The 51,420-nt window shown below is 74.6% G+C and carries 47 protein-coding genes and 4 pseudogenes; 33 read left to right on the plus strand and 18 right to left on the minus strand.

The annotated features are described in order from the left end of the window. On the minus strand, positions 1-1,281 hold a 1,281-nt coding region (locus IH00_RS37460; RefSeq protein ID WP_420710887.1), incomplete at its 3' end, for a cbb3-type cytochrome c oxidase subunit I. Between the two features lie 385 nt (positions 1,282-1,666). Here IH00_RS37460 and IH00_RS44130 point away from each other — a divergent pair. Then, a pseudogene (locus IH00_RS44130) lies at positions 1,667-1,849 on the plus strand (hemerythrin domain-containing protein); the annotation flags it as partial. A 109-nt stretch (positions 1,850-1,958) separates the two neighbouring features. On the opposite strand, the gene IH00_RS42790 reads toward IH00_RS44130, so the two are convergent. From IH00_RS42790 to IH00_RS0118700, 4 genes are all read right to left on the minus strand, one after another. After that, positions 1,959-2,477, minus strand: a complete 519-nt coding sequence (locus IH00_RS42790) for an SPW repeat domain-containing protein (protein WP_158827860.1) — start codon at positions 2,475-2,477, stop codon at positions 1,959-1,961. A 39-nt stretch (positions 2,478-2,516) separates the two neighbouring features. Then, positions 2,517-3,470 carry a Rieske (2Fe-2S) protein gene (locus IH00_RS0118690; RefSeq protein WP_078887830.1) on the minus strand — a complete coding sequence of 318 codons (954 nt, stop codon included), beginning with the start codon at positions 3,468-3,470 and terminating at the stop codon, positions 2,517-2,519. A 53-nt stretch (positions 3,471-3,523) separates the two neighbouring features. After that, positions 3,524-4,207 carry a hemerythrin domain-containing protein gene (locus IH00_RS0118695; RefSeq protein ID WP_031075020.1) on the minus strand — a complete coding sequence of 228 codons (684 nt, stop codon included), beginning with the start codon at positions 4,205-4,207 and terminating at the stop codon, positions 3,524-3,526. A gap of 180 nt (positions 4,208-4,387) precedes the next feature. After that, positions 4,388-4,804, minus strand: coding sequence for a CBS domain-containing protein (locus IH00_RS0118700; RefSeq protein WP_031075021.1), 417 nt, complete (start codon positions 4,802-4,804; stop codon positions 4,388-4,390). A 457-nt stretch (positions 4,805-5,261) separates the two neighbouring features. Here IH00_RS0118700 and IH00_RS0118705 point away from each other — a divergent pair, with 457 nt between their 5' ends. Then, complete coding sequence (locus tag IH00_RS0118705; protein WP_031075022.1) at positions 5,262-6,515, plus strand: serine hydrolase domain-containing protein; 1,254 nt, start codon at positions 5,262-5,264, stop codon at positions 6,513-6,515. A gap of 43 nt (positions 6,516-6,558) precedes the next feature. Here the strand turns inward: IH00_RS0118705 and IH00_RS0118710 are convergent, their stop codons facing one another. Both IH00_RS0118710 and IH00_RS0118715 read right to left on the minus strand, forming a co-directional pair. Continuing rightward, entirely contained in the window at positions 6,559-7,968 is a 1,410-nt protein-coding gene (locus IH00_RS0118710; RefSeq protein WP_420710888.1) for an FAD-dependent oxidoreductase, read from the minus strand. A gap of 31 nt (positions 7,969-7,999) precedes the next feature. Further along, on the minus strand, positions 8,000-9,172 hold the full coding sequence (locus tag IH00_RS0118715; protein WP_031075026.1) for a polysaccharide pyruvyl transferase family protein: 1,173 nt from the start codon (positions 9,170-9,172) through the stop codon (positions 8,000-8,002). Positions 9,173-9,533: 361 nt separating this feature from the next. Between IH00_RS0118715 and IH00_RS0118720 the strand changes: the two genes are divergently transcribed. Further along, complete coding sequence (locus IH00_RS0118720; protein ID WP_031075028.1) at positions 9,534-10,082, plus strand: phosphatase PAP2 family protein; 549 nt, start codon at positions 9,534-9,536, stop codon at positions 10,080-10,082. A gap of 259 nt (positions 10,083-10,341) precedes the next feature. Here IH00_RS0118720 and IH00_RS0118725 read toward each other — a convergent pair whose 3' ends face one another. Next, positions 10,342-10,680, minus strand: coding sequence for a nuclear transport factor 2 family protein (locus tag IH00_RS0118725; RefSeq protein ID WP_031075030.1), 339 nt, complete (start codon positions 10,678-10,680; stop codon positions 10,342-10,344). Positions 10,681-11,230: 550 nt separating this feature from the next. On the opposite strand from IH00_RS0118725, the gene IH00_RS0118735 reads away from it, so the two are divergent. The 13 genes from IH00_RS0118735 to IH00_RS0118795 all read left to right on the plus strand — a co-directional run bounded on the left by IH00_RS0118735 (position 11,231) and on the right by IH00_RS0118795 (position 25,540). After that, the gene (locus IH00_RS0118735) at positions 11,231-11,491 is read left to right on the plus strand and encodes a GlsB/YeaQ/YmgE family stress response membrane protein (protein ID WP_031075034.1); all 261 of its coding nucleotides are present in this window, start codon (positions 11,231-11,233) and stop codon (positions 11,489-11,491) included. Positions 11,492-11,679: 188 nt separating this feature from the next. Next, positions 11,680-12,579 (plus strand): TauD/TfdA family dioxygenase, encoded by a 900-nt coding sequence (locus tag IH00_RS0118740; RefSeq protein ID WP_031075036.1) that lies wholly within the window; start codon positions 11,680-11,682, stop codon positions 12,577-12,579. Next, a complete protein-coding gene (locus tag IH00_RS0118745; protein ID WP_052411477.1) occupies positions 12,576-13,727 on the plus strand; it encodes a glycerate kinase in 1,152 nt (383 codons plus the stop codon). The genes IH00_RS0118740 and IH00_RS0118745 overlap by 4 nt, the downstream gene beginning before the upstream one ends. Before the next feature lie 91 nt (positions 13,728-13,818). Then, the gene (locus IH00_RS38955) at positions 13,819-14,934 is read left to right on the plus strand and encodes an Ldh family oxidoreductase (RefSeq protein WP_052411478.1); all 1,116 of its coding nucleotides are present in this window, start codon (positions 13,819-13,821) and stop codon (positions 14,932-14,934) included. Beyond that, positions 14,931-16,124, plus strand: coding sequence for a pyridoxal phosphate-dependent aminotransferase (locus IH00_RS0118755; RefSeq protein ID WP_031075041.1), 1,194 nt, complete (start codon positions 14,931-14,933; stop codon positions 16,122-16,124). The genes IH00_RS38955 and IH00_RS0118755 overlap by 4 nt, the downstream gene beginning before the upstream one ends. Before the next feature lie 10 nt (positions 16,125-16,134). Continuing rightward, positions 16,135-17,025 carry an isocitrate lyase/phosphoenolpyruvate mutase family protein gene (locus IH00_RS0118760; protein WP_031075043.1) on the plus strand — a complete coding sequence of 297 codons (891 nt, stop codon included), beginning with the start codon at positions 16,135-16,137 and terminating at the stop codon, positions 17,023-17,025. Next, positions 17,022-18,167 (plus strand): phosphonopyruvate decarboxylase, encoded by a 1,146-nt coding sequence (gene aepY, locus IH00_RS0118765; protein WP_063835401.1) that lies wholly within the window; start codon positions 17,022-17,024, stop codon positions 18,165-18,167. The genes IH00_RS0118760 and aepY overlap by 4 nt, the downstream gene beginning before the upstream one ends. Further along, positions 18,164-19,354, plus strand: a complete 1,191-nt coding sequence (locus IH00_RS38960; RefSeq protein WP_078887833.1) for a phosphonoacetaldehyde reductase — start codon at positions 18,164-18,166, stop codon at positions 19,352-19,354. The genes aepY and IH00_RS38960 overlap by 4 nt, the downstream gene beginning before the upstream one ends. After that, positions 19,336-21,432, plus strand: coding sequence for an aminotransferase class V-fold PLP-dependent enzyme (locus IH00_RS38965; RefSeq protein ID WP_052411480.1), 2,097 nt, complete (start codon positions 19,336-19,338; stop codon positions 21,430-21,432). The genes IH00_RS38960 and IH00_RS38965 overlap by 19 nt, the downstream gene beginning before the upstream one ends. Positions 21,433-21,473: 41 nt before the next feature. Next, positions 21,474-22,130 carry a phosphonate O-methyltransferase DhpI gene (gene dhpI, locus IH00_RS0118780; RefSeq protein ID WP_039947182.1) on the plus strand — a complete coding sequence of 219 codons (657 nt, stop codon included), beginning with the start codon at positions 21,474-21,476 and terminating at the stop codon, positions 22,128-22,130. Between the two features lie 55 nt (positions 22,131-22,185). Beyond that, positions 22,186-22,878 carry an aspartyl/asparaginyl beta-hydroxylase domain-containing protein gene (locus tag IH00_RS0118785; RefSeq protein WP_031075052.1) on the plus strand — a complete coding sequence of 231 codons (693 nt, stop codon included), beginning with the start codon at positions 22,186-22,188 and terminating at the stop codon, positions 22,876-22,878. An 87-nt stretch (positions 22,879-22,965) separates the two neighbouring features. Continuing rightward, positions 22,966-24,216 (plus strand): GNAT family N-acetyltransferase, encoded by a 1,251-nt coding sequence (locus IH00_RS0118790; RefSeq protein ID WP_031075055.1) that lies wholly within the window; start codon positions 22,966-22,968, stop codon positions 24,214-24,216. Between the two features lie 55 nt (positions 24,217-24,271). Next, the gene (locus IH00_RS0118795; protein ID WP_052411481.1) at positions 24,272-25,540 is read left to right on the plus strand and encodes an MFS transporter; all 1,269 of its coding nucleotides are present in this window, start codon (positions 24,272-24,274) and stop codon (positions 25,538-25,540) included. Here IH00_RS0118795 and IH00_RS0118800 read toward each other — a convergent pair. Beyond that, positions 25,476-26,987 carry a sodium:solute symporter family protein gene (locus IH00_RS0118800; protein ID WP_031075058.1) on the minus strand — a complete coding sequence of 504 codons (1,512 nt, stop codon included), beginning with the start codon at positions 26,985-26,987 and terminating at the stop codon, positions 25,476-25,478. The genes IH00_RS0118795 and IH00_RS0118800 overlap by 65 nt on opposite strands. 155 nt (positions 26,988-27,142) lie before the next feature. Between IH00_RS0118800 and IH00_RS0118805 the strand changes: the two genes are divergently transcribed. The 6 genes from IH00_RS0118805 to IH00_RS0118830 all read left to right on the plus strand — a co-directional run bounded on the left by IH00_RS0118805 (position 27,143) and on the right by IH00_RS0118830 (position 31,847). After that, positions 27,143-27,382: a DUF3311 domain-containing protein gene (locus IH00_RS0118805; RefSeq protein WP_031075060.1), complete on the plus strand. Its 240-nt coding sequence runs from the start codon at positions 27,143-27,145 to the stop codon at positions 27,380-27,382. 110 nt (positions 27,383-27,492) lie between these two features. Beyond that, complete coding sequence (locus IH00_RS0118810; protein WP_031075062.1) at positions 27,493-29,055, plus strand: sodium:solute symporter family protein; 1,563 nt, start codon at positions 27,493-27,495, stop codon at positions 29,053-29,055. After that, positions 29,052-29,675, plus strand: a complete 624-nt coding sequence (locus tag IH00_RS0118815) for an RNA polymerase sigma factor (RefSeq protein ID WP_078887834.1) — start codon at positions 29,052-29,054, stop codon at positions 29,673-29,675. Before IH00_RS0118810 ends, IH00_RS0118815 begins: the two co-directional genes overlap by 4 nt. Then, positions 29,672-29,977, plus strand: coding sequence for a hypothetical protein (locus IH00_RS0118820; RefSeq protein ID WP_052411482.1), 306 nt, complete (start codon positions 29,672-29,674; stop codon positions 29,975-29,977). Before IH00_RS0118815 ends, IH00_RS0118820 begins: the two co-directional genes overlap by 4 nt. A 550-nt stretch (positions 29,978-30,527) precedes the next feature. Further along, the gene (locus IH00_RS0118825; protein WP_031075069.1) at positions 30,528-31,223 is read left to right on the plus strand and encodes a hypothetical protein; all 696 of its coding nucleotides are present in this window, start codon (positions 30,528-30,530) and stop codon (positions 31,221-31,223) included. Between the two features lie 108 nt (positions 31,224-31,331). Next, positions 31,332-31,847, plus strand: a complete 516-nt coding sequence (locus IH00_RS0118830; RefSeq protein ID WP_052411483.1) for a DUF1360 domain-containing protein — start codon at positions 31,332-31,334, stop codon at positions 31,845-31,847. Between the two features lie 362 nt (positions 31,848-32,209). Here IH00_RS0118830 and IH00_RS0118840 read toward each other — a convergent pair whose 3' ends face one another. Both IH00_RS0118840 and IH00_RS0118845 read right to left on the minus strand, forming a co-directional pair. Next, a complete protein-coding gene (locus IH00_RS0118840; RefSeq protein WP_031075073.1) occupies positions 32,210-33,385 on the minus strand; it encodes an aromatic amino acid transaminase in 1,176 nt (391 codons plus the stop codon). After that, entirely contained in the window at positions 33,378-34,430 is a 1,053-nt protein-coding gene (locus tag IH00_RS0118845; protein ID WP_234334887.1) for a DMT family transporter, read from the minus strand. Before IH00_RS0118845 ends, IH00_RS0118840 begins: the two co-directional genes overlap by 8 nt. Positions 34,431-34,560: 130 nt before the next feature. Here IH00_RS0118845 and IH00_RS0118850 point away from each other — a divergent pair, with 130 nt between their 5' ends. Then, entirely contained in the window at positions 34,561-35,022 is a 462-nt protein-coding gene (locus IH00_RS0118850) for an Lrp/AsnC family transcriptional regulator (protein ID WP_031075078.1), read from the plus strand. An 83-nt stretch (positions 35,023-35,105) separates the two neighbouring features. Further along, a complete protein-coding gene (locus IH00_RS0118855) occupies positions 35,106-36,212 on the plus strand; it encodes a baeRF2 domain-containing protein (RefSeq protein WP_031075080.1) in 1,107 nt (368 codons plus the stop codon). A 217-nt stretch (positions 36,213-36,429) separates the two neighbouring features. Here the strand turns inward: IH00_RS0118855 and IH00_RS0118860 are convergent, their stop codons facing one another. Together IH00_RS0118860 and IH00_RS0118865 are read right to left on the minus strand one after the other, a co-directional pair. Beyond that, a complete protein-coding gene (locus tag IH00_RS0118860) occupies positions 36,430-36,882 on the minus strand; it encodes a YbhB/YbcL family Raf kinase inhibitor-like protein (RefSeq protein WP_031075082.1) in 453 nt (150 codons plus the stop codon). 60 nt (positions 36,883-36,942) lie between these two features. After that, on the minus strand, positions 36,943-38,370 hold the full coding sequence (locus IH00_RS0118865; RefSeq protein ID WP_031075083.1) for a cytochrome P450: 1,428 nt from the start codon (positions 38,368-38,370) through the stop codon (positions 36,943-36,945). Positions 38,371-38,543: 173 nt separating this feature from the next. On the opposite strand from IH00_RS0118865, the pseudogene IH00_RS40330 reads away from it, so the two are divergent. Then, positions 38,544-38,753: pseudogene (locus IH00_RS40330) on the plus strand (LysR family transcriptional regulator); the annotation flags it as partial. Continuing rightward, a pseudogene (locus IH00_RS40335) lies at positions 38,734-39,069 on the plus strand (carbohydrate-binding protein); the annotation flags it as partial. The pseudogenes IH00_RS40330 and IH00_RS40335, both read left to right, overlap by 20 nt. A 43-nt stretch (positions 39,070-39,112) precedes the next feature. Here the strand turns inward: IH00_RS40335 and IH00_RS0118870 are convergent. Further along, the gene (locus tag IH00_RS0118870) at positions 39,113-40,012 is read right to left on the minus strand and encodes a glutathione S-transferase C-terminal domain-containing protein (protein ID WP_031075085.1); all 900 of its coding nucleotides are present in this window, start codon (positions 40,010-40,012) and stop codon (positions 39,113-39,115) included. A gap of 658 nt (positions 40,013-40,670) precedes the next feature. Between IH00_RS0118870 and IH00_RS44135 the strand changes: the two genes are divergently transcribed. The 5 genes from IH00_RS44135 (at position 40,671) to IH00_RS0118895 (ending at position 44,962) form a co-directional block, all read left to right on the plus strand. Continuing rightward, entirely contained in the window at positions 40,671-41,216 is a 546-nt protein-coding gene (locus IH00_RS44135; protein ID WP_031075088.1) for a PASTA domain-containing protein, read from the plus strand. 119 nt (positions 41,217-41,335) lie between these two features. Then, a complete protein-coding gene (locus IH00_RS0118880; RefSeq protein ID WP_031075089.1) occupies positions 41,336-41,794 on the plus strand; it encodes an RrF2 family transcriptional regulator in 459 nt (152 codons plus the stop codon). Positions 41,795-41,952: 158 nt separating this feature from the next. Further along, positions 41,953-42,546: a hypothetical protein gene (locus IH00_RS0118885; RefSeq protein ID WP_031075091.1), complete on the plus strand. Its 594-nt coding sequence runs from the start codon at positions 41,953-41,955 to the stop codon at positions 42,544-42,546. After that, entirely contained in the window at positions 42,543-43,544 is a 1,002-nt protein-coding gene (locus IH00_RS0118890) for a nucleotidyl transferase AbiEii/AbiGii toxin family protein (RefSeq protein WP_031075093.1), read from the plus strand. The genes IH00_RS0118885 and IH00_RS0118890 overlap by 4 nt, the downstream gene beginning before the upstream one ends. A 227-nt stretch (positions 43,545-43,771) precedes the next feature. Further along, positions 43,772-44,962, plus strand: coding sequence for an acyl-CoA dehydrogenase family protein (locus tag IH00_RS0118895; protein ID WP_234334888.1), 1,191 nt, complete (start codon positions 43,772-43,774; stop codon positions 44,960-44,962). A 24-nt stretch (positions 44,963-44,986) separates the two neighbouring features. Here IH00_RS0118895 and IH00_RS0118900 read toward each other — a convergent pair whose 3' ends face one another. After that, positions 44,987-46,351: a tannase/feruloyl esterase family alpha/beta hydrolase gene (locus IH00_RS0118900; protein WP_031075098.1), complete on the minus strand. Its 1,365-nt coding sequence runs from the start codon at positions 46,349-46,351 to the stop codon at positions 44,987-44,989. 184 nt (positions 46,352-46,535) lie between these two features. On the opposite strand from IH00_RS0118900, the gene IH00_RS0118905 reads away from it, so the two are divergent. Continuing rightward, on the plus strand, positions 46,536-47,312 hold the full coding sequence (locus IH00_RS0118905; RefSeq protein WP_052411484.1) for an HAD family hydrolase: 777 nt from the start codon (positions 46,536-46,538) through the stop codon (positions 47,310-47,312). Further along, positions 47,309-49,705, plus strand: a complete 2,397-nt coding sequence (locus IH00_RS0118910; protein WP_031075101.1) for a glycoside hydrolase family 65 protein — start codon at positions 47,309-47,311, stop codon at positions 49,703-49,705. The genes IH00_RS0118905 and IH00_RS0118910 overlap by 4 nt, the downstream gene beginning before the upstream one ends. Positions 49,706-49,876: 171 nt before the next feature. On the opposite strand, the gene IH00_RS37470 is transcribed toward IH00_RS0118910, so the two are convergent. The 3 genes and pseudogenes from IH00_RS37470 to IH00_RS0118925 form a co-directional block, all read right to left on the minus strand. Further along, a complete protein-coding gene (locus IH00_RS37470; RefSeq protein ID WP_324615789.1) occupies positions 49,877-50,092 on the minus strand; it encodes an anthrone oxygenase family protein in 216 nt (71 codons plus the stop codon). A 173-nt stretch (positions 50,093-50,265) separates the two neighbouring features. Beyond that, a complete protein-coding gene (locus tag IH00_RS0118920; RefSeq protein WP_052411486.1) occupies positions 50,266-51,006 on the minus strand; it encodes a helix-turn-helix domain-containing protein in 741 nt (246 codons plus the stop codon). Positions 51,007-51,078: 72 nt separating this feature from the next. Continuing rightward, positions 51,079-51,420, minus strand: a pseudogene (locus IH00_RS0118925) (cytochrome ubiquinol oxidase subunit I); the annotation flags it as partial.

The raw sequence follows: 51,420 nt of genomic DNA on the forward strand, positions 1-51,420 counted from the left end.
GTGCTGGACGAGGAACGTCAGGTGGAAGCCCGCGAACAGCGTCCAGAAGTGGATCTTCCCCAGACGTTCGTCCAGCATGGTCCCGGTCATCTTGGGCCACCAGAAATGGAAGCCGGCGAACATCGCGAACACCACGGTGCCGAAGACGACGTAATGGAAGTGGGCGACCACGAAATACGTGTCGGTGACGTGCCAGTCCAGGGGTGGTGACCCGAGGATGACACCGGTGAGGCCGCCGAAGAGGAAGGTCACCAGGAATCCGATGGCCCACAGCATCGGTGTTTCGAAACTGAGGGAACCCTTCCAGAGAGTGCCGATCCAGTTGAAGAACTTCACGCCGGTCGGCACCGCGATGAGGAAGGTCATGAACGAGAAGAAGGGCAGCAGCACCGCACCGGTGGCGAACATGTGGTGCGCCCACACGGCCACCGACAGGCCGGTGATGGCGATGGTGGCGCCCACCAGGCCGATGTAGCCGAACAGCGGCTTGCGGGAGAAGACCGGGAAGATCTCGGTCACCACACCGAAGAAGGGCAGCGCCAGGATGTAGACCTCGGGGTGGCCGAAGAACCAGAACAGGTGCTGCCACAGAACGGCCCCGCCGTTCTCCGGGTTGAAGATGTTCGCGCCGAACCGGCGGTCGGCCTCCAGGGCGAGGAGGGCGGCGGCCAGCACGGGGAACGCCAGCAGCACCAGGACCGAGGTGAGCAGTACGTTCCAGGTGAAGATGGGCATCCGGAACATGGTCATGCCCGGGGCGCGCATGCAGATGATCGTGGTCATGAAGTTGACGGCGCCGAGGATGGTGCCGAAGCCCGAGAGGGCGAGCCCCATGATCCACATGTCGCCGCCCACGTAGGGGGTGCGCTCCCCGCCGCTGAGCGGCGTGTAGGCCGTCCAGCCGAAGTCGGCCGTGCCCTCCGGGGTCAGCAGCCCCGCGACGACGATGAGGCCGCCGAAGAGGAACAGCCAGTACGAGAACATGTTCAGCCGCGGGAACGCCACGTCCGGCGAGCCGATCTGCAACGGCATGATGGCGTTCGCGAAACCGGCGAAGGTGGGCGTCGCGAACAGCAGCAGCATGATCGTGCCGTGCAGGGTGAACGTCTGGTTGTACTGCTCGTTCGAAATGAGCTGGATTCCGGGACGGGCGAGTTCCGCGCGGAGCATCAGGGCGAGCAGCCCGCCGAAGAGGAAGAAGGCGAACGAGGTGATCAGGTAGAGGTGCCCGATCTTCTTGTGATCCGTCGTGGTGAGCCAGTCGACGGCAAGGCGACCCATGCCTCGCCCCTTCACCGGGACGATCGTGGTCGGCTCGGTGGTAGTGGCCATATGGGAACCCCTGGGGCGCGACGGAAAAGGCGGACGTGCGCGACTGCGTGATCCGTCGCGACGGGCCCACGTTATGTGCGAGGACACGGGAAAAGGCACCGCCGCGTCCGGGAACGGGTCCGACCGGCCGCCCGCCGCCCGAGTGACCGGAAACGGCGCCGCGCAGCATGGGCGCACCGAACGGCCAGGAATGAACAGGCCCCGTCTTTGCGCCGCTTCTTTGCGCCGTTTCTTTGCGCCGTTTCTTTGCGCCGTTCCGTGCGCGCCTTCCGGGGTATTCAGTCGTGACCCCGGGCAAGGGGGCCGGCAGCTCTACCAGGAGATCGGGCTGATCGAGTTCACCCACATCCGGCGCAGCACCGAGGCCGCGAGGCTCGCGTCCATGGCCCGGGGCGTCAGGGCGGCGGAGGCGACGGCGCCGACGCGGCCTCACCCGGGCGTGGAGTCGGCCGCGGCCAACGTCGCGCTCGGTCCGCTCGCCGCGTCGATGGACCGGACGAAGGACGCGGTCCGCAAGCCATGGGCAAGGACGGCTGAGCCGGGGGCCCGGGCGGCCGGCGCACCGGCCGCCCGGACCCGGGGTCTCCTCCGGCTCCCCGGGGCGCGGGAGGCCCCCGCCGCGCGGCTCACCGCTTGCGGTGCCGTCCCGAAGGGGCCGTACCGCGCCGCGTGGCGCGGAACAGCAGCAGGGACGCGATCGACGAGACGATCAGGACGCTGCCCGCGGCCACGTCGAACACATGGGCCCCGTCGGCGAACATCACGGTGTCGCGGAGCCCCAGCAGCCAGGGGGAAACGACGAGCCAGACGCCGGCCGCCAGCACGGTCAGGTCCGACCACGGGCCCAGGTGCCACTTGAACCGGGCCATCGCCACGAACAGGACGATCATGCCCACGCCCAGCTCGTTGCGGTGGGCGTCCTTGGCGGTGGTGGGTTCGCCGGTGACCCACGGCGCCACGAAGAGGGCGACCGCGGTGAGCACCCACAGCAGACTGACGAGCTGGTCCCGCTGCCCTTCCCGCAGGATGAGCCGTGTATCGGGCGCCACGGCATCAGGCACTCCGCGCCGCTGCACTTCCCGCAGGATCCGCCCGGTCCCGGGCGCCACCGGGTCGTGCGCCCCCTGCACCACTCCGCCGGCCATGCCGATCAACCCCTCTCCGCTCCGTGTCGCTCGCGGCCCTCACGCGGCGTGACGACCGGCATCCGCGCCGGCCGACAGCCGCAGCCGTGCCTCCAGGCGGCCGTCGACGATCCGGGTGTCGAACGCCGGCTGCGGAGCCGTCGCGGGGCCGCGGACGTTCCAGCCGTCGGCCAGCCGGAACACGCTCCCGTGCCAGGGGCACCGCACGCAGCCGTCGAGGATCTCGCCCTCCGACAGCGGCCCCGCCATGTGGCTGCACCGGTCGGCCAGGACGTGCACGGCACCGCCCGTCTCGCGCACCACCATGACCGCGACCTCGCCGATGTGGCGCCGTACGGCCCTGCCCACCGGCAGGTCGGCGACGTCGCCGACCGCGTGCCAGCCGGGCTCGACGAGGTGGGGCACCTCCTCGGCGTGGTTCGCCCCGGCGGCCTGGCGGTAGGCGAGGTGGCCGCCCAGCGCGCCGCCGACGGCGACCGCCGTCAGCCCCGCCAGGCCCAGGGCCTTGCCCCGCCACACCCGGCCCCGGTGCCGGGCGAGGTACGAGGCGGTGTAGAGGGCGACCGCGGTGATGTTGCCGGCCGCGTGCACCAGCCCGACGCGCTGCTGCTCCTTGGGCAGGTCGGCCCAGTCGGTCCAGCCGGCCACCGCCGCCGGCCCGGCCGCCGCCAGGCCGACCCCGATGAGGACCTGGGCACCCTTGCGGTGCCCGGGCAGCGCGTCGAGCACGGCCGCCGACAGCCAGGTGCCGATGGGCACCTGCACCATGAGCGGGTGCACCGGATGCCCCAGCCAGCGCCCGTGCAGCGCGTCACGCGCGGACCCCAGGGGTGCCGCCCGGACCGCCGCCCGGACCGCGCCGATCAGCGCGTCGGCCCCGGACCACCGTTCCAGCCGGTCCACGCCCCGCAGCACGCGTCCGGGCCCGTCCGCCGACGGCAGGAGCCGCCGCACGGTCGCCGTCGTGGAATAACGCTTGAATGATCGATCCATGCCGAAGCGAGTAGCCCCTCACGCCCGGCGGAAACGGCCCGCGGCCACTGTGGTCAGCGGCGCGCCCGCAGCACCCTGGCGAACAGCCACGCGACGCACAGGCAGACGGCCGCCGCCGCCACGGCGAGGGTCCGGCCGCTCGGCAGCCGCGTGCCCGCCGGGAGCAGGTCGCGGGCCCGGTCGACGGCGGAGAGGGGCACGCCCAGGACGGCGTTGCCGGGCGGCCGCCGCGGCACCACCGGGTGCGGATGCGTCGGCGCCGTGCGCCGTACGGTCTCCCAGGCCGACCCCAGCCTGCGCAGGGCGGACCGGTCGAGGGACTCCTGGAGCCGCGGCAGGAGGAGGTCCTCCTCGTCGCGGATGTCCTGCCGGATCAGCGCGAACGCCCGGGTGGCCAGTTCGTCGTGGCGCGGGTCGTCCGGGCCGGTGCGCTCCATCTCGGTGACCAGGTCGTTGATCTGCTGGTGCTCGCTCTCGACCCGCGCGGTCAGCTCCTCGCCGTCCGGGGCGATGCGGCGCAGCGCGGGCCACAGCACGGTCTCCTCGGCGAAGGCGTGCGTGAAGGTGAGCTGGACGATGTCCTTGAGGACGCGCCGCCGCTCCTCCTCCGGGCCGTCGCCCGACTCGTACCGCTCCATGAGCCGCTCCAGCTCGGCGTGGTCGCGGCGCTGACGGGCCAGGATGCTGGCCGTGCCGCCCAGCTCCTCCGTGTTCTGTTCAGCGATCGAACGGGTCATGGCCGGTCTCCTCCGTCACCGTGTGCGGGACGCCTCACCAGGGCGGTTACCCGGCACCGCCGTCTTCAGCACCGTCTCCACCCGCCCGGCTCAGCGGCAACGCCGGACGGACGGCCCCGGCACGGCCAGGCCCCGGCCGGTGGGTACCGGCCGGGGCCTTGGCGGGCGGGCTGTCGCGCGTCAGTCGGTGGACAGGGCCTGGACGAGGTCGCCCACCTTCGGGTCCGGCAGGGCGCGGGCGACGTCGGCCTGGGCCACCACGCCGACGAGGTCGTGGCCGTCGATGACGGGCAGCCGGCGCACCTTGTGGCCGGTCATGGTGCGCAGGATCTCCTCCGCGTCGTCGTCCGCGCCGATCGTGACGGCCTCGCCCTGGGCCAGCTCGCCGGCCTTGCACTCCGCCGGGTCCTTGCCGGCGCCGAGGACCTTCACCACGATGTCGCGGTCGGTGAGCATCCCCTTGAGCTTGTTGTCCGTGCCGCAGATGGGCAGCGCGCCGACGCCGAGCCGGGTCATCTTCTTCGCGGCTTCCAGGACGGTCTCCTCCGCACCGATGCACTCGGCGCCCTCGGTCATGATCTCTCGTGCCGTGGTCATCGTGTGACGTCTTCCCTTCCGTGAGCCCGGTCCCGGTCGCGATGGCGGTCGTCGTCGCGGCCGGGCACTGATGGAGCTCGTGTGCCCCCGGCTCCCTTCGGCTAACGCACCTTTTGGCAAGGTACGTCCGGCCGTACGGCCGTCTCCCGTCCCGGGCGCCCGAGTTGGCGGAACAGGCAGGTGTGAGGGCGTCCGCGGCGGGCAGCAGATGCCCGTGGCCCCGCCGTGGTTCCCCCGTCACGGCGGGGCCTCGGCGTGTGCGGATGAGCACGGTGCGGGGCGCCCGGGGCGGTGGCGGGATACGGGCGCGCGCCGGCCCGCCCGTGTCGGGAAACGGACAACGCCGTTGTGCCTCGTGGTTCATGAGCCCGGGTCACGGCGCGCCACGGCCGGTCCCGGGAGTCCCCACCTCGCACGCGGACCCTGCGCCGCACGATCGAATCCCGAAGGAATCAACGTGTCCCTGTCGACGCACCGGCGTCTGGCCGTGAGTGCCGTTCTCGTCGCCGCACTCGCCACCGTCGTCGCCCCCGCCCCCGGCGCGTACGCGGCCCCCGCCGCGCCGCCCGCACCCTCCGGCGTTCCCACGGTGCCCGCCCCCGGCATGGAGGGCGTGGTGGCGGCGCTCGACGCCGCCGTGGCCAACGGCGCGCCGGGCGCGATGGCCCGGTACACCGGACCCGACGGCGTCCGGACGAGAGCCGTGGGGGTCCGCGACCGCGTCTCGGGCGCCGCCATGGACATCCGCGCGCGCTTCCGGATCGGCAGCGTCAGCAAGACCTTCTCCACCGTGGTGCTGCTCCAGCTGGTGCAGGAGGGGCGGCTCGAGCTCGACGCGCCGGTGAACCGCCACCTGCCGGGGCTGCTGCCGGACGACCGGATCACGGTGCGTCACCTGCTCGCGCACCGCAGCGGCCTGGCGGACTACACGACGGCGATGTTCGAGCGGACCGTGCCCGGTTTCGAAGCCGTGCGGAACCGGGTGTTCGGCTATCAGGAGCTGGTGGACCTGTCGCTGGCCGAGCCGCGCACCACCGAGCCCGGCGTCGCGTACAAGTACTCCAACACCAACTTCGTGGTGGTCGGCATGCTCATCGAGGAGCTCACCGGCAGGCCGGTCGCCGAGGAGTACGAGCGCCGCGTCATCAAGCCGCTGCGGCTGCGGAAGACCTCGTACGTGCACCCCGCCACCCGCATCGGGGGACTGCACGTGCGCGGCTACCTGCACCCGGACGAGAGCGGCGCGCCGCTCGTGGACTCCACGGAGCAGACCGTGTCGTGGGCCCAGTCGGCCGGGGCGGTCATCTCCAGCCCGGCGGACCTGAACACCTTCATGACCGCGCTGATGCGGGGCAGGCTGCTGTCACCGGGGATGCTGGAGGCCATGACGACGGCGACCCCGACGGACGCCACCGGCACCCGGTTCTACGGGCTCGGGCTGCGCCGTTACGACCTGTCCTGCGGTACCCGGGTGTACGGGCACACCGGCACGGTCCAGGGCTTCTACACCTACGCCTTCGCCACCCGGGACGGCCGGCGCAGCCTCTCCGCGATGGCGAACACCTCGAACCGTAGCCCGGCCAACACGGCGCTCGGCGACACGCTGGAGGCGGCGTTCTGCGGCAGGAAGCCGGTCCCGGCGGCACGCTCGGCCGCGGCGCGCACGGTGCAGGTGCTGCCGGCGGAGGCGGACCTGCCCGAGCGCCACTGAGCGGCGGCGCGGGCGGCATGAGTCCGCGCGGCCCGCGCGGGCCTCACGCGAGGCTCGCGCCCTGGTGGCGGAGCTCCTGCCGGACCGCGCTCACCGGGACGTCGCGGGGGCGTCCGCCCTGCCTGGCGGCGAGGGCCGCGCAGACGCCCGCCGCCTGCCCGGTGGCCATCGAGATGGGCATGACCCGGTAGGAGGAGTGGGCCACGTGGTCGCCGGAGATGCAGCGGCCGGCGACCAGCACGCGGTCCACGTCCCGGGGGAACAGGCAGCGCAGCGGGATGTCGTAGGCCTCGCCTCGCGGAACGCGTCGGAGGACGGTGCCGCGGCCGCTCGGGTTGTGGATGTCCACGGGGTAGGCGCCGCGGGCGATGGCGTCGCCGAACTTGCGGGCGGTGAGCACGTCGTCGCCCGTCAGCTGGTAGGCGCCCAGGATCCGGCGCGTCTCCCGGACGCCGACCTGCACGCCGCTCTGCACGACGTAGGAGTCGGCGAACCCGGGCACGCGGTCGCGCAGGAAGCGGGCGATCTGCGCCATCTGGCGGTGCGCGGTGAACTCGGCGCGGGTGAGGTCCCAGACGCTGGTGCCGAGGACCTCGGTGACGCGGGTGGAGTTGACCGCCACCTCACCGGCGTTGGGGGTGGCGAAGAAGAGGATGTCCTCCCGCGGCAGGTCCAGCTCCCCGGCGTCGGTGGCGGCGCGGACCAGGTCCCACAGCCCGTGGACGCCCTTCCACTGGTCCGGGTGTGCACGGGCGTACGCGGTGAACGCGTCGTGGTCGAAGCGGGCCATGCGGAACATGAGCGTCATGGGCTGCGTCCAGCCGTCCTCCGGCCGGCCGATCTCGTACGGCGCCCCGGCGGCGGCGGCGATGTCGCCGTCCCCGGTGCAGTCCACGATCACGTCGGCGTCGATGACGAGCGGCCCGGACTTCGTCTCGAACACCCCCCGCACCTTGTCGGGCAGGGTGATGACGCCGGAGGCGAAGGCGTGCAGCAGGGTGCGGACCTCATGGGTCTCCAGCAGGTCGTACGCCACCAGCTTGAACAGCTCCGGGTCGAAGGGCACGGTGTAGCCGGTCTCCAGCGAGGGGCGGATCGCCGCTCCGGCCCGTACGAGCTGTTCCATCAGCACCCACAGCACACCGCCGACGACCGGCTCGCCCTCGCCGTGGTCGGGCGGCAGGAGCCGCGCGGAGTCCCCGGTGACGGCCTGCTTGACCTCGTTGTGGAAGCTCATCAGAGGCATGACCAGAGCCGCGGTGGCGTTGCCGCCGAGGAATCCGTACCGCTCGACGAGGATCACCTCGGCGCCGGCGTTCGCGGCGCCGAGGGCCGCCCCGATGCCGGCGGGGCCGCCTCCGACGACCAGCACCTGGGTGGAACCCGCGTGCTGCGCCCGGCGCGGGGGCAGTTCGACGCTCCGGGGGACCCGGGGCGGCATCAGGTGGGACACGATTCCTCCTGGGGGCCGGTCGCCGGCGGGGTCAGCCGGCCGGCGACGCGGCCGTCGGCTCCGGGCTGTCGTCGTGGGGGCGGGGCGCGGTGCGGTCCAGGTAGGCGAGGAGCCGCTCGGCGGTCCCGGCGGCCCGCATCTGCATCACGGCCGTCCGGGCGGCCGTGTGCGCCGCGCGGGCGGGCCGCTCGTCCCACAGCCGGTCCACCTCCGCCAGGAGCAGGCCGGCGGTCTCCCTGACGACGCCCCGCAGGGCGGGCGCGCCGATCTGCTGGGCGAAGTCGAAGACCTTCCCGGCGTAGGGCAGCGGCAGCAGCGGGATCCCCGCGAGCGCGGCGAAGATCAGGAAGTGCAGCCTCATGCCGATGGCGAGGTCGAGCTGCTTGACCATGTCGAGGACCTCCTGCGGCCGGTAGCTGCCGCGCAGCACCGTGCAGCGGTCGGCGTCGGCCATGTGCGACACCACCGCGTGCGCGTGCCGGATGTCGTCGCGCTCCATGGGGACGAAGACGACGTGCGCGTCGAGCCGGTGGACGAGGAAGTCGCCCACGTTGGCGAGGAGCTGGTGGTAACCCTCTTCGTCGAGGTGTTCGGCCGCGCGGCCGGGCTCCCGGACGCTCATGCCGACCAGGGGCAGCCCGGTCGGTACGGCCTCGGCGCGCAGGAGGGCCTCGCCGCCGTCCCCGGGGCGCAGCAGCAGGGCCGGGTCGGCGGTGACGGAGATGGGCCGGGTCAGCCCGGCCTCCTCCAGGACCAGCTTCGACTCCTCGTCGCGGACCGTGACCTCGGCCGCGTCGCTGAGCGTGGCGCGGACCCACGCGCAGTCCGCCTCGTCGGTGAGCGGTCCCGCGCCGAGGGCGTAGGTGAAGACGGGTACGCCGTCGTCCATGGCGGTCCGCACCAGCCGCAGGTAGCGGCGTGCCTCGGTGTTGTAGAGGATCCCGCCGCCGCCGAGCACGAGGACGCTCAGCCGGCGCAGGTGCTCGGAGATGCGCTCCCGGCACACGCCCTCCCAGCCGACCACCTCGACGTCCGGGTGGGCGCCGCGGCTGTGCTCGGGGTTGCGGGAGAAGACCACGACGTGGACGTCCGGCCGCCCGGCCCGGATGCGGTCCAGCAGGGCGGTGAGGATCGCCTCGTCGCCCACGTTCCGGCCGCCGTAGGACCCCAGCACTCCTACGGTCACCCTGCTTCGGTCGCCCATGACCGGCTCCTCCCGGGTCTCCCGGTGACGTCCTGCCGCTCCGGCACCCGGGCCGTGGGCCCGCGCTCCGCCGTGCGGCACCGGCGGCTGCCTCTTCCCAGTGCACACGCACGGGCGGGTTCGTGCATGCCGGGACGGGTCGTCCGCCCGGCGGTTCGTGCATGCCGGGACGGGTCGTCCGCCCGGCCCCTCGTCGCCGGTGGCCGCGGCGCGGCGGGCCCGGGTCCCCGGGGACGGAGGGCGAGGGGCAGCGGTGGAGGGGCTACGCGCCCATGGGACACCCGCTCCGCCACGCCCGCAACCCGGAAGCCACCGGGGCTGCCCGGGTGTGTGGGGGACGCCGGGCGGGAAGCAGGCGGTCATGGGTGACCTGGTGGAGTGGCAGGAAGCGGACCGGCGACTGACCCGCCGCGTGGCCGGCTGGGAGTCGCCGCTGGTGCGCCGGTTCCTGCCCAAGGTGCAGTCCGCCGCCGAGCACACCAAGCTGTGGTGGTGCGCGGCGGCCGTCATGGCCGCGGCGGGCGGCGTCCGGGGGCGGACGGCCGCGGTCGCGGGGCTGGCGGGCATGGGGCTGGCGGAGCTGCTGTCCAACGCGGTGTGCAAGCAGGTGTACGACCGCCGCCGTCCGCCGGAGGGGCTCATCCCCCACGACGACGTCCACCCGCGGCCGGACAGTTCCTCCTTCCCCTCCGGGCACACGGCCGCGGCCGTCGGCTTCACCGTCGCCGCGGCCGGGCCCTGGCCGTGGGCGGGCGCGGCCTGTGCGCTGCCGGCCGCGCTGGTGGCCGTGGAGCGGGTGCACTCCGGTGCGCACTATCCGAGCGATGTCGCCGCCGGTGCCGTCATCGGTCTGGCGACGGGACTGCTGGTGCGGCACTCCCCCGGGATCCTGGTGCGCCACCTGCTGTGAGGGCGGCACGGCCGGGGAGTGCCCGCACAGCGGCGTCGTCCGCCCGCGGGACGCCCTGCGGCCCTCCGGTGCGTGCGGCGGTCCGGTACGGGTGGTGGCGAGGCGGACCGGTGCGTACGGCACCGTGGCCGTGCTCCCGCGACCGCTGACGGCCCGCGCGACGGCCCCGGCCCCGGCCCCGGGCCGTCCGCACGGGTGGCGGACGGCCCGGGGCCGGAGTGGTGGGACGAACGGAACGGTTCTCCGCGAGGGGGACGGGTCAGACGGCGAACCAGACCTTCTCGATGCGCTCCGCGCCGACCTCGTAGACGGCGACAGCGGCGCGCTCCTCGTCGCCCATGAAACCGGTGACGCGCTCCTGGTCGATCACCAGCCGGCCGTGGGTGACGCGCGAGACCAGCTCCGCGTGCAGGTCGGGGCTGGCCGCGAAGAGGGCGGCGTAGCGCTCGCGGAACGCCGGGCCCGAGCGGTCGGCGAGGACCTCTCCCGAGGGGAAGGCCAGCACCGGCACGTCCTCGGCGTAGAAGCCGAGGAAGCGCTCCAGGTCCCGGGCGTTGTAGGCCGCGAGCTGACCGTCGACGATCTCCTCCGGGGACATCGTGGTTCTCCTTTCTCCTCCGGCGGGCACGGTCGTGCGGCCGGTGCGTGTACGGATGACGAGCAGCGAGCACGCCGGCGCGATGCCGCCCGTGACGTGGAGCAGGTCGAGCAGCAGCAGACCGGACTCCGACTCCGGCAGAAGTCCGACGAACCGCTCCCCGAGGCGGACACCACGCCGAAGCAGAAGATCACGCCGGCCCGGACCTGGCCAACAGACGCCGTGCGGCCCGCCACCGCGCTCACCGTGCCGCAACGCATGGCGCCCTGCGGGGAGGTGCCCATCGCGGCACTTCGCCCCGGGAGTTGGAGCCGGGCGAACCGGGCTGCAGGCGTCCCCGGTCGCCACCTCTCCGCCGCCGGCCTCGCCGGCATCCTCCCGGCCGGGCGCAGGATCGGCAGGACGCCCCGGGCCGGCCGGCGGAACGCCGGGCACAGGGGGGCGATCCCGGGCGCGGTGCGGAAACGTCGCTAAGGCGGATGCTTACGGCCGCGTCCGGCGGGCACGCGGAGGGCAGCGAAGGTCATGGCAGTGAACGGAAGGAGTCATCGTGTCGTTTCTGTGGGCCATCATTGCGGGTCTCATCATCGGCCTGCTGGCCAAGCTCGTCCTCCCCGGGCGTCAGCCCATCCCCCTCTGGCTGACGGTCCTGCTGGGTATCGTGGGCGCTGTCGCCGGCAACGCGCTCGCCAGTGCGTTCGGTGTGCGCGACACCGGCGGTATCGACTGGATCCGTCACGTGTTCCAGATCGGCATCGCCGCCGTCCTCATCGCCTTCGTCACCCCCCTGTGGGCCCGACGACACGCCTGACGCCTCCTCCGGCCCCGCAGCCCCGCCGATCCCCAGGGACCGGCGGGGCTGCCGCATGTCACGCCCCGGAGACGCGCAGGAAAAATTGAGGGAAACCCGCGGTCAACCGAATCGGCTACCCGCACAACTCTCCTACATCCGCGGGCCGGCCGGCCCGCGGCATCCGCGCAGGAAGCAGGGGGGCGCCAGTGACAGACGGCGGGCACCAGACCACTCCGGGGCAGACGCTGACCGACGGGTTCGACGCGGTACGGGTGGCCGTGGCGGGACCGCTCCGTGACCATCTGACGAGCGCCGGCGAGAGCACCGCGGACGCCGCCGCGGCGCGGGCCGAGCTGGCCGCCCTGGTGGGCGAGCACCTGGACGACGGGCCCGGTGTCCTGGTTCTCACGGGGCTGCCCGCCGACCGGGACGGCGGCGAGCGCGCGGTGCTGCGGGCCACGCGCCTGCTGGGGGAACCGCTGCCGCAGAACCGGGAGGGCACGCTGGTCCGCGAGGTCAGGGACCGCGGCATGAGCATCAGTCAGCGGGGCCGCACCCGTTACTCGGACTCCCGCTTCGGCGGCGACCTGCACACGGACGGCGCGGAGGCACCGCTGCCCGCGCCGGACGTGTTCACGCTCTTCTGCGTGCGCCAGTCCGTGCGCGGCGGCGCTCTGCAGTGCCTGCACGTACGGGAGGTGGAGCGGGCGCTCGACCCGGAGGTGCTGGCCACCCTGCGGGCCCCGTTCCGGTTCGACCGCCGCGGCGACCAGGAGCCCGGGCAGGACCCCACGACGGCCAAGCCCGTGCTCTTCAGCCAGCGGGGGCGCCCGGCCATCACGTACCTCCGCAGCTACATCGAGCACGGCCACGACCACCCCGGCGTGCCCGAGCTGACCACCGCTCAGCGCGAGGCGCTGGACGCGCTCGACGCGCTGATCGCCTCCAGTCCCGCCGTCCTGACCGGCAAGCTGCGGGAGGGGGAGCTCGCCCTGTTCGACAACCTCTCGCTGCTGCACGGCCGGACCGAGTTCCAGGACGAGCCCGACCACACGCGCCTGCTGCTGCGCACCTGGGTGCGGCGCCACCCCGACGGACGGTCATGAACCGCGGCCCGGCGCCCGCCGCGGAGATCGTGGTGGCGCCCAACTGCATGCGCGGGTACGCCTCGGCCGGCGAGGTGGCGGCCGCGCTGATCAACGGCGTCCGCCGGGTGCGGCCGCGGGTGCGGCCGGTGGCGCGGCCCCTCGCCGACGGGGGCGACGGCACCCTCGATGCCCTGTACGCCGCGTGCGGAGGCGTCCGCCATCCGGTGGAGGCGGTCGATGTGCTCGGCCGGACGCGGAAGGCGCACTGGCTGGCGCTGGACCGGCGCACGGCCGCCGTCGAGACGGCCGGCGTCTGCGGACTGGGGGCGCTGCGCCCCCATGAACTGCGGCCGCTGCGGGCCACGTCGGCCGGGGCCGGCCAGGCCCTCGCCGCCGCGGTCGCGGCGGGAGCCACCACGGTGCTGGTCGGCCTGGGCGGCACCGCCGTGGTCGACGGGGGCGCCGGGGCGCTGGCCGCGCTCGGCGCACGGTTCCTCGACCGCGACGGGCACGAGGTGGAGCCCGTGCCGGAGCGCCTTCCGGACGCGGTGCGCGTGGACCTGAGCGCCGCGCGGCGGCTGCTGGACGGGGTGACGGTGCGGCTGCTGGCCGACGTCCGCACACCGCTGTCGGGCAACCTGGACTCCTTCGGCGCCCAGAAGGGCGTCACCGCCGAGAACCGCCCCGCCGCGGTCCGGGCCCTGCAGCACCTGACCTCGCTGCTGGCGAACGCGGGCGACCACACGGCGGCGGACCGCTTCCGCACCCCCTGGTACGGCGCGGGCGGCGGCATCGGGTTCGGGCTGTCCGCGGTGGCGTCCACCACGGCGGAGAGCGGCACGGAAGCACTGCTGGGCATCACCGACCCGGGCGGCAGCATCGGGACGGCGGCCCTGGTCATCACGGCGGAGGGCGCCATCGACCCGGGCACCTGGCAGGGCAAACTGCCGGGCACCATCGCCCGGTTGCGCCGGGACCGCGGGCTGCCGACCGCCATGGTCGCCGCGCGCGCCGAGGCGGACGCCGCCGCGGCGGGCCCGCTGGTCACCGTCCACCTGGCCGCCGACCCGCCCCTGGACGCCCCGCTGGTGGGGCCCGCCCTCCACGAGGGACTGGCCCGGGCCGCGGCGGCGGCCTGCCACACCTGGGCGGTCGCCGCCGCCTGACGGCCGAGCACCACGAAGAGCGGCGGGGATACCTGCCCACCGCTCGCGCAACGACACGTCCGGACAACAGACGTAAGGATGCTGGAGCCCTATGTACGCCAGTGACGGCACCGACCGCCCGTCCGTGGTCGGCAGGAAGCCACTGACCGATTTCGTCATCGAGGCGCTGACGTCCGTCGGCGCCACCGAGGCCGACGCGACGCTCACCGCCGACGTGCTGGTGGCCGCCGACCTCGCCGGGGTCGACAGCCACGGCGTCGCCCGGCTCCGCCGCTATGTGGAGGGCCTGCGCAACGGCACCATCAACGGCCGCGCCCGGCCCCGCGTCGAGCGGGAGCACGGAGGTGTCAGCGTCGTCGACGCCGAGAACGGGCTGGGCCAGCCCGCGCTGTGCTTCGCCGTCGACCTGGCCGTCGAGCGCGCCAGGGAACACGGCGTGGCGGCGGTGGCGGTGCGCCGCTCGAACCACATCGGCATCGCCGGCTGGTACACGGAACGCGCCGCGCGCTCCGGCACCTTCGCCATGGTGACCACCAACGCCACGCCGCAGGTGGCCCCGACCGGCGCCGCCGAGCCCATGTTCGGCACCGACCCGGTCAGTTACGCCGTCCCCACCGCGGGCGAGCCGCTGTGCTACGACGCGGCGACGAGCATCGTCCCGCGCGGCAAGCTGGAGCGGCTGGACCGGGAGGGCAAGCCGATGCTGCCGGGCTGGGCGGTGGGCCCCGACGGCGCCACCTCCACCGACATCCCGCGGGTCGTGGCGGGGCTCAAGGCCAGGGAGGGCTACGCCCTGCTGCCGGTCGGCGGGCTCGGCGAGGAGTACGGCGGCCACAAGGGGTCCGGTATCGGCCTCCTCGCCGAGCTGCTCTGCGGCCCGCTGACCGGAGCCAGCTGGAGCAAGCACACCTACGGTCCGCAGGGGGCGGACCTCGGCCAGTTCGTGCTGTGCCTGGACCTCGCCGCGCTGGGCGACGCCGGCCGGATCACGCGGGACGTCGACGCCATGGCCGCGGAGATCCGCGCCGCCCGGCGCGCCGACGAGGACGTGCCCGTACGGCTGCCCGGCGAGCGCCGCCACCGGTGCGCGGAGGAACGGTCGGCGCGCGGCATCCCGCTGCTGCCCCCGGTCGTCAGGGACCTGGGGAGGATCGCGGAGCTGACCGGGATCAAGCCGCTCGGCGCACGGGACGGGCAGGAGGCGTGACCGGCGGCCCGCGCGGCTCCTCGCCCGCCCTTTCCCCCGCCGTCCGGGAGGACACCGGGCCGCCCGTCATCGACCTGTCGTCCGGGCAGATCCTGGAAGCCCTGCCGGAGGCGGCGCGGGCTGCGATCCGTCGCGCGACGGAGTCGCCCGAGGTGTCCGGCTACGCGCCCGGTCCCGGCCGGGCGGATCTGCGTACCGCCGTGGCGGACCACTACGCCCGCCGGACGGGTGCGGCGACCGACGCCGACCACGTCACCATCACCGCCGGTGCCCGGCACGGGCTGTTCGCGGCCGTCGCCGCGGCGGCGGCCGGGCGCGAGGTCCTCGTCCCCGCCCCGCACTGGAGCCACTACCCGACGGTGATCCGGCAGGCCGGAGCGCTGCCCGTCACCGTGCCCGGCGACCCGCTGCACGGACTGCTCGTCGACCCGGCGCGCCTCGACGCGGCGTGGACGCCCCGGACCGGGGCCGTACTGGTCAACAGCCCGGTCAACCCGTCGGGGGCCTGCTACGACGAGGGGCGGCTGCGGGAGCTGCGCGCCTGGGCGGTGGAACGGAACGTCCGGCTGATCGTCGACGACATCTACTGGGCGTACGGATCGCACATCGACACCCGGCTGCTGCCCGGCCCGTACGAGGTCGTCGTGGGCGGAGCGTCCAAGGTGTACGCCCTGGCCGGGCTGCGCATCGGCTGGGTGTGGGCCGAACCGGCGCTCGGGGCGGCCGTGCGGGAGATCGTGGAGCACACCACCGGGCCCGTGTCGGGACCGGCCCAGGCCGCCGCGGCGGCGGTCCTCGCCTACGAGAACGGCACGGGCGGCACCGGCGCGGCCGTCGCCGGAGCCGGGGTCGCCCGGCGTGCCGCCCAGCTGGCCCGGCAGCGCGCCGAGGCGGTCGAGGCGATGGCCGCCGTCCCGTACCTGCGGCCGGTTCCGCCGGCCGGCGGGATCTATCTCTGCCTCGACGCCTCCGAGGCCCTGGAACTCCGGCTGCTCGGCGCCGGGGACGACCAGGAGCTGTGCCGGGCCCTGCGCAGCGGGGCGGGGGTCGGTCTGCGCGCGGGCTCCACCTTCGGCATGCCGGGGTTCCTGCGGCTGTGCGTCGCCGAAAGCCATGAGGTTCTGTTGACCGCCGCCCACCGCCTGACCACGTGTCTGACGGCTGCGGCGCGCGAGGTCACCCATCACTGAGGGGATACCAATGACCATTGCTTCGTACGGACCATCCACCCTGCCCGGCTCGCGTGCCGCCACGCTGCGGGACGCCTTCGCGAACGGCCGGCTCGTCCGGGTGGCCGGCGCGCACGACGGGCTGTCGGCCCGGCTCGCGGAGGAAGCCGGCTTCGACTCCGTGTGGGCGTCGGGGCTGGAGATCTCCGCGGCCCACGGGCTGCCGGACGTGAGCCTCCTCGGCATGGCCGAGTACCTGTCCGCCGCCGTCGCCATGCAGCGCTCGGTGTCGGTCCCGGTCGTCGCCGACTGCGACACGGGCTTCGGTGGCGTCCTCAACGCCGCCCACACGATGATGCGGTACGAGGAGGCGGGCGTCGCCGGGGTCTGCATCGAGGACAAGATCTTCCCCAAGCGCAACAGCTTCGTGAACTCCGGCCAGAAGCTGCTGGAGGTCGACGAGTTCGGCCGGAAGCTGGAGGCCGCCAAGCGCGCCCAGGTGTCCTCGGACACCGTGCTGATCGCCCGGACCGAGGCGTTCATCTGCGGACTGGGCCTCCAGGAGGCGCTGACGCGCTGCCACCACTACGTCGACGCGGGGGCCGACGCCGTCCTCGTCCACTCCAAGGCGGTGGACTCCGGCGAGGTCGTCTCCTTCATGAAGGAGTGGCAGCACCGGGCCCCGGTCGTGGTGGTCCCCACGACCTACGCGGACTTCTCCGCCGCCGAGGCGCAGGAGGCGGGGATCTCCATGGTCATCTACGCCAACCAGGGCATGCGGGCCGCCATCACCGCCATCCGCAGCACCTGGGCCACGGTCCTCGCCGAGGGCTCGACCGCGCCCGTGGAGCCGCGCATCGCGTCCGTCAAGGACATCTTCGCCATCTCGGGCATGGACCAGTGGCTGGACCTCGACCGATGAGCGACCGGATCACCGCGGAGGAGTTCGTCGCGGCGCTGCGCGCCCACGGGGTGCAGCGGGTGACGGGGGTGCCGTGCGGCCACCTCGCCGGGCCGTGGGCGCTGTTCGACGGTGCGGGTGACCTGACGCCCGCCGCCTCGGAGGGCGCCGCCCTCGCGCTGGCGGCCGGCTGGGAGCTGGCGGGCCGCACCTCGGCCGTGCTGTGCCAGAACTCCGGTTTCGGCAACCTGATCAACCCGCTCACCTCCCTCCTGCTCCCCTACCGGGTGCCGGTCCTCGTCGTCATGACCCTGCGCGGCTGGCCCGACCCGGCGGAGGACGAGCCGCAGCACGCCGCCATGGGCACCTCCACCGTCGCGCTGCTGGAGACGCTCGACGTGCCCCACGCCGTGCTGTGGCCCGGGAAACTCGAGGAGGCGCTGGGACAGGCCGCGGACGCACGGGCGCACGGCAGGCCGTTCTTCCTCCTGGTGCCCCGGGGCGCCATCGGCAAGGCCGCGGACGCGTACCCCGCCGGGGCCCCGGCCGACGACCGGCTCACCCGGCCGCGGGCCGTGGCCGCCCTCATGGCGGAGCTGACCGACGAGCTGATGGTCACCACCACCGGCTACCTGTCCCGCCAGGCACACCACGAGCGGGACCGCCCGGACACCTTCTACATGCAGGGCTCCATGGGGCACGCCAGTGCCGTCGGGCTCGGGCTGGCCACGGCCCGCCCGGAGCGGCGCACGGTCGTCCTGGACGGCGACGGCGCGTTCCTCATGCACCTGGGGAGCGGCTCCACCATCGGCTCCTCCGGTGCCCGCAACCTCACCCATGTCGTGGTGGACAACGGCTGTTACGAGTCCACCGGATGCCAGCCGACGACCTCGGCCGGTCTGGACTGGGCCTCCCTGGGCGCAGGGCTCGGCTACCGCACGGTCCTGACCTGCGACTCCCCCGCGGACCTCACCGGGAGCCTGCGTTCCGCGCTGACCGCCGAGGGGCCCGTGCTCCTCGCGCTCACCGTCGTGCCGACGCCCGGCGAGGTGCACCCCCGGGCGACCGCGTCGCTCGGTCCGGAGCTCATCGCCGGCCGTTTCCGGGAGGCGGCCGCGGCGGAGGCCGGTGGCGGCGGTGCCGAGCCGGGGGAGCTGCCATGAGCCCGCCCGTGGCGCGGGACTCCGGCCACCGGCGCGACACGGTCCTGCTGACGGGGCGGGGCAGCTTCGGCAGGGTCACCGGGCTGAGCGAGGGCCGGCGGGTGCTGGTCGTCGCCAGCAGCCGAGCCCTGCTGCGGGCTCCGGTCGCCGCGTGGCTGCCGCCGGACGCGGTCACGTTCACCGCGTTCCACCCCAACCCCACGGTGGCGCAGGGGGTCGAGGCGGCCCGGCTGCGCCGGGCGTCCGGCGCCGACCTGGTGGTGGGCATCGGCGGCGGTTCGGCCCTGGACGTGGCCAAGGCCGCCCGGGTCCTGCCGGGCGACGCCGGGGCGGCCGACGAGGTGATCGCGGGCCGCAGGCCGGTGCCGGAGGGTGTGCCGGAGCTGCTGCTGGTCCCCACCACGGCGGGCACCGGCAGCGAGGTGACGCAGTTCGCGACGCTCTACCGGGGGCACCGCAAGGTCTCCCTGGACACCCCGGCGGCCCGAGCCGACATCGCCGTCGTGGACCCGGCGCTGACCGAGACGTGCCCTGCGGACCTCACGTGGACGTGCGCCTTCGACACGCTGGCGCACGCCGTCGAGTCGCTGTGGTCGGTCCGGTCCACCGCGGTGTCCCGCGAGCACGCCGTCGCGGCCCTGCGCTCGCTGCTGCCCGTGCTGCGGTACGCCGGGGACCTGCCGTCCCCGGCCGAACGCGACGCCCTGAGCCGGGCCGCCACCCTGGCCGGGCAGGCCATCGATCTCACGCGGACCACCGCCGCCCACGCGCTGTCGTACCCGCTGACCGCGCACCTGGGCATCCCGCACGGGCTGGCCTGCGCGCTCAACCTGGCCTGGCTCGCCCCGCTGGTGGAGGCGGCCGGGCCGGAGCGGGTGACCGACCCGCGCGGTCGGGGGGCGGTGCGGGAGGCGGTCGGCACGCTGCGGGAGCTCTTCGGGGCGCAGGAGCAGGGCACGGACCTGGCCGGGGTGCTGCGGGCCCTGCTCGCCCGGCGCGCCTCCTTCCCCTACGCCGGCGCGCGGCACGCCCCGTACGACCTGCTCGTGGCGGAGGGGCTGTCCTCCGACCGGATGTCCGGGATGCCCGTGCGTCTGGAGCGCCACGAGGCGCGGGCGGGGCTGGAGACGGTCCTCGGCGCCGGCACCGAGCGAAAGCGAGGCACGACATGCGCAACTACAGGGTGACCGGGCCGGTCGAGGTGCCGGACGGCACGCTCGCCGCCATGACGACCCGGATGATCAGCCACCGTTCCGACGGCTTCCGCGACCTCTTCGGCGGCATCGCGCCGCGGCTGGGCGCGCTGTTCGGCACCGCCGGCACCGTCCTGCCCCTGACGTGCTCGGGGACGGGCGGTCTCGAAGCGGTCGCCGCGTCCCTGCTGCGTCCCGGCGACCGCGTCCTGTCGGTCCAGCTGGGCTACTTCGGCGAGCGGTTCGCCGAGATCGCGGAGCACCACGGCGCCGTGGTGGACGTGCTGGCCGCGCCGTGGGGGCAGGTGGTGGACACCGCCCGCATCACGGAGCGCCTCACCGCGGGGTACGACGCCGTCCTGCTCACCCACAACGAGACCTCCACCGGTGTGGTGGCACCGCTGCGCGCGTGGGCGGAGGCGATCCGGGCGGTCAGCGACTGCCTGATCCTCGTGGATGTGGTGAGCAGTCTGGCCGCCGTCGAGATCGGCTTCGACGAGCTGGGGCTCGACGCGGCGGTGGGCGTGACGCAGAAGGCCCTGGCCTGTCCGCCCGGGCTGTCCCTCGTCGCCGTCTCGGAACGGGCGCTGGCCCGGGCGGCCGAACCGGGCGAGGGCTCCTACTACTTGAGCCTCGCCCGCGCGGCCGAGCACGCCCGGGCCGGCACCACGACGTACACGCCGGCCCTGTCGGTGCTGTACGCCCTCGACACGGCGCTCGCCGCGATCGAGAAGGAGGGCGTGGAGGCGGTGTGGGAGCGCCATGCCCGCACGGCACGGCGGTGCCGGGACGCCCTGCGCGCCCAGGGGCTCGCCGTCGTTCCCGAGGAGGCGCACAGCTCCCCCACGGTGACCGCGGTGCGGCTGCCGGACGGGGGCGCGGTGCGGGTGCGCGAGGCGCTGGCCGCCGAGCACGACACCTGGGTGTCCTCCGGACGCGGTCCCTGGAAGGACGAGGTGCTGCGCATCGGGCACATGGGGCCGGTCGAACCGGCCGACGTCGACGCCTGTGCCGCCGCCGTCGCGGCCTGTCTGGGCGGCCCGGCCGGCGGCACCGCGCCCGTGGCGCCGTCCGCGGCCCCGGCGGCGCTCGACGTACGGGAGACCGCGACGGCCGACGGTCTCACGCCGGACTGGGACGGGCTGGTGGCGCGGCTGGACGCCCCGGTGTTCCACACCCGGGCGTTCCTGCGGGCGTACGAGCACCATCCCGTCCAGCGGATCAGCGAGCCGCGCTATCTGGAGGTGCGCCGCGACGGCGAACTCGTCGCCGCCGCGCCCACCTACCTGCAGGGCGATCCGCTGGGTCTGCTCGGGATGGCGGACGGCGAGCAGGCCCTGCTGTCGCCGATGTGGCACTCCCCGGACTCACGGCTGCTGGCGGCGGACGACGAGGCCCTGGACGCGCTGACGCGGGCGTTCGCGGCCCGGGCCGCCGAACTGGACGCCCCGCAGTGGGGGTTCGCCAACCTGGGCACCGACCATCCGCTGGTGCGGACCCTGGAGCGGAAGGGGTTCCGCCGCCGGGAGCTGGTGGCCCGCTGGACACTGGACCGGTCCGACGCGCCGGACGGCGAGGCGTACCTCGCCGGGATGCGCCGCTCGGTACGGCGTGACTACCAGCGCCAGTTGCGCAGGTACCGGGAGCAGGCGCACGCCCGGGTGCACCGGGCGGACCACGAGGGCCTGGTGCCGCTGCTGGAGCTGATCGCCGCCAGCGCCACCCGGACCGGCTCGCCCAAGTACTACGACCCGCTGAAGCTGGCGGCGTTCCTGCGGGAACTCGACGAACCGGTACGGGTCGTGGAGGTGCGCGAGAACGACGGCGAACCGCTCGCCGTGGCCGTCTGCTTCCTGGAGGACAAGCGCCTGCAGGCGTGGGCCGGAGGGTACGTGCGCGGCCGCGCCGACCTGCGGTTCAGCCCCTACTACGCCTTGTGGTGGGAGATCGTCGAGCTCATGTGGGCGGCGGGCACCGAGTCGATCGAGTGCGGCCGGCTCAACGAGACCTTCAAGGAGAAGATGCTCCTCCGCCCGCAGGACCTGGTGGCGATGCTCGGCCCTTCGCTCTGACCCGCACCACCGTTTTCACCGGAATTCGAGGAAGAGGACCCATGACCACTTCGCACGGTCTGATCGAGAGCCAGCTGTCGTACTACCGGGCCCGGGCCTCCGAGTACGACACGACCTTCGTGCCGTACATGGACTCCGCGGCGCCCGCCGCGCTGGAGCGTCTGCGTGCCGGGAACATCCGGGGGGACGTGCTGGAACTGGCCAGCGGCACCGGTTACTGGACCCGCCACCTGTCCGGCCTGGCCGACCGGGTCACCGCCCTGGACGGGTCGGCCGAGATGATCGCCGAGGCAGGCCGGCACGGGCTGGACAACGTCGAGTTCCGGCAGCAGGACCTCTTCGACTGGACCCCCGACCGGCAGTGGGACGCGGTGTTCTTCGCCCACTGGCTGGCCCACGTGCCCGACGACCGGTTCGACGCCTTCTGGGCGAGCGTGCGCAGCGCCGTCGCGCCGGACGGTGTCGTGGAGTTCGTCGACGTCACCGACCACGAGCGGCGGCTGGAGGAGCGGGACGACTCCGAGCCCGAGGTCGCCGTCCGCCGCACACTCCAGGACGGGCGCAGCTTCCGCATCGTGAAGGTCTTCCGCAGCCCGGCCGAGCTGACGGAGCGGCTGACGGCCCTCGGCTGGTCCTGCTCCGTCGACGAGGTCCACCCCGGCTTCCTGTACGCCACGTGCCGTCCCGTCCGGCGGTGAGCCGACGGCCCGCCCCGCTGCCCGGTATGTCCGCCCCACCGAAGGAGACGCAGTCGTGAACGGTTCCCTCAGCATCAACCAGCCGGGGGTGCGCAAGGCGATCAACCGGTACTTCCTGAAGGCCAGCGGTGGCCGCAACCGGTTCCGGATCATGTCGCCGTACGCGCTCTTCCCCGAGTCCCGGAAGCTGGACTACCAGTTCGACCAGATCAAGGCCGAGGTCACCAAGCTCATCGAGACGCGTGACGTCCGTCCGTACGGGGACATCGACCCGCTGCGTGCGGCGGAGGTGTCCACCGACTGGCGGCTGTACTACGCGTACATGCTCGGCGAGACGAACCCGGCCGCCTACCGGGACTGCCCCACCTTCGTGGACTTCGCCGAGCGGACTCCCCGGGTGGTCAACGCGATCATCGCGATCCTGGAGCCGGGGGTGACGCTGAAGGCGCACGAGGGTCCGTACGCGGGCATCCTGCGCTACCACCTGCCGCTGACGGTGCCGGAGAACAACCCGCCCCGCCTGCGCGTGGACCAGGAGATCCACACGTGGCAGGAGGGCCGGGGCATCCTCATCGACGACACCTTCGAGCACGAGGTGTACAACGAGAGCGACGGGCGCCGCGTCATGCTGATCATCGACATCCGCCGGCCCATGGGTCTCGTCCCGGACGTGGTCAACCGGCTCAGCCTGCGCGCGAAGCGCAAGTGGTCCGCCCAGTTCATCAAGGAATCGGGCGGCGACATCTGATGGTGGCCGGTGCGGCCGCCGCGCCCGGGGGGGGCGGCGGACGCACCGGTCGCCGCCGGGAGGATCGGGGTGAGAAGAGGAGTGCCGGTGTCGGACGTACGAATCCTGCGCAGCGTCGACGAGGTCGGGCCCGCCGCCTGGGAGGAGCTGACCAAGGCGGCGGACGTCGACTCCAGCCATGGTTTCCTCCGGTTCCGCGAGTACGTGGAACCGGGCCGCGGCGTCCTGTTCACGCTCGGGCCGCCCGAGCGGCCGCGCGGTGCCCTGCGGGGTGTGGTCGCCGTGCCGGGGTCCGGTCTGACCAGTGATCCGTGGAAGTTCGTCGGTTCCGGGGCCGTGCTGCGGCTGGACCCCGGTACGGACGAGGCCGAGGCGGCAGCGCTCCGCCGCGCCCAGCGCGACCTGGTCCGCGCGGCCGCGGACCCGGCGGCACCGGCGGGGGGTGACGACGAGGAGCCGCTGTGGCAGGTGCTCACACGGGGGTTGGGCCCCTGCCTGGTGGTCAGGGAGTTCGACCGCAGCGAGCTGCTGTGCCATCCGGAGGCGGACGCGGCGGAGGCGCAGAGCGTCGCCGCCCGGCTGGTGCGCGCCGCGCAGACGGCGGCGGCCGAGCACGGTGCCGGCGCCGTGGCCTTCCCGTTCGTCAGCCCCCGGGACACCCTGCTGCGCTCCGTCCTCACCGCGGCCGGGTTCCGGGGCGGGGCGATGACGGGCGCGTCGTGGGTGGAGACCGGCGGGTACGGCTCCTACGAGGAGTTCCTGGCCGCGCTGCCGAGCCGGCGCCGCCGCCGCTACCGCCTGGAGGAGCAGCGGCTGACGGAGGCGCCGGACCTCACGACGGCCGAGGTGGATCCGGTGGAGCACGCGGCGCGGATCGCCGAGCTGGAGGCGCGGACGCTGGTCAAGCACGGGGGGCTGGCCGACGCGGAGGCGATCCGGCGGGCGCGGATCGAGCTCGCGGACCGGCTGCCGGACGACACGGTGGTCATCCCCGCGGTGATCCGGGACGGCCGGATCGTCGCGTGCGCGCTGCACCTGCGGGGGCCGCGGAGCGTGGTCTTCATGACCTACGGCTGCGACTACGACGTCGAGGACCGGGGCCCGGCGTACCCGTGGGCCGCCTTCTACCATCCCATCAGGACGGCGATCGCCCACGGCGCCTCGTCGGTGCGGCTCGGCCTGGAGGGGTTCGAGGCGAAGACCCGCCGGGGGGCGGTGGTGGAGGCGCGGGAGCTGTGGGTGTGGACGCCGGACGCCGCGGCGCTGGCACGGCTGGGGGACCTGCTGGAGCTCGTGGGAGAGCGGAACACCTCGTACCTGGCCCGGTTTTCGCGATGACCGGCACCGTCCACCACCGGCCGCGGCCGGACGAACAGGGAGCAGTGCGGCTGTCATGACCGCCGGAGAAACCGCCGAGGACGTCCAGGACGGGACCGCCGGGGACCGGGGCGGGCCGGACCGGCTGCTGCTGTCGGCGCTGGCCGTCGGTGCCTTCGCCATCGGCACGGACAGCCTCGTCATCAGCGGCCTGCTGAGCCGCATCGCCTCCGATCTGAGCGTCTCCCAGGCGACGACGGGCCAGTTGATCAGTGTCTTCGCGCTGGTGTACGCCATCGGGGCACCGGTCCTGGCGACGGTCACCGCCGGGCTGGACCGCAGGCGGCTGCTGCTGGTCGCCCTGACGGTGTTCATCGCCGCCAACGTGCTGGGGGCCGTGGCCCCGAACTACCCGGTGCTGCTGGCCTCCCGGGTGCTGGCGGCCGTGGGAGCCGGTCTCTACCTGCCCTGCGCCATGGTCGTCACGGTGAGCGTCACGCCGCAGCGGTGGCGGGGCCGGGGGCTCGCCATGGTCGCGGGCGGGATGTCCGCGGCCACCGCGCTGGGCGTGCCGCTCGGCACCCTGATCGGTGCCGTCAGCGACTGGCGCGCCACCCTGGTGCTCGTGGCGGTGCTCGCCACGCTCGCGGTGGCGGTCCTGGTGAAGGCCGTGCCGCGGGTGGCGGCCCCGGCGGCGGTGACCCTGGGGCAGCGGCTGCGGTCGGCGGCGCACCCGCAGGTGCTCATCGCCCTGCTGGCGAACGCCCTGGCCTGCGCGGGTGAGTTCACCGTCATGGTGTACGTGGCCCCGCTCGCGCAGGACGTCACCGGCACGGGGGCGGCCGGGGTGAGCGCCTTCCTGCTGGTGTCGGGCCTCGCCGCGCTCCTGGGCAGCGCGGTCGGGGGCCGGGCCGCGGACCGGTTCGGCGGCCGGCGCGCCTACAACGGGGCGGTCGCCGTGCTGTTCGGCGGGCTGGCCGCCCTGGTGCTGCTCACCGTGGCGGCCGGGGGCGGGTCCTGGTTCACCGCCGGGGTCTTCGCGCTGCTGCTGTGCGTCGTCAGCGTCGCGTCGTGGGCGCTGCCTCCGGCGCAGAACCACGCGATCGCCGGGCTGGACATCCCCGAACCGACCGTCGCCCTGTCCCTGAACGGCTCCTCGTCCTACCTGGGCCTGGCGATGGGCGGCGTGCTGGGCGGTCTGGCCGTGGAGCACGGTTCGAGCACGACGCTCACCGCCGCGGGCGCGGCCGTCGAACTGTCCGCCCTGGCCCTGCTGCTGACTACGGCCGCGGTGACGGCGAAGCGGCGCCGGGCCACCGCTCCCGGGCCTCGGCCAGGAAAGTGAGGAACAGGGAGATGACGAGGTTGAGCAGCAGGGCGACCACTCCCACGTAGACGCCCGAGGAGCCGGGGATGCCGAGCGGCACGACGGCGGAGAAGCCGCCGCGGACCACCAGGGCCGTACCGAGGAGCATCCCCGCGCTCCAGCCGGCCAGCAGCGCGGCGGGGCGCAGGCGCGCCGTGTACAGGCCGATGGCGACGGCCGGGAAGATCTGGAGGATCCAGACGCCGCCGAGCAGTTGCAGGTTGATGGCGTCCTGGTCGCGCAGCCCGAAGACGAAGACGACCGCGCCCACCTTGGCGGTGAGCGACACGGTCCGTGCGATCCGCACCTGACGCTTGGGGGTGGCCGTGGGGTGGACGTACTCGACGTAGACGTTGCGGACGAACGAGGTGGCGGCGGCGATCGACATGACGGCGGCCGGTACGAGCGCGCCGACCGTGATGGCCCCGAACACCAGCCCCACCAGCGGACCGGGCATCAGCAGGGCCGTGAGCATCGGAACGGCCGCCTCGGCGCCGTTCTCGGGGGTGTCCACGCCCATGGCGATGGCGGCGATGCCGAGCAGACCGAAGAGCGCCAGGACCACCGTCCACAAGGGCAGGGCGATGCTGACGCGGCGCAGGACGGCCGCGTCGGAGGCGGCGAACGCCGCGGTGAGGACGTGCGGGTACATCAGCAGGGCGAGCGCCGAGCCGATGGCGAGCGTGACGAAGGCCGGCTGCTGGCCCGGGGTGAGGATCAGGGAGGCGTTCGCCGTCGAGCCGGACAGCCGGGTGGCCGCCGCGGTGAAGACGCCCTCGGGGCCGTTCATCCGGTCCAGCACCAGCCAGCAGACGGCCAGCGCCGAGCCGAAGACCGCGACCCCCTTGAGCGCCGAGATGACGGCGGGGGCGCGCAGCCCGTGCCGGTAGGTGGCGATGGCCAGGCCGGCGAAGACGGCGATCATCACGCAGTCACCCGCCGCCGCCCTGGACGGCACACCCGCCGCGTCCAGCACCGCGCGTATGCCGAGGAGTTGCAGCGCCAGGTACGGCATGGTGGCGAGGATGCCGGTCAGCGCGACCACCAGGGCGAGCGGGGCGGAGTCGTACCGCCGGCGGACGAAGTCGGCTGCGGTGACGTGCCCGTGCTCGCGCGCCATCGCCCACATCCGGGGCAGCAGGACGAACGCCAGCGGGCAGACGATGATCGTGTACGGCAGGGCGAAGAAGGCCGGTGCCCCGTTGCCGTACACCAGGCCGGGCACGGCGGTGAAGGTGTACGAGGTGAAGATGCTGCCGCCCAGCAGCAGCCAGGTCCAGCCGGTGCCCAGACTCCGGTCCGCCAGCGCCCACCCGCCGAGCGACGGCAGGTCGCTGCTGGGGTTCAGCCGGCGCGCCGTGACCGCGAGCAGTGAGGAACCGCCGATGACGGCCATGAGCGTCGCGGCCATCGGGCCTACTGTCATCGTCGCTGCCTCTGGTGGTGTGGGGGTCCCTTGCCTGACGGACGAGGTGCGCGAGAGCGCCGGCCCAAGGGGGCGGTAGGGTCTTGCGGTGCTGTCAACCGGCGCACGGGCAACGGCAACTCTTACACAAACCAACAGGATTGAGGAGAGTCCGGGTGGAACAGCTCGGGGAGGCACCGCGCCGTCGGCCGTGGTCATGGCGCAGATGCGCCGCCGCCGTCGTCCTGCTCGCGCCCGTCGTGGCACTGTCCTGGGTCCCGTGGTACGCCCAGGACCGGCCGCGCCTGGCCGGAGTGCCGTTCTTCTACTGGTACCAGCTCGCATGGATCCCGGGGTGCGCCTTCGCCATGCTCGCCGCGCACCTGCTCACCCGGGCCCGGCCGCGGCGCGGGTGACGTCCCCCGGCCGTTCTCCGGTTTTCCGTCCCCCGCCTGTCCTCTGGTTGATACGTTCACGCAACCCGTAAGCAACAGAGGGTTGGGCCGACGACCGGGGGGCGGGCGGGATGCGTGAAGAGGCGCTGCTCGCGGCCTTCCTGTCGGTGGTCGGCGCGACGTCCTTATGGGCGGTGTGGGCGCGGCGGTTCCACGCCCGCGACACCCTGCCCTCGCTGGAGGGCTGGGCCCTCGCCGACCGTTCCCTGGGGACCCTGTGGACCTGGCTGCTGCTGGGCGGCACCGTCTTCACCGCCTACACCTTCGCCGCCGTCCCGGGTCTGGTGTACGGCGACGGGGCCTCCGGCTTCTTCGCCCTGCCGTACACGGTGATCGTCTGGCCACTGGCCTTCGTCCTGCTGCCGCGGCTGTGGGCGGTGGCCCGCGCCCACGGCCACGTCACGGTGGCCGACTTCGTCCGGGGGCGCTACGGCTCTCCCTCCCTGGCCCTCGCGGTGGCCCTCACCGGGATCCTGGCCACGCTTCCCTACCTGGCCCTCCAACTGGTCGGGCTGCGGGCGGTGCTGACGGTGAGCGGGCTCTACCCCCGCGGCCCCGCGGGTGATCTGGCGCTGGTCGCGCTGTTCGCGGTGCCGGCCCTGGCGTCGTACCGCTACGGGCTGCGGGCCCCCACCGTCATCTCGGCCCTGAAGGGCCTCCTGGTCTTCTGCTCCGCGTTCGCCGTCATGGCGCTCGTCCTCGGACGGCTGGGCGGACCCGGCCCGATGTTCGACGCCGCGGCGCTCCACCTCGCCGAGCGGGCGGCGCCGGACGCCGCGCTGGTGCCGGGTCCGCACCAGCAGGGCGCGTACGCCACGCTGGCCCTCGGTTCGGCGCTGGCCCTGCTGATGTACCCGCACGTCCTCACCGCCGCGTTCGCCGCGTCGGGCGCGGGCACCCTGCGCCGGGCATCGGTCGCGCTGCCGGCCTGGACCGCTGTGCTCGCCCTGTTCGGGCTCCTGGGCGTCGCGGCCCTGGCGGCCGGCATCCACACGCCGCCCGGCCGCGCCGAGGAGGCCGTACCGCTGCTGGTCGGCTCGTTCCTGCCGGCGGTCCTGGCGGGGCTGGTGCTCGGAGCGCTCGCCGTCGGGGCGCTCGTCCCGGCCGCCGTGATGTCGATCGCCGCCGCGTCCCTGTTCGTACGCAACGTCTACGTCGAGTACCTGCAGCCGACCGCCACGCCGAAGCGGCAGGTGCGGATCGCGCGTGCGGTGTCGCTGGTGATGAAGGTCGCCGCGGTGGCCTTCGCCGTCTGGCTGCGCGACCAGGACGCCATCAACCTGCAACTGCTCGGAGGAGTCTGGATCCTTCAAATCTTCCCCGCCGTCGCCGGCGGACTGCTGACGCGACGGCTGCACGAACGCGCCCTGCTGGCCGGATGGGGCACGGGCATGGTCGCCGGCACCACCCTGGTCGTCGGCCACGGGTTCTCCTCCGTGGTGCCCCTCCCCTTCGGCGGCCGGGAGCTGGAGGTCTACACCGGCCTCGCCGCCTTCCTGCTCAATGTCGCGGTCGCCGTGGTCCTCACCACGGTGTTCGACCGCCTCGGTCCACCCCGCGGTGCCGCAACCACCGCCCTGCCGCAACGCCCGGCCGCCGGGCGCCGCACGACGAGAGGAACGAGCAGCCCATGAAGCGGACCCGCCAGGACGTCATCTCCTCGTTGCCGTCGACCGCCACCCGGAGGGCGCACGGAGAAGGCGATGCGCCCGGGGCCGCCCAGGCGCCCCTGGTCGACCTGGCCGAACTGGAGCGGGAGGCCGGGCTGTCCCGGTTGTTCGACCTCCACTACGCCTCGATGCTGCGCCTCGCCACCCTCCTCGGTGCCGACGACCCGGAGAACATCGTGGCCGAGGCGTACTACCAGATCTACCGAAAATGGCGTAAGTTGCGGGATTCCAGCTCCGCGGAGGCATACCTGCGCTCCGTCGTGTGCAACCTGACCCGCATGCGCATCCGCCACCTCCAGGTCGTCCGCAAGCACGTGGAGACACCGGACGCCGCCGTCGCCCCCGCCGATGCCTCGGCGGCCTCGGCGGAGGCGTCCGCGCTGCTCCGTGACGACCAGCGCTTCCTCGTGGCCGCCCTGCGCAAACTGCCGACGCGGCAGCGCGAGGCGCTCGTCCTGCGGCACTGGCTCGGGCTGAAGGAGTCGGAGATCGCGGCGGCGATGGGTATATCGTGCGGTTCTGTCAAGACGCATACCGCACGCGGAATTGCCGCCCTCACCCAGGCGATGGAGGCCCGACGATGAGCGATTCCCCCTCGCCGACCTCTGCCGCCGACACCGAGCGGCAGCTCCGCGAGGCCCTCGCGGCCCTGGCCGACGACGTCCACCCCGCCCCGAGCGCCTACCGCGCGGCGCGCGGCGACTGGCTGCGCCGGGAGCGCCGCCGCCGCATGGTCCTCGCCGCGCTGATCACCGTGCTGTTCACCGTGGTGACCCTGGTCGGGCTGTGGGTGCTGAACCAGGTCCCCTCCCGGCCCGGCGTCATCTTCGACGACGCCCCGCGCACCGGGCAGCACCAGCCCGCGAACCGCAGCGGGACCCCGTAGGGCCTCTCGTTTGGATCCTGCCGGGCTCGTGGTGTCCGGACACCACCCCCTGTTGTCCATGCCGGAGTAGCCGGCCTGGCCGCCGGAGCCGCCCGCGCCACCGCCGGCGCCGTTGCCTCCGCTGATCCCCGGGGCCTTGCCCCCGCCGCCCCGCTCACCGCCGGTCGCGGTGCCCGCCGCGCCCCTGCCGGGGTGCCTCCCTGCGCGACCGACGTCGCCGACAGCACAGGAGGCGAGTCGGGAGACGGAGGCCCCGGGGCAGCACGATGGCGGTGTCCCCGCCGTGGCCGGCGTCAGCGGTGCTGGTCTTGGCGGAGGCTCCGCTGGTGCCGCCGGTTCCGGCGGCGGCCCGGCGCGCACCGCCGTGCATCCGGCCGCTCCTGGTGGCATGTCCTCCCCGGACCGGGGCACCAGAGGTCGTGACGCAGGTCCGCCCGGTCGCCCCCCTGGCCGGCGGAACCGGCGACGGCCCCGCCACCCTCCCTGTCCCGGTGGCGGGGCCGAGCCGTTCCGGTGGGTGGATCCCGTCGCCCCGGGTACCCGGGGCGACATGATGTCGACGTCCACGCCCCACAGGCTCGCCCGTACGGCCTCCCGGTACGTGGCCCGCCGGAGGCGCGGGCCGGCGCTGCACCCGGACGGCGTGAACTGCTCCGCCGTCCTGACCGTGGCCGGGTCGGCCCACCGCGCCTGGGGCGTGCCGCTGCTGGACGAGCCCGGCACGTACCGCGTGACGGCCCGCTGGTCGCGGGCGCTCGGGCTGCCGGAGAGCCTCCCGGACGGCTTCGGCCTGGCCCTGAGGGTGGAGGACGCGGCGGGTCCCGGGCGGCCGTGGGACCTGCTGCTCACCACCAGCGGCAGCGGGCGGCTGCTCCGCCATGTGCCCCTCCCCCGGCGCCGCCCGCTGGCGGGGCCGTACGGGACGCTGACCGCGTACCGGGTGGGGCGGCGGACCTGCTGGCTGGCGGCCCTGCCGCGGGCGCCGCACCGTGCGGTACGAGGGGGGCTGCGCGCCGTCCAGGAGCACCTGCTCGACACCGAGGTGGTCCTGGACCTCTGCGTCGCCGCGCGGGGACAGCCGTGGCGCCCGGTCGCCGCGCTGACCGTGACACCGGTGCTGCCCTGGACGGGGACGTCCCTCGGCTACGACCCGTACCGGTGCAGCGTTCCCGGGCTCCGGCCGACCGCCCGGCTGCGTTCGCTGCGGGAGGGGGCGTACGGGGGATCCCGCGACGGGCGGCGTTGACCTGAGGGCGCCGCAGCCTCCCGCTTCCGGTCGCCGGGGCCACGGGAGCACGGAGGCCGGCGCGGCAGGACGTGTCAGTGGGCGGCCCCGACAGCGAAGGTGGCAAGCATGGTGGAACTGTTGCGACGCATCCGCCGGGACTACTCCCACGGGGAGGACCGGCCGCTGGGCGGCTACGTGGCGGCCCTGACGGCGTTCGGCGCGTACGCGTCGGCGTGGGCGGCGGCCGTCCGGCTGACCGGCGCGGCGCTCCCGGAGCGGCCCCGGCCGGGCGACATCGCGCTCACGTCCGTGGCGACGTTCCGGCTGAGCCGGTTGCTGACGAAGAGCGCGGTCACCAGTCCGATGCGCGCGGCGTTCACCACGTACCAGGGACCGCAGGGGCCGGCCGAGCTGAGCGAGGCCCCGCGGGAGGACGGCCACGAGGCGGCGGGCGAACTGCTGACGTGCCCCTTCTGCATGAGCGTCTGGGTGGCGACCGCGTTCACCGCCGGGCAGGCCCTGTGGCCGCGGGGCACCCGGGCCGTGATGGCGGCCCTGGCGGCGACGGCGGCCGCGGACGCGCTCCAGCTGTCGTACAGCATGCTGACGGACCGGGCCACGCGCGGGGCCGGGAGGGACTGACGCGCGGACCGTGTCACGCGGCGGAGGCCGCCGGTGCGCCGGTGCCGGTGCGGCCGCTCCGCCCTCCGCGGGCGGCGATCCGACGGCCCGGGCGGCGGAGGCCGGACGCGGCGAGCACCGCCGGTGCCGGTCCGGCACCCGCACCGGCACGGCCGCTCGGTCCTCAGCGGGCGGCGGTCAGACGGCCCGGCGGCGGAGGCCGACCGCGGCGAGCACCGCGCCCACCACGGTCAGTACGGCGTTGACGAGGACGGCGGTGTGCACGCCGCTCATGAAGGCCTGGGTGCTGCCCTCGACGACCGCGGCCCTCAGCCCGGCAGGTCGACATACCCATTTTCCCGCCGGGGCCCGCGCCGGCTCCTTCAGCTCATGGCGGCGCAGGGCTGCTCCAGCACCGCCGCGACGCCCTGGGCGAGGCAGGGGATCCGGTGGGCCGGGACGCCCGCGATGTTGATGCGCCCCGAGTCCGTGCCGTAGATGGCGAACCGCCGGCGCAGCTCGCGCATCCCGTCCGGTGACAGCGGCAGCGTCGAGAACATGCCCTTCTGCCGCGCCAGGGACCGCGCGTGCGCCACGTGGCCCAGCGTGTCCAGGTGGGCGACGAGGTCGGCGCGGTTGGCCGCGATCCGGGCCCGCATGTCGTCGAGTTCGGCCCGCCAGGCGGCCCGCAGCCCGTCGTCCTCCAGGATGGCGGTGACGACGGCGGCGCCGTGCTCGGGCGGCATGGAGTACAGCGTGCGGGCGGCGTTCTGCAGGGCGGTCTCGACGTTGCGCAGGGCGGCGCGCGAGGGGCCGAGGACCACGGCGCAGCCCGTGCGGTCGCTGTAGAGGCCGAAGTTCTTGGAGCAGCTGATGGCGATCAGCATCTCGGGGACGCGGTCCGCCAGCATCCGGGTGGCCCACAGGTCCGCCTCCAGGCCGTCGCCGAGGCCGTGGTACGCCAGGTCGACGAAGGGGACCCAGCCGTTCCGTACGGCCAGCGCGGCCAGCGCCTCCCACTCGTCGCGGGTCGGGTCGACGCCGGTGGGGTTGTGGCAGCAGCCCTGGAGCAGGACCACGTCGTCCCGGCGGGCGTCCGGCAGGTCGCGCAGCGGGTCGCTCCAGTCGTACGTGCGTACCGTCAGGCCCGCGGCCTCCAGGATGGGCCGGTGGTTGACGTAGGCGGGGTCGCTGATCCAGACCGTGGTGCCGGGCCGGGTCCGGCGTATCAGGTCGGCCAGCAGGCGCAGCGCTCCGGTGCCCGCGACGGTCTGGACGGCGGTGGCCCGGTCGGCCGGACCGCCGGTGCCCAGGACCGTGGAGACCATGGCGCGGTTGAAGGCGGTGTTGCCGGACAGCCCGCGGTACTCCTTGGAGGCGGAACGTTCCGCCAGGCGTATCTCGGCCTCGCGGACGGCGGCCATGACCGGGGTGACACCCGTGTGGTCGCGATAGACGCCGAGGACGAGGTCGAGCCGCTCGGGACGCTCGTCGGCGGCGAAGGCGGCGGCCAGCTCCCACAGCGGGTCGGCGGGCGGGGCGGGCAGGAGTTCAAGCACGGGTGGGAACCTCGGGTCGGGGGCGTCGGTTGGCGAGCGCGACGCCGGCGGTGATCAGCGGTACGCCGACGAGTACGGACAGGGTGGGTGACTCGTCGAGCAGGGGGACGGCGAGCAGGACGACGGCGACGGGGCTGAGGCTGCCGACCACGGAACTGCGCTCCGGGCCGAGCCTGCGGATGGCGAACGCGTAGAGCAGACCGGCGCACAGCCCGACCCCGAGGCCCTGGACCACCAGGAACAGCGCGATGTCGCCGCCCGCGGCGTGCGCGAGTCCGGTGGGGAGCACTCCGGTCAGGACCAGGAGCGCGATCACGGCGAGCGAGGGCAGGCACAGCAGACCGATCGACCCGACCGGGTCGAGGTCCACCTCGCGCAGGCCCACGGTGTAGAGCGCCCACAGCCCGCTGGCGACCAGCAGGGTGCCGGCACCGGCCATCACGTCCGTGTCCAGCGGGACGAGGTACCGCCAGACCAGGGCGACCACGCCGACCGCGATCAGTCCGAGGCCGGCTGCCTGCGTGCCGCGGGGCAGGCCGCGCCCGCCCGCCACCATGAGCGCGGAGACGAAGAGCGGCACCATGCCTGGGACGATGGAACCGACGAACGCCGCGGAGGTGAGGGAGCCGCCGTGCATCGCCGCGAGGAAGAAGGGCACCCCGGCCCCGCAGACGATCTTCAGGGCGGGCCCCCGACGCACGGCGGCCAGCCGCCGCCTGCGCCGCCACAGCGCGGGCGCCAGCACGACGAGCGGCACGCCGAACCGCAGCAGCGCCGCGTCGGCGGGCAGCAGGGTGGAGGCGCTCAGCGCGCGGGCGCTCAGGGCGAACCCGGCCCAGATGGCCACGGTCAGCAGGAGGGCCACGAGTCCCACGCCCTGCGGCGACAGTCCGGCGAACCCCCTCCCCGCCGCGCCCGTCTCCCGGGAGGCGATCTCGGCGCGTACGGACGGGTCAGCGCCGGGCGCCGGTACGGGCTCCGCCGACGAGGCGGCAGCCGCCGCGGAGGCGGGGACCGGCACCGCGGTCCTCGTGTTCGTCGCCACCAACGTGCCCTCCAGCCTCGGCCCCGATCCAGCAGTGAGCAACATTAGGCCGGAGCGGAGGGCAGACGATTGCTACTTCCACCCCGCGGCACCTACCTTTGGGGCAGAATCTGCCAAGAAAGGGCCTGCCATGGACGCCGTCGACCTTCACATCATCCGAGAGCTCCAGGCGGACGGGCGGCTGTCCAACCAGGACCTCGCCGACCGGGTCCGGCTCTCCCCCTCCCCCTGCCTTCGGCGCGTGCGCCGCCTGGAGGACTCCGGCCTGATCCGCGGGTACACCGCGATGGTCGACCAGGTGGTCTTCGGGCTGCCGATCACGGTCTTCGTGCGCGTCCGGCTGGAGCGTCACACCGCCGAGGCCGTCAACGCCTTCGAGCAGCACGTGGGGCTCATCGAGCACATCCAGGACTGCTACCTGATGGCCGGCAGCAGCGACTACCTGCTGCGGGTCGTCATCGAGAGCCTGGAGGCGTACGAGGTGCTCGTGCGCACCCGGATCCACGCCATCCCCGGCATCGCGTCGATCGAGTCGAGCTTCGCCTTCGGCAGCGTCAAGCAGTCCCGGGTCTACCCGCGCCCCGCCTCCTGACGCCCGGCCACGGCTCCGGGCACTGCTGGAGGCGCGCATCATCGAAGGTGGGGGCGGAACCACGGAAGTGGTGAGGAGTCGCCATGAGGCTGTCGTTCCTGGAACCCCTCTACGCGCAGCGGGGCCCGTTCACCTCCGTGTACCTGGACACGTCGCGGGACACCGACGACGCCGAGCGGGCGATCGCGCTGCGGTGGCACCGGTTGCGCGAGCAGCTGGCGCGGCAGGGCGCGGACCGGGCGTCCATCGCGGCCGCGGAGGAGGTGGTGGGCGCGGACGCGGAGGTGCCCGGCGTGCACGGCCAGGCCATCTTCACCGCGCACGGGGCGCTCGTCCTGGACGACGAGCTGCCGGCGCCGCCCGCGCACGACTTCGCGCGGTACGGCACGCTGCCGGATGCCATGCCGCTGGTGGCGCAGCACCTCCCCGGGATCCCCTACCTGGCCGTGGTGGTCCACTACCGCGGGCCGCCGACCGCCGACGCCGCGGGCAACGTCGCGGTGGCGGCCGAGGCCGGGATGTGGCCCGGGTCCCGGGTCGCGCCGGGCGACCGGCTGCGGCGCCGGGTGCCGGTGGCCGGGTGGCACGGCGCCGCGGTGCGGCTGGGGCACGAGCTGGACCGGTGGGCGCGGCGCACGGGCGCTGACGCCGTGGTGCTGGGCGGTGACGAGTGGGCGGGCAACGTCCTGCTCCGCCGGCTGCCGCGGGCACTGCGCGAACGGGTCGTACGGGTCGGCGGGCCGGCTGCGGAGGCCGCGGGCCGCGCACTGCTGGAGCCGCAGATCGCCGGCGTGCTGCGCGGGCGCATGGCCGCGCACGACCGGGCGCTCGTGGAGACCTTCCTGGCCCGGCGGGCGCGCGGCGCCGGCACGGCCGAGGGCCTGGCCGCCGGGGTGGCGGCGCTGCAGCGCGGCCAGGTCACCGCGCTGCTGCTGCACCCGCCCCGGCCGTGGCAGCCGGCGGAACCGCTGTGGACCGGTCCCGGGCCCGCACAGCTCGCGCTGACCGAGGAGGAGCTCGTGTCCTTCGGGGTGCGGGCGCCGCGCCGCGAACGGGCCGACGAGGCCCTGGTGCGCGCGGTGGCGGGTACCGGCGCCGAGCTGGTCGTCGTACCCGAGGACGAGGTGCCGCTGCGCGACGGGGTCGGAGCACTGCTCCGCTACACCGACGCGGCGACCCCGGGACCGTGACGGGCTGTCCGGCAGGCTCTTCGTCCCGGGGCGATCCCCGCCCCGGCGCGCTTCCCCTCCCGGCGGCTGTCCGTCCCGGGACCTTCCCGTACGGCCGCGCTCCCCGGCGGCTCTCCGTCCCGGGACGCTCCCCGCCGAGCACGCCCCCCTTTCACACGCGCTTCCCGTCCGAACGCGCCTCCCGTCCCGGCGGTGCGGCAGGGGCGGGACGGGCGGGTCAGCGCTGGTAGGTGCCCATCAGGGCGCCGCTGGCGAGCTCGCGGCCGGCCAGGGCGCGGTGCACGGTGTCGGCGGTCGGCCGGTCGGTGAGCGGCAGCGGCTGCGAGACGGCCCACAAGCGGAAGAAGTAGCGGTGGCGGCCGTGGCCCGCCGGGGGCAGCGGGCCGCCCCAGCCGGTGCGGCCGAAGCCGTTGGGCCACTCGGTGCCGCCGGAGGGTGTCCGCCCTTCCTCCACGCCGTCGCTCGCCGGGTCGATGCCGGTGACGAGCCAGTGGAGGAAGGTGCCGTTCGGGGCGTCGGGGTCTTCGCAGGCGAGGACCAGCTCCGCCGTGCCGTCCGGCGGAGCCGACCAGGTCAGGGGCGGGGAGATGTCCTCCCCCTCCCCGGTGTAGCGGCGGGGGATCGCCTGGTGGTCGCCGAACGCCGCACTGCTGAGCTCAATACCGGTCATGGGCGCGGCTGTACCCGCAACCGCGCCCCGGCTACCGGTCCGGACCGGGCAAGTACCCGATCAGCGGCGGCGCAGGGTGCACCGCGCCGGGCCCGCCGCGCGCAGCGTGATGGCGGCCTGGACCGGCACCGTGCGGTCGACGGCGGTGAGCTCGTACTCCTGGAGGATCATCGCGAGCGCGAGGACCGACTCCAGCATCGAGAAGTGCTGGCCGATGCAGGCGCGCGGGCCACCGCCGAACGGGAACCAGGCGTAGCGGGGCCGGTCCTTCTCGGCCTCGGGGGTGAAGCGCTCGGGGTCGAAGCGCTCGGGGTCCTCCCAGTAGCGGGGGTGACGGTGGGTCACCCAGGGCGCGACGATCACGTCGGCTCCGGCCGGGACGGTGTGGCCCCCGACGACGGTGGCGGCGACGGCACGGCGGCCGATGACCGGTGCCGCCGGGTACAGGCGCATGGCCTCCTTGAGAACCCTCGTCAGGTACGGCAGCGCGTCGAGGTCCGCGGCCGTGGGCGTCCGCCCGTCCAGTACGCGGGCGGCCTCGGCCCGGGCCCGCTCCTGCTGCTCGGGGTGGCGGGCCAGCAGGTGCAGGGCGAAGGCGAGCGAGGTCGCCGTGGTCTCGTGCCCGGCCAGCAGGAACACCAGCACCTGGTCGCGGATCTCCGCCGCGTCGAGGCTGCCGTCCTCGGCGCTGCCCGCCCGGGCGAGCAGGGTCAGCAGGTCCTCGCCGGTCGCGGCAGCACCCTGCGCGCGACGCTCCTCGACGATGCGGTCGCACACCGCGTTCAGCTCCCGCGACGCGGCGGCGGCGCGGCGGTTGGCGCGCGTGGGCCAGTCGCGCGGGACGTTGAGGGGGGAGTAGCCGCGCCGCAGGACGTACTCGCCGATGACCGGGAAGCAGCGCTCCACCACGTCGACGGCGGCCTCGACGTCCACGCCGAACAGGATGCGGGCGACCGCGCGCAGGGTGAGCCGCGTCATCTCGTCGACGACGTCGACGACACGGGTGTCCGCGTCGGGTGCGGCAGCGGCCGTCCGTCCGGCACCGCCGGCCGTATCCGCGGTGCCGGGACCCGCCTCCCCGTGCCACCGGCTCATCAGGGCCGCGACCTCGGTGGTCACGGCCTCCGCGTAGCCGTCGACGCGCCGCCGGGTGAACAGCGGCTGCACGAGCCGCCGCTGCCTCAGGTAGTCGTCGTCCTGGCTGGTCAGCAGGCCGTTGCCGAAGGATTCCCGGACCTCCTGGTAGAAGGCGTTGTCCTTGCGGAAGTTGGCCGATTCCGTCGCCAGCACCTGCTGGGCGCCCTCCGCCGAGAACACCCCGTACAGCTCGAACCGGAGCCCCGGCGGACCGGCCGTGAGCCGGACGACGTCGCCGTGCTCGCGCAGGGCGCGGACGTAGGTGGCCAGCGAGTCGTTGCGGAGGTCCAGCATGGAGCCGAGCAGTGGCAGACCTGCCGGGCCGGGAACGCGTGTCTCGGTGATCGCCATCAGCTCTCCCTGGGGGCGTGTGCACGGGCGGGACCGGGTGTACCGGTGTCCGCGATTCTTCCCAACCGGCACCGGCGCACGCGGCCGTGCGGCCGGATTCCGCCCCCGCCCGCGCCGGGGGAGTTGGTCCGGGCCCGCCTATTGCCGCCGGGAACGGACGCCAAGCTGCGGTCATGGAGCTGGAGTTGCGCCACCTGAAGACCATTTGCGCCCTCACCGACGCGGGCGGTCCGACCACGGCGGCCACCGAGCCGGGGCTCGCCCAGCCGGCGCTCAGCGCGCAGCCGCGCAGGATCGAGCGCTCGCTCGGCGGCGCGCTGTTCGAGCGCGGGCGCAGCGGGGTGCGGGCCACGGCGCTCGGGGAGCTGGTCCTGCGCCGAGCCGGGCGACTCGGGTGGCTCGTACATCTCGGGCAGCCAGGCGCAGGGCGTCACCTCCGGCGGAACGGGCGACTGCCGCAGCGGCGGCACGACGTTCCACCAGCCGATCAACCCGCTGCTCCAGGTCTACGGACCGACGCTCAGGACCACCACGGCCCCGGAGGACCCGGGCGACCCGCCCGGCGGGACGTGGGCGGTGGGCACCGTGTACACGGCCGGGGACCAGGTGACCTACGGCGGCGCGGCCTGCCGCCGCCTCCAGGGCCACCGGGCGCAGCCGGGCTGGGAGCCGCCGAACGTCCCGGCGCTCCGGCAGCGCGCCTGGCGCGCGGCAGCGGTCCGGCCGGCCCCCACCGCACCCGCTACGCGGGCGTGTTCAGCGTGATGGTGGCGGGGCGCGACGAGGGCCGAGGGGGCCGGGCGGGCCACTGCACGATGGGCATGGCGGCGCCGGCCGCCTCCCTCCCCCGGCAGCGGGCGTGGTGGCGGGCGGCGATGCCGGCGACGTCGAGGTGGGCGCCGAAGGCCGGGTGGGCGGCGAGCCGCCGGGCGTACGACCACAGGGACGGGTGGGCGGCGATCCGGTGCACCGCGTCGGCGTCCAGGTGCCAGCGGTGCACGGTGTCCAGGTGCAGGAGCGTGACCCACACCCGGACGTCGGTGACGGTCGGTGTGTCGCCGCCGAGGACGTACTCCTGGTCGGCGAGCCGCCGTTCCAGCGCGTCCAGCGCCCCGAGGAGCGTGCTCAGGGGCGCCCGGTGGGCGTCCCCGTCGAGGCCCAGCTCTCCGGCGTGCTGGGCGGCCTCGTGGACGCCGAGCTCGCACAGGGCGGCGACGGCCTCGCTCTCGGCGCGGTCGGCGGGCGGGCGCAGCGCCTCGCCGCGGTCGCCGGCGAACCGCAGCACCAGGTCCTCCAGGATGTCCGGCGCGTGGGTGCTGACGATCCTGCCGGTCCAGCCGTCACCGAGGACGGGGGCGGTGGCCGGACCCGTGAACCGGTGCGCGGCGGCCTCGTAGAGCGGACGCAGGGCCGCGTAGCCGCCGTCCGGCGTGTCGGGGACGGCGGGCAGGACCGTGAGCGGGAGCGTGTCGCCGAGGCCGAGCAGGCCGTGGGTGACGGCGATGAGCAGACAGTCGGCGTCGGACGGCGACAGGTGGAGCCGGTAGCGGCGGGGCGCGGCGTAGTGGCCGCTGCGGGAGTCGGGCCCGATCCTCTCGCGGAAGGGGCGGGCGGGCACGGCGGTCGGGGATGTGGCGGACATGCGTCTCCCGGGGTGGGGCCGGACAAGGGTGTCCGGCATCGGATGCGGCTGCTCGGAGGGCGCGCGGGGGCCGTGCCGGGGCCGTGCCGGGGCGCGCGGGCGCGGGGTGGGGGGTCCGCGGCGGCGACGTCGGTCGCCGGTCGGGCCTCAGCGGCCGAGGGGACTCGCGGCGCTGCAGACGCGCAGGAGATCGATGTGGCGGCGACAGGTCAGCGGGCGCGTACGCGGAAGCGGCGAAGGGACCGTTCGGTACGCGTCCCACGCCGAAAGCACCATGGTGTCCTGTCCGTTCGCCCGGTATCCCGCCCCGAGTGTCGTGACGCCCGCCCGCTCGCGTCAAGGGTGCCGACGCGGGGCGTTCGGCTGCGCGGGCGGCGCGCGGCGTGCAGGACGGGCCCCCGACGCCCTGCGGCTCCGTGCGGGGCGGCGGTGCGCCCCGGGCGCGCGTGGGGTTCGGTCGCGGTTCACGGGCTGTCTCATCGGTCCCCCGGGGGTGTCGGGGTGCCGGCCACGGAGCCGTGCAGCACGGCACCCCGGCATGGTCTTCACTTCACCACCCCGGTGATCACGATTCCGTCACTACCGGAGCCTTCCCTTCACCAGGAGCGAAGGCCGTCGATACCGTCAAGATTTCAACGAACGAGCCTTGGGGGGCACCATGACCTCGCACGACCAACCTCCGCACCAGTCGCACCAGCCGGCCTGGGGGGCTCCCGCCGGTGCGCCGGCCGGCGGCCCGAAGTGGGCGCGCAAGCGCGTCATCATCCCCGCCGCGGTGGTCCTCTTCCTCATCGGTGTGGGGATCGGCGGCTCCGGCGACGGAAGGACGACGACTGCCGCGAGCCCGGAGCCGGCCCCCACGGTGACCAGGACGGTGACGGCCTCGCCCGCGGCCGCGCCGGACGCCGATCCGCCGGCGACCGGGGCGGCAGCCCCCGCACGGGCCGCGGCCCCCGCTCCGACCGAGCCCGAGCGGGCGACGGTGCCCGACTTCGTGGGCATGGTGCTGCAGACCGCTCAGGACACCGCCCAGGCCGAGGGCTTCTTCCTCCTGACGTCGCACGACAGCACCGGCGCCGGCCGTATGCAGCTGCTCGACCGGAATTGGAAGGTCTGCTCGCAGAGCAAGGCCGCGGGCACCAGCATCCCGACCGCGACAGCGATCGACTTCGGTGCCGTGAAGCTCGAGGAGAGCTGCCCGTAGGAGCGGCCGGAGCCCCTCCCCGCCGGGCAGGAGAGGCTCCTGCGCGCGCCGCCCGCGGCCCCGCCCTGCGGCCGGGATCAGGCAGGCCGGGTACTGCGCCGTACGGGATAATGCCGGCCATGCGCATCTCAGCCAGGGCCGACTACGCGGTGCGTGCCGCGCTCCAGCTCGCCGCCGCACAGGAGGCGGGGCCGGTCAAGGCGGAGGCGATCGCCGAGGCGGAGGGAATCAGCCACAAGTTCCTGGAGGGGATCCTCAACGACCTGCGCCGCGGGGGGCTGGTCCACAGCCAGCGCGGCGGCAACGGCGGTTACTGGCTGGCGAAGCCGGCGGGGGCGATCAGCGTGGCGGACGTCATACGGGTCGTGGACGGTCCGCTGGTGTCCGTGCGCGGCGTCCGCCCTCCGGAGCTGGCGTACTCGGGGGCGGCCGAGTCGCTGCTGCCGCTGTGGATCGCGCTGCGGGCCAATGTGCGGCGGATCCTGGAGGGCGTGAGCCTGGCCGACGTCGCGTCGGCCACGCTGCCGGCGGAGGTGTCGGCCCTCACGGAGGACCCCGGCGCCTGGACCAATCCCTGAGAGGGAGGTCCGCCCGGCGGCCGGTTCCGCCGCGCGGCGCCGGGGTCGCTCCGTGAACCCGGCCCGGTGAGCCGCACTCCGGTCCTGTGCTCTCCGGCTGTCTTCTCCTGCGGAGAACGTGGATGCGGATCCGGCGCGCGCCCGCCAGGATCGGTCCCATGTCCGAGTACGAAACGCACGTGACGGTGCACTGCCCGGGGCCGGCCGAGCTGGCCCGGCTCGAGGAATGGGCCGCCGTCCGGGCGCTGAAGGTGACGCACATCGTGCTGGCGCGCGGGCGGACGGTGTCGCAGCCGATGCTGACGGTGCCGGACCGCACGAGCCACGAGACCCTGGTGCCGCGGCTCCGGGCGGACGGTTTCCACCCGGTGCGCGTCAAGGTGGAGACCGTCCCGTGGACGTCGGACCGGCCGGGCCCGGGCGGCGGCTACTTCGAGCATCACCTGCGGCTGTCGCTCGACGCCGGCTTCGACCGGGCGCGCCTGGAGGCCGTGGTGGTTCCGCACGGCGCGCACCTGTCCTGGAACGCCCGGCGCGTGACCGCGGACGGCAGCCGCCACGAGCGGTTCGCGACCCAGCGGTACCGCGGCCCCGGCGGGGCGGCATCCGCGGGACGCGTGTGCGACGCACTGGCCGCGGACCTCGCCACCGCGGGTTACGTGATCCTGTCGGAGGAGCGGGAGTTCGTGCTGTACGACAGCGATCCGTCGGTGGACGACGGGTGGCTCGACCAGGAGGGGGTGGCCGTATGAGCGGCACATGGCGGCAGTTCGACTGGCGGAGCACCGAGGTACCGCGTGAGCCACTGGACGAGCGGACCCGTCAGCTGCGGGAACTGCCCCGGACCCTGCGGCCGGTGCTCGGGGACGACGTGCGGCAGCGGGCGGTGTTCGACCCGTCCCTGAAGCATCTCCAGCGGGCCTACCGGGCCGGCGACCCGGTGTTCGACACCCCGGAGCGGACCGCCGCGTGGGTCCGGGCCCGGCGGGCGGCGCTCGACGCCGTCCTGATGGCGGTGTCGGACTCCCCGTGGGCGGACTCGCTGGTGCTGCGGGGCAGCGTGCTCCTCGCCGACTGGTTCGGCGCGGAGGCCCGGGAGCCGGGCGACCTCGACTTCGTGGTGATCCCCGAGTCCTGGCGGATGGAGGACGGCCGGACGACCCGGATGCTGGAGGGCGTCGCGGCGGCGGCTGACGGCCGGGCCGGGATCAAGTCCTGCGGCCTGGTCGCGGAGGACATCTGGACGTACGACCGTGTGCCGGGGCGGCGGATGGTGCTGCCGTGGTCGGTGCCCGGGCTGCCGGAGGGACAGGTGCAGCTCGACTTCGTGTTCAACGAGCGCCTCCCTGCCGAGCCGGAACCGGTGGAACTCGCGTGCGGCGCCGTGGTCCTGGCGGCCACGCCCGAGCTGTCGCTCGCCTGGAAGCTGCTGTGGCTCATCAGTGACGCGCATCCGCAGGGCAAGGACCTGTACGACGCCGTCCTGCTGGCCGAGCGGTACCCGCTGCCGCTGGAGCTGCTCGACGAGGTGTTCCGGCTGGCCGGGGAGTGGCCGCTGCCGAACAGGAACGTGGAGCTCCAGGACTTCGCGAACCTGGCCACGGAGTCGCACGGAGGCACCGAATGGGTCCACTTCGCGGCGGAGTACCCGCACCTCGCCGCGTCCGGTGAAGGTCAGTACGCCGGCCGGCTGGTGGAGGCCCTGCGGCCGGTCTTCGAAGGACGCGGGCGGGACGTGTCCGGAAACTAGCGTCGTCCGCCCGTGGGGCGGACGGGACTTCGCGGGGCGCGATCTGGGAAGTGACCCGTGGCGCTTGCCGGTTGCGCGCGGCCCGATCCGCAGGACGCCCCCCACCGGGGTGTCTCAGCTGGTGGTCGACGGCTGTCCACCCCTCGAACTCCCCCTTGGGGCGGGCGGATCCGCTCTGGCACTATCCCTACTGAATCAGTAGGGAAACCCGATCCCGTGAGGTGAGCGTGGCGACCGCGACAACGCCGACCCCGGCCGAGGCAGTGGACTGGCCGCGGGTCACCCGTGAGGTCGCCGACGACCTCGCCGTGGACGCGTCCGTACGCGACCGGGCGGGCGGACCACCGTTCGACGAGGCCGCCCGGCTGCGAGAGGCCGGTCTGCCGGCACTGCTCACGCCGCCCGCTCCGGACGGTACCGGCGACCCCGGCGCGGCCTGGCGGTCCGCCTGCGCCACCGTGAGGGAGCTGTCCGCGGCCGACGGGTCCATCGGCGAACTCCTCGCCCACCACTGCGTCCTGGCCTGGAGCGCCCGGTTCCTCGGCGCGCCCGCGGAGCCCTTCGAGCGGCGGATCGCGGAGGACCGGTGGCTCCTCGCCGGGGGCATCGAGCTCCCGGAGGCGGAGGCGGGGCCCGGCCTCACCGCCGAGCCGGGCGGGAACGGCGGCTACGTGCTGCGCGGGCGCCGCGGCTTCGACGCCGGCGTGACCGTCGCCGACCGGCTGGTCGTGGGCGCCCGGTGCACCCGTACCGGCGACCTGCTCGTCGTTCTGGTGGATCCCGCGCACCCCGGTGTGTGCGCCGAACCCGCCGGCGACCGCGTCGGGCAGCGCCTCACCGGCAGCGGGACCGTCGGCTTCGACGACGTCCCGGCCGGCGCGGACGACGTCCTGGGCGCCGTGCCGCGCGACGAGCACGCCGTCGCGCCGTGCACCGCCCTCGCCCCGCTCGCACTGCGGCTGATGCTGACGCAGGTCGCCCTGGGCGTCGCCGAGGGGGCGCTGGCCGAGGCCCGTGACGTCAGCCGCGCCGCGCAGGCCGCGCGGCCGTCCGGGACGGACGCCGAGGACCCCTACCTCCTCCTCGCCTACGGGGAGCTCGCGACGGCCGCCCACACCGCGGCGGCCGTCGTCGAGCGGGCGACCGACGCCCTGGCGCGCGGTCTGGGCGCGGGGGCCGGACTCGACGTGGACGGGCACGCCGGCATCGCCGTGCTCGTCGCCGCGGCGGAGGCGGTCACCAGCCGGTCCGCCGTGCACATCACCACCCGGGTCCTCGAACTCACCGACGGGGCGGGGTTCGACCGCTTCTGGCGCAACGCGCGCGTGCTGACCGCGCACACGTCCTCCGCCCGCAGACTGCGCGAGGTGGGCGACCACTACCTCAACGGGACGCTCCCCCGTCTGCCGCGCCTGTGACCACGGGCGGCCGCGGTGGCCGGTTCACCTCAGCGGGCAGCCGGCCAGGAGCGCGGCCGGGTCCGCGGCGGGGTCCCTGAGGACCGTACGGGAGGCGGGTGGGCGCACACCGCGGCCCAGCCAGTCCTCCAGCGCCGTGAACGCCGCACGGTGGCACGGCACGAGCGGGCGCAGCCGCTCCGGGAAGGCGTCCACCAGGGAGTCGGTGTGCGTGCCGCCCTCGATGCGGTAGTACCGGTGCAGGCCGCCGCGCCCGGCGTCGCGCACCATGCGGGCGTACACGTCGGAGTCCCGGCCGATCGGCAGCAGCACGTCGAGCGTGCCGTGGAGGGTGAGCAGCGGTTTGCCGATGCGGCCGGTCAGCGCGATCCGCTCCACGGCGCGGTGGACCTCCGCGGGCCGGGCCGCCCAGTCGTAGTCGGCGTCCGCCCCGGTGTGGCCCGGGTCGAACTCCTCGCGGTGGACGCGCTGGGTGAGGGCCCAGTAGTACGTGTGGTGGTACGGCCAGAGGAACTCGGAGCCGGACGGGTAGCCGGCGGCATGCATCGCGTCGCGAGCCGCTCCGGCTGCCGGCCCGCCCGCGGCGTACACCGGGTAGTGGCGCAGCGCGGGGGGCAGGAAGGTGAAGAGGTTCGGGCCGTCGGCCCGCCACAGGACGCCTTCCCAGTCCACGCCGCCGTCGTACAGCTCCGGGTGGTTCTCCAGCTGCCAGCGCACGAGGTAGCCGCCGTTGGAGATGCCGGTCGCGAGGGTGCGGGCGGGCGGGCGGTGGTAATGCCGGGCGACGACGGCGCGGGCGGCCCGGGTGAGCTGGGTGAGGCGGGCGTTCCACTCGGCGACGGCGTCGCCCGGCGCGCGTCCGTCTCCGGGGAAGGCGGCGGAGGTGTTGCCCTTGTCGGTGGCGGCGAAGGCGTAGCCGCGGGCCAGGACCCAGTCGGCGATGGCGCGGTCGTTGGCGTACTGCTCGCGGTTGCCGGGCGTGCCCGAGACGACCAGCCCGCCGTTCCACCGGTCGGGCAGCCGGATGACGAACTGGGAGTCGTGCCGCCAGCCGTGGTTGGTGTTGGTGGTGGAAGTGTCCGGGAACCAGCCGTCGATCTGGACGCCGGGTACGCCGCTGGGGACGGGCAGGTCCCCGGGGGTGAGCCCGGCCCAGTCCGCCGGGTCGGTGTGGCCCGAGCCCACCGTGCCGGCGGTGGTCAGCTCGTCCAGGCAGGCCGTCTCCTGGTGGCCGGCGCCGGGAACCCTCAGGGACGCGGCTTTTGCGCACCGGCCCCGCGGGGCGTCCGGTGCGGCCGGTGCCGCCGGTGCGGCGCCGAGGGTCAGGACCGCCAGGGTGAACGCCGCGAGGGCGGCGCGGCCTCTCGTGGCTCGCGTGGGCGGGAACATCAGCACCTCCGGGTTCGATGTGCGCGACGACCGGAGGCTAGGCCCGTACGACGGCCGCGGACATGGCCGCGCACGCCATGGCCGGGACGCCCGGAACGTGGGGCGCCACCATGACGGGTACGGCGGGCGTTCCTGGGGACTCGCATCTCCCGGGACACGCACGAGCGCAGCCGAAGGAGGTGCCATGACCGTACGGGCACCCGCACTGCGGGCGGTGCGCGCCGTGGTCCTCGACACCGACGGGGTCGTCACCGACTCGGCCGCGGTGCACGCGGCGGCCTGGAAGGAGGCCTTCGACGCGTTCCTGGCCGCAGGGCCGCCGGGGGACCCCGCGCGGCGCCGCCCCTTCGACCCCGGTGAGGACTACCTGCGGTACGTGGACGGCCGGTCGCGCCTCGACGGGGCGGCGTCGTTCCTCGCGTCGCGGGGGCTGCGCGTACCGCCGGAGGAGGTGGAGCGGGTGGCCGCCGAGAAGGAGCGGCTGTTCACGCGGCGGCTGCGGGAGGGTGGCGTGGCCGCCTACCCGGGCACGGTGCGGCTGCTGCGGGTCCTGCGCCGGGACGGGGTCCCGTCGGCTGCCGCCTCCGCTTCCCGGCACGCCCGTGAGGTGCTCGCCTCCGCGGGGGTGCTGGAGTGGTTCGGCGCGGTGGTCGACGGCGTCGAGGCGGCCCGGCTGCGGCTGCCCGGCAAGCCCGACCCGGCGCTGTTCCTGGAGGCGGCCCGCCGCCTCGGGGTGCCTCCCGGCCGGTGCGCGGTCGTGGAGGACGCGCTGCCGGGGGTCGAGGCGGGGCGGCGCGGCGGCTTCGGCCTGGTCGTGGGCGTGGACCGCGCGGCGGGCCCGGGAACGGGCGAGGCGCTGCGGCGCGCGGGCGCCGGTCTCGTCGTGCGGGACCTCGCCGAGCTGCTGACCGGGACCCCGGCGGCGGGCGGCGCGGGAGCGGAGCGGGAGGCACGCCCGTGACGCGGACCGACTGGACGTGGGTGTACGAGGGGTACGCGCCCGAACGGGAGAGCCTGCGGGAGTCCCTGTGCACCCTCGGCAACGGCTACTTCGCCACCCGGGGAGCCGCCAGCGAGTGCGCCGCGGACGGCGTCCACTACCCGGGTACGTACGTGGCCGGCTGCTACAACCGGCTGACCTCCACCGTCGCGGGCCGCCAGGTGGAGAACGAGGACCTGGTGAACCTGCCGAACTGGCTGGTACTGCGGTACCGGGTGAACGGCGGGGGACGGCCCGGCCCGTGGCTGACCCCGGGCGGCAGGAGCATGGTCCACCACCAGCAGACCCTCGACCTGGGGCAGGGCACGCTGGAGCGGGTCACCCGGTACGAGGACGACCAGGGGCGCCGGCTGGCCGTGCGCCAGCACCGGCTGGTGCACATGGCGGACCCGCACCTGGCGGCGCTGCGCACGGTCTTCTCCGCGGAGAACTGGGCCGGGACGCTGGAGGTGGAGGCCGCCCTCGACGGTTCGGTCGAGAACACGGGCGTGGCCCGGTACCGGCAGCTGGCCACCCGGCACCTCATCCACGTCCACACGGGCGACGCGGCCCCGGACACGGTGTGGCTGCGCTGCCGCACCAGCACGTCCGACATCCGCGTCGGCATGGCATCGCGCACCACCGCGCCGGTGGACGGCGTCTCCTCCCACCCGGGCAGGCGGGCCGTGCAGCGCTTCCGGCTGGAGCTGGAGCCGGGGCGCGCGGCCGTGGTGGACAAGACGGTCGCCCTGCACACCTCGCACGACCCCGCGATCAGCGACCCGCTGCACGCGGCCGTGGACCGGGTGGGGCGCGCGGGCCCGTTCGAGACGCTGCTGTCGTCCCACCGGGCCGCCTGGCAGCAGCTGTGGCGGCGGGCCGAGCTGGAGGTGGCCGACGAGGCGGGGCGGATCCTGCGGCTGCACCTGTTCCACGTGCTGCAGACGCTGTCGCCGCACACCGCCGACCTGGACGTCGGGGTCCCGGCGCGCGGGCTGCACGGCGAGGCGTACCGGGGGCACATCTTCTGGGACGAGCTGTTCGTGCTGCCGTATCTGAATTTGCACTTCCCGGAGGTGTCGCGGGCGCTGCTGACCTACCGGCACCGGCGGCTGGAGCGGGCGCGCTTCGCCGCCCTGGACGAGGGCTGCACCGGGGCGATGTACCCGTGGCAGAGCGGCAGCGACGGCCGCGAGGAGGCGCAGCGACTGCACCTCAACCCCCGCTCGGGGCGCTGGGTGCCGGACCACTCGCACCTCCAGCACCACGTCGGCTCGGCGATCGCGTACAACGTGTGGCAGTACTGCGAGGCGAGCGGCGACGACGAGTTCCTGCACACCAAGGGCGCGGAGATGCTGCTCCAGATCGCCCGCTTCTACGCGTGCCGCGCCACCCACGACCCGGTGCTGGGCCGCTACCGCATCCGCGGGGTCGTCGGCCCGGACGAGTACCACGACGCCTACCCGGGGGCCGTCGAGCCGGGCCTGGACGACAACGCGTACACCAACGTCACGGCCGCCTGGGTGCTGGGCCACACGCTGGACCTGCTGCGCTCGCTGCCCGAGCCGCGGCGCCGGGAGCTGGTGGAGCGCACCGGGCTGCACCACAGCGAGCTGGAGCTGTGGGAGGACGTGTCCCGGATGCTGCACGTGCCGTTCCACGACGGGGTGATCAGCCAGTTCGAGGGGTTCGGCGAGCTGGCGGAGTTCGACTGGGAGGGGCACCGCCGCCGGTTCGGGGACATCCGCCGGCTGGACCGGATCCTGGAGGCGGAGGGTGACAGCGTCAACCGCTACAAGGTGTCCAAGCAGGCGGACGTGCTGATGCTGGGCTACCTGTTCTCCCCGGCCGAGCTGCGCGCCCTGTTCAGCCGCCTCGGCTACGTCCTGGACGAGGAGATGTGGCGCCGGACCGTGGACTACTACCTGCACCGCACCAGCCACGGCTCGACGCTCAGCGGTCTGGTGCACGGCTGGGTGCTGGCGCGGGTGCGGCGGTCGGAGGCGTGGCGGTTCTGCCAGGAGGCGCTGGAGGGCGACATCGCCGACGTGCAGGGCGGGACCACCGGCGAGGGCATCCACCTGGGCGCGATGGCGGGCACCCTGGACCTCGTCCAGCGCGGGCTGACCGGCCTGGAGACCCGCGGCGGCGCCCTGCGGCTCGACCCGGTGCCGCTCCCGGAGCTGTCCGAGTTCTGCTTCACGCTGCGCTACCGGGGCCACTGGGGCGTACGGCTGCGGGCGGCGCCCGGAGGCATGCACATCGCGGTGCCCGACTCGGGCCGGGACCCGATCGACGTCGAGCTGCCGGGGCGGGCGGTGCTGATCGAGCCCGGCGAGGAGCGTGAGCTGCCGCTGCCGGCGGTGGAGTACTGAAGGGTATTGCGGAAGCCTGGGAGAGGTGACGCAGCCCCTCGCCGCACCGCCGCCCCTCCCTCCGGTGATCGCCGTGCCCCGGTTGATCAGGTGCATCGCCCCCAGCGCCTCGCTACGGGCGGCGGCCATCCGTCGACCGGCCGGCATCGACACCGCGCAGGGAGAGAAGGATCAGCAGCGCGAAGGCTGCGAATGCGGCGCCCGTGCGTGCGTAGTTGAACGCCTCCAGCGGGCCAGGATCTCGGCGTGATCGGCGGGTGCCGAGGTGGCCGCCCACTGCTTGATGCGGCCGTTGATGGGGACGATGCCGAGACGGGTGATCAGGAAGGAGGCCAGGGCAAGGAGCCCCGCCCCTCCGGCCAGCCACCGTGAGACGCCCCGCGTCATGACGGTGAGCGCGAGGGCGCTGAGTGGACGAGGCGGCGACATGGCTACGGACCGCCACACTCGCCCTCCTGAGGTCCGGCTGAGGGACCCGGCACCTTCGAGCGTGTTGCGGAAGTCCGCGAGAGGGGCTGCGAGAGGTGGCGCGGCACCTCGCACACGAGATTGCGGGCGGGTCAGAGGCGGTGGGCCCGCTCGCGGGTGTGCATGTCGTGGTGGGCGTACTCCGCCTCGACCCTGCGGCCGGTGACCCGGCTCGGCGTGACGGCCGTCCAGCGGGCGTTCTCCCCGTCCGCCCACGGGGTGCGGAACGCCTGGCGGTCGAGGCGCCGTACGGCCTCCGGGTCGGTGACCGGGTGTGGCTCGCCGACCACGAGGACGGTCCAGCCGCGGCCCATCACGTCGTCCATGTGGTCGACCTCGAACGCCACCTCCCTGCCCCGGCCCGTGGGGGCGAGGGCGTCGGGCGGGGTCCGGAACACCACGTCACCGCCGTCGACGACGTAGGTGACCGGGACGATCGCCGGGTGGTCGTGGCTCGTCACGGCGACCCGTCCGACACCGTGCGTGCCGAGGAGCGCACTGCACTCGTCGAGGCCCAGCTCCACCATGTGCGGACGGCCTGCGGGGGCCCCGGCGCCGGGCGGCAGGTCGACCGTGCCGCCCTCCAGCTCGATGACGCTGGTCTCCAGGGCGTCGGCGAGTCTCAGGAGGAAGCCGATGCCGGGGGTGGCGGGCTGTTCCTCCAGGTACTGGATGTAGCCGGGTGCGGAGCCCGAGCGGAGGGCGACCTCTTCGCGGGTGAGGCCGAGCTGCCGGCGGCGGGCGGCGACGCGGCGGCCGATGTCCCCGCAGCAGTGGCCGTGGTCTCCGGGGCCCTGGTCTCCGGGGCTCTGCAGGAGCGGTCGGTCGGACATGAGGCACCGTCCCCTCGGTCGAAGGGCACCATCTCCCCACGGTAGCCACCGGCGCGCGCGGGCGCACGCGTGCTACTGCTCGCCCGGGCCCGGTTCCACGACGTCACGGCGGCGGCCGGGCGTCTCGACCCGCTCGAGCAGGGCGATCTCGGGGTGGTGCAGGTCGAAGGCGGGCGATTCGGAGCGGATCCTCGGCAGGGTCGTGAAGTTGTGGCGGGGCGGCGGGCAGGAGGTCGCCCACTCCAGGGAGCGTCCGTACCCCCACGGATCGTCGGTGCCGACCGGTGTGCCGTGCCGCGCGGTCCGCCATACGTTGTAGAGGAACGGCAGGGTCGACAGGCCGAGCAGGAACGAGCCGATCGACGACGCCATGTTCAGGGCCGTGAACCCGTCGGCGGCGAGGTAGTCGGCGTA

It is taken from the genome of Streptomyces sp. NRRL S-118, from assembly GCF_000716335.1.
In the GTDB taxonomy this organism is placed as follows: domain Bacteria; phylum Actinomycetota; class Actinomycetes; order Streptomycetales; family Streptomycetaceae; genus Streptomyces.

What these genes read in the sequence shown, in the direction of transcription:
- IH00_RS0118825 (WP_031075069.1), top strand. Translation starts at nt 30,528, where the DNA reads ATGATGTCGACGTCCACGCCCCACAGGCTCGCCCGTACGGCCTCCCGG.
- IH00_RS0118920 (WP_052411486.1), bottom strand. Translation starts at nt 51,006, where the DNA reads ATGTCCGACCGACCGCTCCTGCAGAGCCCCGGAGACCAGGGCCCCGGA.
- IH00_RS0118795 (WP_052411481.1), top strand. Translation starts at nt 24,272, where the DNA reads ATGACCGCCGGAGAAACCGCCGAGGACGTCCAGGACGGGACCGCCGGG.
- IH00_RS38960 (WP_078887833.1), top strand. Translation starts at nt 18,164, where the DNA reads ATGAGCCCGCCCGTGGCGCGGGACTCCGGCCACCGGCGCGACACGGTC.
- IH00_RS0118690 (WP_078887830.1), bottom strand. Translation starts at nt 3,470, where the DNA reads ATGGATCGATCATTCAAGCGTTATTCCACGACGGCGACCGTGCGGCGG.
- IH00_RS0118695 (WP_031075020.1), bottom strand. Translation starts at nt 4,207, where the DNA reads ATGACCCGTTCGATCGCTGAACAGAACACGGAGGAGCTGGGCGGCACG.
- IH00_RS0118815 (WP_078887834.1), top strand. Translation starts at nt 29,052, where the DNA reads ATGAAGCGGACCCGCCAGGACGTCATCTCCTCGTTGCCGTCGACCGCC.
- aepY (WP_063835401.1), top strand. Translation starts at nt 17,022, where the DNA reads ATGAGCGACCGGATCACCGCGGAGGAGTTCGTCGCGGCGCTGCGCGCC.
- IH00_RS42790 (WP_158827860.1), bottom strand. Translation starts at nt 2,477, where the DNA reads ATGGCCGGCGGAGTGGTGCAGGGGGCGCACGACCCGGTGGCGCCCGGG.
- IH00_RS0118745 (WP_052411477.1), top strand. Translation starts at nt 12,576, where the DNA reads ATGAACCGCGGCCCGGCGCCCGCCGCGGAGATCGTGGTGGCGCCCAAC.
- IH00_RS0118725 (WP_031075030.1), bottom strand. Translation starts at nt 10,680, where the DNA reads ATGTCCCCGGAGGAGATCGTCGACGGTCAGCTCGCGGCCTACAACGCC.
- IH00_RS0118760 (WP_031075043.1), top strand. Translation starts at nt 16,135, where the DNA reads ATGACCATTGCTTCGTACGGACCATCCACCCTGCCCGGCTCGCGTGCC.
- IH00_RS0118700 (WP_031075021.1), bottom strand. Translation starts at nt 4,804, where the DNA reads ATGACCACGGCACGAGAGATCATGACCGAGGGCGCCGAGTGCATCGGT.
- IH00_RS0118880 (WP_031075089.1), top strand. Translation starts at nt 41,336, where the DNA reads ATGCGCATCTCAGCCAGGGCCGACTACGCGGTGCGTGCCGCGCTCCAG.
- IH00_RS38965 (WP_052411480.1), top strand. Translation starts at nt 19,336, where the DNA reads ATGCGCAACTACAGGGTGACCGGGCCGGTCGAGGTGCCGGACGGCACG.
- IH00_RS0118860 (WP_031075082.1), bottom strand. Translation starts at nt 36,882, where the DNA reads ATGACCGGTATTGAGCTCAGCAGTGCGGCGTTCGGCGACCACCAGGCG.
- IH00_RS0118830 (WP_052411483.1), top strand. Translation starts at nt 31,332, where the DNA reads ATGGTGGAACTGTTGCGACGCATCCGCCGGGACTACTCCCACGGGGAG.
- IH00_RS0118820 (WP_052411482.1), top strand. Translation starts at nt 29,672, where the DNA reads ATGAGCGATTCCCCCTCGCCGACCTCTGCCGCCGACACCGAGCGGCAG.
- IH00_RS0118870 (WP_031075085.1), bottom strand. Translation starts at nt 40,012, where the DNA reads ATGTCCGCCACATCCCCGACCGCCGTGCCCGCCCGCCCCTTCCGCGAG.
- IH00_RS44135 (WP_031075088.1), top strand. Translation starts at nt 40,671, where the DNA reads ATGACCTCGCACGACCAACCTCCGCACCAGTCGCACCAGCCGGCCTGG.
- IH00_RS0118800 (WP_031075058.1), bottom strand. Translation starts at nt 26,987, where the DNA reads ATGACAGTAGGCCCGATGGCCGCGACGCTCATGGCCGTCATCGGCGGT.
- IH00_RS0118905 (WP_052411484.1), top strand. Translation starts at nt 46,536, where the DNA reads ATGACCGTACGGGCACCCGCACTGCGGGCGGTGCGCGCCGTGGTCCTC.
- dhpI (WP_039947182.1), top strand. Translation starts at nt 21,474, where the DNA reads ATGACCACTTCGCACGGTCTGATCGAGAGCCAGCTGTCGTACTACCGG.
- IH00_RS0118720 (WP_031075028.1), top strand. Translation starts at nt 9,534, where the DNA reads ATGGGTGACCTGGTGGAGTGGCAGGAAGCGGACCGGCGACTGACCCGC.
- IH00_RS0118855 (WP_031075080.1), top strand. Translation starts at nt 35,106, where the DNA reads ATGAGGCTGTCGTTCCTGGAACCCCTCTACGCGCAGCGGGGCCCGTTC.
- IH00_RS0118850 (WP_031075078.1), top strand. Translation starts at nt 34,561, where the DNA reads ATGGACGCCGTCGACCTTCACATCATCCGAGAGCTCCAGGCGGACGGG.
- IH00_RS0118890 (WP_031075093.1), top strand. Translation starts at nt 42,543, where the DNA reads ATGAGCGGCACATGGCGGCAGTTCGACTGGCGGAGCACCGAGGTACCG.
- IH00_RS0118715 (WP_031075026.1), bottom strand. Translation starts at nt 9,172, where the DNA reads ATGGGCGACCGAAGCAGGGTGACCGTAGGAGTGCTGGGGTCCTACGGC.
- IH00_RS0118810 (WP_031075062.1), top strand. Translation starts at nt 27,493, where the DNA reads ATGCGTGAAGAGGCGCTGCTCGCGGCCTTCCTGTCGGTGGTCGGCGCG.
- IH00_RS0118900 (WP_031075098.1), bottom strand. Translation starts at nt 46,351, where the DNA reads ATGTTCCCGCCCACGCGAGCCACGAGAGGCCGCGCCGCCCTCGCGGCG.
- IH00_RS0118885 (WP_031075091.1), top strand. Translation starts at nt 41,953, where the DNA reads ATGTCCGAGTACGAAACGCACGTGACGGTGCACTGCCCGGGGCCGGCC.
- IH00_RS0118865 (WP_031075083.1), bottom strand. Translation starts at nt 38,370, where the DNA reads ATGGCGATCACCGAGACACGCGTTCCCGGCCCGGCAGGTCTGCCACTG.
- IH00_RS38955 (WP_052411478.1), top strand. Translation starts at nt 13,819, where the DNA reads ATGTACGCCAGTGACGGCACCGACCGCCCGTCCGTGGTCGGCAGGAAG.
- IH00_RS37470 (WP_324615789.1), bottom strand. Translation starts at nt 50,092, where the DNA reads ATGACGCGGGGCGTCTCACGGTGGCTGGCCGGAGGGGCGGGGCTCCTT.